Below are 57,671 nucleotides of genomic sequence, written 5' to 3' on the forward strand. Positions count from 1 at the left end.
TATTCGGCGGGCGACATGGCGGCGGTGCCGCACAACTACATGCTCGGCGCGTTTACCTATGGCTGGTTCGCCGGCACCAATGCGGCGCAGTACGTGGCCGAGCGTGAGTTCAGTGCGGTCAGCGCCGAACAGGTCGCCGCCGAACAGGCCCGGGTGTATGCGCCGCTGGACCGCGACACCGGGCTGCCACCGGCCCAGGTGGAATACAAGCTGCGTCGCTTCGTGAATGACTACCTGCAACCGCCCAAGGTCACCCGCAAGATGGAGATCGGCCTGCAGCGCTTTGGCGATATCCAGCGCGACCTGGACCAGATGAAGGCCCACAACCCTCACGAACTGATGCGCGCCATGGAAACCAGTGTGATCCGCGACTGCGCCGAAATGGCCGCCCGCGCCTCGCTGTACCGCGCCGAAAGCCGCTGGGGGCTGTACCACCACCGGGTCGATCACCCGCTGCGCAATGACGCCGACTGGTTTTGCCATTGCCACCTGAAAAAGGGCGAAAACGGGCAGATGGTCAGCTTCAAGAAGCCGGTAGAGCCCTACGTCATCCCCCTGGACGCCGACGAACTGCAAGCCTACGACCGCCTGCGCGTCACCTTGTAGTGAGCGGGCTCGCCCCGCGCTGCGGTGTGTCAGGTAAAGGTGGGGCGCCTGGTACGCCGCCGCGCGGGGCAAGCCCGCTCACTACAGGACGGGGCGCGCGGCAGGTTTAGAGGCACAGCATTGAAATAACGCATAGAGAGTGCCAAAGGCACCCAGGACACCGTGAAATGGCCTATCAGCCCCAGGAAATATTCTTTCGCTCCAACGCGCCGGTGACGATCGACGAAGACAAGTGCATCGCCGAAAAGGGCTGCACCGTGTGCGTCGACGTGTGCCCCATGGACCTGCTGGCGATCAACCCGGCCACGCAGAAGGCCTACATGGCGTTCGACGAATGCTGGTACTGCATGCCCTGCGAGAAGGACTGCCCCACCGGCGCCGTCAAGGTCGAGATCCCGTACCTGCTGCGCTGAGTGTGTTGATTCAAAGCCATCCGCCTACACCGGACGCCCACGCTGCACCCCCTCGTTTCCCACCGTGCCCGATCACGGCGGAGACGATCCTATAACCATGATTCGAGGGGAAATACCCAATGTTCTTGCGCGCAACCATTGCCAGCCTGGTGCTGGCCTCCCTGAGCCTGTCCGTGCAGGCCCAGACCATCCGGGTGGCCATCGGCACCCAGGACACCACCATCAACTGCGCCGCCGGCGGCCTGCTGATCCGCGAACTGGGGCTGCTGGACAAGTACTTGCCCCACGACGGCCAATACAAGGACGCCACCTACGATATCCAGTGGAAGAACTTCACCAGCGGTGCGCCACTGACCAATGAAATGGTCGCCGGCAAACTCGATTTCGGCGCCATGGCCGACTTCCCCGGGGCGTTCAACGGCGTGGCGTATGAAACGGCGGGCAAGCACAGCCTGTTTATCAGCGTGCTGTCGGGCAACATCAAGGGTAGCGGCAATGGCATCGTGGTGCCGACCGCGTCTTCGGCGCAGTCCCTGGCGGACCTTAAGGGCAAAACCATCTCCGTACCCTTCGCCTCCACGGCCCACGGCATGCTGCTGCGTGCCGTGGCTGCCCAGGGCTGGGACCCGCTCAAGGACGTGAACATCATCGCCCAGGCGCCCGAAGTCGCCGGGTCGGCGTTACAGGCTGACAAGATCGACGCCCACGCCGACTTTGTGCCGTTTGCCGAGTTGTTCCCCAACCGTGGTTTTGCCCGCAAGATCTACGACGGCTCGCAATCCAACACCCCGACCTTCCACGGTGCCCTGGTGGATGAAAGCTATGCGCGCCAGTACCCCGAAGTGGTGGTCGCCTACCTGCGTGCGAGTATCGAAGCCAATCAATTACTCGCTGCTGAGCCTGAAAAGTACAGCGAGCTGATCGAAAAAGTCACCGGCGTCGAAGCCGAGGTCAACTACCTGTTCCACGGGCCGCTGGGCGTGCAAACCCGTGACCTCAGCTGGAAACCGGAATACCGCCAGGCCGTGGGCACGGCCATCGACACCCTCAAGCTGCTGAAAAAGGCTGACCGTGGCCTGGACCTCAACACCTTCATTGACGACCAGTACATCCGCGCAGCCTTCAAGGCGTCGGGCCTGGATTATCAAGCGCAACTGGCCAACTACGCCCAGGCGCCGCTCAAGGCCAACGACGCGCTCACGGGCAAGCCCATCACCGACTGGAGCCACGTCGCGCAGATCTGGGTCAAGGGCGAGCCCAAGGTACGTGATTACGCCTCGGCCGAAGCGGCGTTCAGCGCACTCGCCAGCTTGAAAAAAGACGGCAAGGCCGTGCGTGCGGTGTACGCCCAGGCCCAGGACAGCGGCATCAAGCTGCTGGCCAGCCAAGCCTGGTTTGCCAGTGATCGCCAGGGCAAGTTGAGTGCCTTCCTGCTCAAGGGCCAGGCGCAGCAATTTGCTGACGCCCAGGGCGGCCAGGTGTTTGACTTCACCCGTGCCGGCGCCCAAGCCGTCGCCGGTCGCTGACAGGAACATGCCCATGCCGACTGCTGCTTATCGCTGGTTGCCCCGTGCCAGCTCGTTGCTGGTGTGCCTGCTGTTCTGGCAACTCGCTGCCAGCCATCACTGGAACCTGTGGCTGGTGACCTTCGCCAATGTGCCCACGCCTGGCGCTGTGCTGGAGGCGACGCTGGCCCTGGTGGACTCGGGCAAGCTGGCCCGGCACCTGGGGGCCAGCCTGGGCCGGGTGTTTGAAGGTTACCTGGTGGCGGTGCTGGTGGGCGTCGGGCTGGGGATCGCCATTGGCCGCTGGAAATGGGCCGAGGATGTCTTGCTGCCACCGCTGGAAGTGATCCGTCCGATTCCTGCAGTGGCGTGGATTCCCCTGGCGATCCTGATGTTCCCGTCGTCGCAACTGTCGATGGTGTTCATCACCTTCACCGGCGCGCTGTTTCCGATCCTGCTCAACACCGTGCATGGCGTTGAAGGGGTAGACCCACGGTTGATCGCATCAGCGCGCAGCCTGGGGGCAGGGCGCGGCGCCATTTTGCGCGAAGTGATCGTGCCGGGCGCTGCGCCGAGCATCATCACTGGCCTGGCCATTGGCATGGGCACGTCGTGGTTCTGCCTGGTGACGGCCGAGATGATCTCGGGGCAGTTCGGCATCGGTTACTACACCTGGGAGTCGTACACCCTGCAGAACTATGCCGACATCGTGGTCGGCATGTTGTTGATCGGCGTACTGGGCATGGGCAGCAGTTGGCTGGTCAAGCGCCTGGGCGCGGCATTCACCCCTTGGCATCGCCTGCGAGGTAAAGCCTGATGGAAGGTCGTATAGCAATCAGCGGGTTGTCGATTGTGCTGGGCGAAAAAGCCCAGGCTTTTGAGGCGGTCAAGGCACTTGATTGCAGCATCGAGCCGGGCCAGTTCGTGTGCATCCTGGGGCCGTCGGGCTGCGGCAAGTCCACGTTGCTTGGCGCGCTGGCGGGCCACCTGGTGCCGAGCCAGGGCACCTTGCACATGGACGGGCAGGCGGTGTCCGGGCCGTCCCAGCAGCGCGGCATGGTGTTTCAGCAACACACGCTGTTCCCGTGGCGCAGTGTGCGTGAGAACGTCGCGTTCGGCCTGAAGATGCGTGGGGTCGGCAAGGCCGAGCGATTGGCGGCGGCGGATGAAATCCTCGCGCTGGTGGGGCTGCAGGGCTTTGCCGAGCGCTGGCCGAATCAATTGTCGGGCGGCATGCAGCAACGGGTGGAAATCGCTCGGGTGCTGATCAATCGCCCGCGCCTGTTGCTGATGGACGAACCGTTTGGCGCGCTGGACGCGCTGACACGCATGAAGATGCAGGCCTTGCTGCTGGATATCTGGACGCAGATCCGCACCACCGTGGTGTTTGTCACCCATGACATTGATGAAGCGCTGTTCCTGGCCGACCGTATCCTGGTAATGAGCCCGCGCCCGGGCCGCATTATCGAAGACTTCGCCCTGGACTTCCCGCGCCCGCGCCACACCGGGCTGATGACCACCCCTGAATTTACCCACCTCAAGCGCCACTGCCTGGAACTGCTGCACCACGAAGAGGGACGCCAGTTGCCCCGGTTGAACCCGCTTGGGTTGCCCATTGATCATTCCATACCGCGATTTGCCATATGACCTATAACCCCGAAATAGAAGCCCTGCGCCCACGCTTGCAGGCGCCCGACGCTGCCATGCGGCGCATTGCCCTGATCGACCTGGCCGACCTGGAAGAACCCGACGGCTTGGCGTGGCTGGTGGACAGCCTGCGCCAGGACCCGGCCGTGGAAGTGCGCGCCCAAGCGGCCGCTTTGCTGGAGGCCTGGGAAGAGGATGAGGTGGTGCAGGCACTGTGCGAGGCGCTGACCGATGCGGAACCTGCGGTGCGCGAGGCGGCCGCGCAAAGCTTGAGCGTCTTGAAGACGCCCGAGGCAGGCACGCTGTTGTTGCCCTGGACCGAACACGCTGACGTGAGTGTGCGCACGGCGATCTTCCGTGCCTTGCGCGAGTTGCGCCTGGAGGCCGCTGCGCCCTCGGCGTTACACGCTTTAGCGGACGCCGATGCGGGTATCCGCCGCGAAGCCGTGGGCGTGCTCGGTTGGCTAAAGCACCTGCCCGCGCTGGAAGCGTTGGCCAGATTGGCCAGCAGCGACCCGGACACCGAAGTACGCCGCGCGGCCACCGGCGCCCTCGGCCTGGCCAGCGATGAGCAGGTGTTGCCAGCGCTGTACCAGGCCCTGCTGGACCCGGCCTGGCAAGTACGTGAAGAGGCAGCGACCACCCTGGGCAAAGTCGGCAGTCACAACGCCGGCGAGGCACTGGTTGCCGCATTGAGCGATGAATACTGGCAAGTGCGCTTGCGGGCCACCCGCAGCCTGGGGCGGTTGCGCTATGCGCCGGCGCTCGACGCACTCGTCCAGGCGTTGGGCCACAGCATCAGCAACCTGCGCAAGGAAGCGGCGTTGTCATTGGGTGAGTTGGGCGACCGCCAGGCGTTGAGTGCCCTGCGGGATGCCGCCGACGACGCCGACCCGGAAGTGCGCAAGGCCGTGCGGATCGCCCTGGCGCAACTGCAATGACCGCCGCCCCCAGCGGGATTGGCAAAGGCGCGGACGGGCGATTGCGCCTGGAATGGGCCGACCGCACCCAGTGGATCGATCACGCCCGGTTGCGCCGTGAATGCCCGTGCTCGCAATGCCGGGCGTTCCGCTTGCGTGGCAGCCAGCCAAGGGTGTCGGATGCAGTGCGTGTGCTGCAGATTCACCCGCAGGGTTACGGCGTGCAGCTGGTGTTCAGCGACGGGCACGAGCGCGGCATCTATCCGTGGGCGTACCTGGCCGGCATGGGCAGCGACGCCTAGCGCAGCCGGCAGATACCGGCCTTGTCGATCAAGTGGTCGAGCACGGCCAGGGCGGCCATCGACAGGGACTTGCGGTTCGGGTACACCGCATAGAACCCCTCGGTGGGCAGGTAGTATTCCGGCAGCACGCGTATCAGGTCCTTTTGATCGAATTGGGTGGCCACGTTGTTCAACAGGGCAATTCCCAGGCCCTGGTGGGCCGCATTGATCAGGCCCAGCATCGAGTCCGAAGAAAACCGGCCACGAATCGGCACGCTGTGGGTTTCATCGCCACGCATCAGCGTCAGCAGGTTCTCGTGGGTCTTGCCCAGGTACTGCAAATGTTCGTGGCCCATCAAGTCATCCAGGGTGTGCGGCGTGCCTTGCCTGGCCAAGTAGTGCGTGCTGGCATATAAGCCCAGGGTCACGTCGCGCAACTTGTGTATTACATAACTGGTTTTTTCAGGTTTACCCACGCGCAGCAGCAGGTCGATACCTTCTTCGGTCAAGTTGGGTTCTATGTCGGAGACGATGAGCTCCAGTTCGATCACCGGGTACTTGTCGAGAAAGACCTGCAAGAAGTTAGTGTCAGAGTATTCAAAGAAACTGGTGGATACATGCACCCGAACTTTGCCACGGGGTTCGCCGTCCATGTGTTTGATGGAGTCTATCGCGGCATGAAGTGCGTCGATATTAGTGCAACTGTGCTGGTATAAGCGCTCGCCGGCTGCCGTGCAGCGCAGGGCCCGGGTGGAACGAAACAACAGCGGCGTGCCCATCATTTGCTCCAGGCTGGCCAGGCGCCGGCCCAGGGTATTGGCGGGCATGTCCAGCTTTTTGCTGGCCAGCGCCAGGCTGCCGCTGCGCACGATTTGAACAAAGATAGCCACATCATCCAGCATAACGACCCTAGGCGCCCTCATGAGCGAAATACGTATGACGCCAAGCAGTACGCTATAGCGGAATTAGTTGTGATTAGTGCTGTTTCGAGCGGCGCGATAGTACGGTTTGAGTGACTAATAATAAATACCTAAATATGGATTTCAGTCCTCCATATTTGGATTTTTCATGTTTCGTTTATTCTTTGTTCAGCCAATGATATTGTGCGATGGCATTTTGACTCATCGCCAAGTAACAGCCTGGTTGTTTATCGAGCAAAGTGCTCCATTAAATTTAATCTGCCCCCAGACGCTATCGCACACCTGCGAGGCGTCGGCGTTTCTGCGCGCCGAGCAAACGGGTGCAATGAGGTTGTTATATATGTCGCGTGGATTCGCCCTGGAACATCTGACTGTGCGCCGCAAGCTTGGCTTGGGGTTTGGTTTGCTTTTGGCATTCGCGGTGCTGCTGGCACTGACCGGGTTGTACGCCTTGCGCAGCGACGGCCAATCGCTCAAGCGCATCAACCGGTTGGGCAACCTGTTCGACCAGACCGTGTTCTCCCGTGACGCCAACTTTGTGTACGCCCTGACTGCAGACGCCAGTCAATTGACCCGACACGATGCCAGCCTCGGGCAGATGGAAAAGTTGCTCGCCGGGATCGTCGCCGACGTGCACGCCGGGCAGTGGCCCCAGGAAGACCTGGCCAAGATCCGGCGCCTGGATGACAAGCTGCGCGCCTACATGAAAGCCCATGACGCGGTGGAAGCCGGCGTCGACGTGGGCCCCACGGTGCTCAAATTGAACGCCGCCCTGGCCACGCTGCAAGATGAAATCAATGTGCTCTACGACGTTGAAGCCGTGCGCGCCAAGCGGCGTGTCGAAGCGGTGGTGATCGTCCTCGGTTCGCTGACGCTGTTGGCCCTGCTGTTCGGCGGGTTGCTTGCCTGGCGCATCGGCCGGCAGATTGTGGCGCCGCTGCAACAGACCCTCGAGGCGGCCGAGCGCATCGCCAATGGCGACTTGACCGTGGAACTGCACAGCGAGCGTGCTGACGAACTCGGCCAGTTGCTGCGTTCGATCAACCACATGAGCCACCGTCTGCGCGACGTGATGGCCCAGATCGGCAGCAGCTCCCATCGCCTGGCCGCATCCGCCAGCCAGTTTGCCGCGATCACCGTGCAAACCCGCGCCGGCATCCACAGCCAGAAAACCGAGACCGACCAGGTCGCCACCGCCATGACCGAAATGACCGCCACCGTGCTGGAAGTGGCGCGCAATTCCGAGCAGGCCGCCCAGGCTGCCAAGCAAGCCGACACCCAGGCCAGCAGCGCCTTGCAGGTGTCGCAGCAAGCGGTGGAGCAGATTGAAACCCTGGCCCGGGACGTGGGCATGTCGGCCGAGTCGATGACCCGCTTGTATAAAGAGAGCGAACGTATCGGCGGCGTGCTCGATGTGATCAAGGCCGTGGCCGGGCAAACCAACCTGCTGGCGCTGAACGCGGCCATCGAAGCGGCAAGGGCAGGGGAGGCGGGCCGTGGTTTTGCCGTGGTCGCCGACGAGGTACGCAGCCTGGCCAAGCGCACCCAGCAATCCTCCGAAGAAATCGAGAGCCTGATTGCCGGGCTGCAACGCATTGCCGAAGAAAGCTCGCGACGCATGCAGGCCAGTGTGGTGCAGACCCAGTCCACGGTGATCGGCGTGCGCGACACCGGTGAGGCGCTGGCGACCATCACCCGGCAGGTGGCGGGTATCCAGCACATGAGCCTGTTGATCGCCACCGCAGCGGAAGAGCAGACCAGTGTGGCCGACACCATCCACCGCAGCGTCATGACCGTGCGCGAAGTGGCCGACCAATCGGCACAGGCCAGCGCGGAGATGGCCGACTCCAGCGTGGACTTGGCGCAGCTGGGCGGCGAACTGCAGAACCTGGTCAAGCGGTTCAAGGTGTAACCCATGACAGAGGCGCTCGAACACCGCAGCTGGCTGTTGCCCGACGATGCACCCGTGCGCAGGCATCGGCTGCGTGCCTTGTCCCGGTTGGGCAAGGTGTCCCTCAGTTTTGTGCTGATTCACTTGCTGGTGACCCTGTTGTTTACCGTCAGCGGCTATCGCTTCAAGGCGGCGGCCGATGACGCGCTGCTGGGCACGCGTTTGAGCGCCATTGTGCAGGCGCTGCCAGTGGTGATCGGCGATGACTACCTGGGCGAACTGCTGGGTAACGGACCTTTCGATGAACCCCGCTACCAGGCGATGTTGCAGCGCCTGGACGGCTACGCCAAAAAAGCCGGGGTGGATTCGATCTATGTGCTCACCCAGCGCGAGGGCCACACGCTGTTCGTGATGGATTCGGCGAATGCCGCCGAGATCGCCAGCGGGCGCTACGGCCAACACCTGAGCCGCTATGACAGCGCGCCGCCGGAACTTGACCAGGTGTTTGCACAGCGCCGCAGCCAGTTTGTGGAATACAGCGACCAGTTCGGCGATTTTCGCTCGCTGTTCCTGCCCATCAGAGGCCCACACGGCAGCCAGTTGGTGCTGGGCGCGGACGTCAGCCTTGAGGCAATCAAGGCCGAACGCCGGGCGTGCCTGCTGCTGTTCCTCGGCATTGGCCTGACCACCTTTGTGCTGGGTTTGCTGGTGATTGCCAGCCGCGAGTTGCGCATCTCCGAGCTGGCGTTTGAAGATCCGCTGACCGGGCTGCCCAACCGCACGCGGTTCATCATGGACGTCAATCGGGCCATCGCCGCTGGCCATCGGCCGTTGTCGGGGCTGACCGTGGCGATCTTCGACATCTGCGACGTCAAGCGCATCAACGCGCTGTACGGCTACGGCGATGGCAACCTGCTGCTGCAAGGCGTGGCAAGAAGGCTGGCGGCGGTGCTGGGGGAGGGGGAGTTGCTGGCACGGCTGCCGTCGGACGGCTTTGCCTTGCTGCTGCGCTGCGACCAGGACATCTGCCTGGCGCGGCTGGCACGCACCTTGGACAAACCGTTCAGGCTTGGCGGCCAGCACGCGGTGATGGTCAAGGCGCGCCTGGGGTTGGCGCGCTACCCGATCCACGGTCGCAGTGTGCAGGACTTGTTGTGTTACGCCGAAGTGGCGCTGGATGCCGCCCGTAACCAGGCGGTGAGCCATGTGTTCTATGACCCGGAACTGGAACAACGGCGCTTGCAGTCGATGGCGTTGCTAGATGATTTCGACCAGGCCATCGAGGCCGGTGAATTGCGCGTGTTCCTGCAGCCCAAGGCGCGGTTGAGCGATGGCCATATCGGCGCAGCAGAAGCATTGGTGCGCTGGGAACACCCGCGCCTGGGCCTGATTACACCGGGGGTATTCCTGCCGATCATCGAGGACAACGGTCGGATCTGCGCCCTGAGCCTGTGGCTGCTGCGCGAGTGCATGCAGTTGAGCCGGGCGTGTGACCTGCGCATCAGCGTCAATTTGAGCGTGCAGGATTTGGAGTCTCCCACCTTCCCGACCCAAGTCGAGGCCTTACTGGCACAGACCGGCGCCGATGCGGCGCAGTTGTGCCTGGAGATCACCGAGTCCAGTGCCATGCGCAACCCTGAGCAAGCGCTGGTGACGCTGACCCAGTTGCGCCAGTTGGGGTTCTCGCTGGCGATTGACGACTTTGGCACCGGCTATTCATCGCTGGCCTACCTGTCGCGGCTACCGGTGGACGAGTTGAAGATCGACCGCTCGTTCATCACCCAGTTGCACCAGCCCGAGCAACAGGAAATCGTGCGGGCCATTATTCAACTGGGCTTGATCATGAACCTGCGGCTGGTGGCCGAAGGGGTCGAAGACCGGCAGGTGTGCACGCTGTTGGCCAGCTTCGGTTGCCATGAAGTCCAGGGTTACGTAATCGCCCGGCCCATGCCGGCCCAGGTGTTTCTCACTTGGCTGGCGGTACGTGCGGGGCATTGGACGCCAGATGCGCTGGCAGACGGCGCAAGGTCCACAGCGTAACCAGCATCGCCGCGAGGGCACACAGCGCAATCCCCACCACCATCGGCGCCGGGGTGTGGTCGGCAAACACGCCGACCAGCGTCATGGACGCGGCCGCGGTGATCATCTGGATCGCGCCCAGCAGGGCCGATGCCGAACCGGCCACGGCACCGTGATCTTCCAGGGACAACACACCGGCCGCCGGCAACAGCAGGCCGAGAAAACCGAAGCCGATAAACAGCAGTGTCATCATCACGGCCAGGCTGTTGCCCCACACCAGGGTGACAGCCAACACCGCCATCACCGCCGCCACGGCCATCACCGAACTGCGGATCACCCGCGCCAGGCCAAAGCGCGCACTCAGGCGCGCGGTGAGTTGGCTCATGGCAAAGAACGACGCGGCGTTGAGGGCGAAGCACAGGCTGAACTGGGTGGGCGTGAGGCCGTAGTATTCGATGTACACGAACGGCGCACTGCCGATGAACACGAAGAAGGTGGCCAGGCCAAACCCGCTGACCACTGCCAGCCCGATAAACACCGGGTCGCGCAGCAGCGCACCGTAACTGCCGATGGCCGTGCCGAGGGTCTTGCCCAGGCGCCGCTCGGCCGGATGGGTTTCGGGCAACTGCACGGCGGTCATGACCAAACACAGCACCGCCACCACAGCCAGTGCCACAAACACTTCACGCCAACTCCACAGCGAAATCACCACACTGCCGGCCAACGGCGCGAGGATCGGTGACACGCTCATCACCAGCATCAACAACGCCATCAGGCGCGCGGCCTCATGGCCGGTGTACAGGTCACGCACGATCGCGCGGGGAATCACCATCCCGGCACACGCGCCGAAGGCCTGCAGGGCGCGGAAACCGATCAGCACTTCAATGTTGGGAGCCAATGCGCAGCCGACACTGGCCACGGCAAAAATCACCAGCCCCGCATAAATCGGCAGCTTGCGCCCGAACACATCACTGATCGGCCCGTAGAACAATTGGCACACGCCAATGACCATGAAGAACACGGTAAGGCTCATCTGCACGGCGGCCGGCGAAGCCTGCAGGCTGGCGCCCAGGGTGGGCAGGGCGGGGAGGTAACTGTCGATGGCAAAGGGGCCGATGGCGGTGATCAACCCCAGGAGCAGGGCGAGGTGGGCGATGCTTCGAGACATGGGATATCCGGGCGGAGCGAGGGTGGGTCAGCTTAAGGAATCGCTACCCGGCAAACAAGCGCGCCAGAGGTGTGTTGCGCCTCATCCTGAACAAACCCTCGCGGTTCAAACAATATCGTCGATCACGATATGGTGCTGCCCACGGCTGCACCGTTCGATCCGCGCCTCGACCTTGTACACCGCGCGCAGCATGGCTTCATTGATCACCTCATGGCTGGGCCCGCTGCCCTGGGCGGTGCCGTCAGCGATCACCAGCACCTGGTCGGCAAAACGCAGCGCCTGGTTGAGGTCGTGCAGGGCGATGAACACAATGACCTGACGCTTGCGGGCCAGGGCGCGCATGAAGTTCAGCACCTGGACCTGGCGGTGCATGTCGAGGGCGCTGGTGGGTTCGTCCATCAGCAGCACCTCGGGTTCGCGTATCAAGGTCTGGGCGATGGACACCAGTTGCTGTTGCCCGCCGCTGAGTTCACCCAGGTTGCGAAAAGACAGATCGCTGATACCCAGGGCCTGCAGGGTTTCATCCACCAACGCCAGCTCGTTATCGTGCACCCCCCAGCCGGGCGCCCGTTGCTTGCGTGCCAGCAGCACCGACTCATACACGGTAAGGCGCGCGCTGGCGTTGAGGCCCTGGGGCATGTAGCAGATGCCCCGGGTGCCCTTTGTCGAACCCTCCAGCAGCACGTGGCCGGGCCCGTCGATCAGCCCGGCGATGCGCTTGAACAGCGTGGACTTGCCCGCTGCATTGGGGCCGACCACCGCCACCACCTGGCCACCCACCCAGCGGGCGGTGCTCACGCCGCTGATGATGGGGCGCTGGCCGTAGCTGGCGCCCAGGTTCTGCAGTTGAATACTTACCATGGGTTTTTCTTCCCGCTCAGGATCAGGGAAATAAAGAATGGTACGCCGATCAGCGAGGTGACCACGCCGATGGGGAAAATCGCACCGGGGATCAGGGTCTTGCTGACCACCGAACTGGCCGACAGGATCAGTGCGCCGGTGAGCAGTGAGGCAGGCAGGAAGAAGCGCTGGTCTTCACCAATCAGCATCCGTGCAATGTGCGGCCCCACCAGCCCGATAAAGCCGATGGTGCCGACGAACGCGACCGGGAATGAAGCAAGCAGGCTGACCATGATCAACGTTTGAAAGCGCAGGCTGCGCACGTTGATGCCAAAGCTGGCGGCCTTGTCGTCACCCAGGCGCAGGGCTGTCAGGGCCCAGGCGCGTCGGGCGAAGATTGGTAACGTGACCAGGATCACCAGGCAAATCACGCCGAGCTTGGGCCAGGTGGCTTTGGTCAGGCTGCCCATGGTCCAGAACACCACGGCGGCCACGGCCTGCTCGGTGGCAAAAAACTGCACCAGGGCCAACAGCGCGTTGAACGTAAACACCAGCGCAATGCCCAGCAACACAATGGTTTCGGCGGTGACGCCACGGCGCAGACTGAGGAAGTGGATCAGCAGCGCGCACAACATGGCCATGATGAACGCATTGACCGGCACCATGTATTGCGCCGCCAAGGGAAACAGCGCCACGCCAAACGCCAGGCCCATGGCTGCGCCAAAACTGGCAGCCGCCGAAAGCCCCAGGGTAAACGGGCTGGCGAGGGGGTTGTTGAGGATGGTCTGCATCTGCGCGCCGGCCAGTGACAGCGCCGCGCCCACGGCGACCGCCATCAAGGCAACGGGCAGGCGGATGTCCCACATCACCACACGCACCTGCGGTGCCGCGCTGTCGGGTGAAAACAGCGCGCCGAGCACCTCGTCAAGGCTGTAACGGGCCGGCCCCAGGGCGAGGTCGAGCAGCACACTGCACAGCAACAGCATGGCCAGGGCGCAGAGAACCAGGCGTTTGCGCAGTACCAGGCGGCGATAAGTGGTTGTGCTCATGGTTTGAGGCTCACGAAGTAGCCGGGCTCATAGGGCACCGGCAGGAAGCGCTCGTGCAGTTCTCGGAACGCGACTGCCGGGTCGAGGTCGGCGAACAGGTCCGGGTGAAACCACTTGGCCAATTGCTGGATCGCCACGAACTGATACGGGCTGTTGTAGAACTGGTGCCAGATGGCGTGAAAGGCTCTGGTGTCCTGGGCCTTGATACCGGCATAAGCCGGGCGCTGGGTGTACCACGCCAACTTGCGCCGGGCCTGGGCCATGTCGGCGCCCGGGCCCACGCCGACCCAATGGCCGCCGGGGGCAAACGCTTCCCAGTTGGCGCTGGTCACCACCACCTGGGCCGGGTTGGCGACGATCACCTGCTCGGGGTTCAACTGGCCGAAGGTGGTGGGGATGATGCCCTTGGCGATGTTGTTGCCACCGGCCATCTCGACGAACAGGCCGAAGTTTTCATTGCCGAAACTCAGGCAGCAATCGTCGGTGTAACCGCCAATGCGCTCGATAAATACGTCGGGGCGCGCCGGCTGTTGCGCGGCGATGACATCGGTGACGCGACGGATCTGCTGGTTGCGAAACGCAATGAAGGCCTCGGCCTGCTGCTCTTTGCCGAACAACTGACCAAACAGACGCATGGTCGGTTCGGTGTTGGTTATGGGCTGGTTGCGAAAGTCCACGTACACCACCGGGATGCCCAGGGCGTCGAGTTTCTCGATGTAGCGCGCATCTTCAGTGGCGTGCTGCGCCTCGATGTTGAGGATGATCACGTCGGGGCGTTGGGCAATGGCTTGCTCGATGTCGAAGGTGCCGTCTTCAAACCCGCCAAAGGTCGGGATGTTCGCGATCGCCGGAAACTTGCGCAAGTAGGCGCCGTAGGTGTCCGGGTCAGACTGGATCAGGTCCTTGCGCCAACCGACGATGCGTTCAATCGGGTTTTGCGTGTCCAACGCCGCCACCAGGTACAACTGGCGCCCCTCGCCGAGAATTACCCGTTTGACCGGCAACTCGACCTGAACGTGGCGCCCGAGCAGGTCGGTAACCGTGGTGGGGGTTGCAAGGGCCGACGCCGAATACGTCAATAACCCGCTGAACAGCAGCGCTGCCAGGCGGTGGCCGCGTCGAACAATGGAATGCATGATGGTGTGCCCTTGCAGGTGTCAGAAGTCGACCGTGGCCGACAGGAGGAGGGTGCGCGGTGAACCTTGGGAAAACGCGCCGTAAGAGGCCACGCCGGACCAGTATTCGCGGTCGAACAGGTTCTGCACCGTGGCGCGGAACGTGGTCGGCCGCTCGGCAATGCGTGTGGTGTAGCGCGCACCGATATCGAAGCGGGTCCAGGGTTTGAGCTGCTGGGTGTTGGCCTGGTCCACATACTGGCTGGCGGTGTAGATCGCCCCGCTGGTCAGCGTCAGCCCTTCGACCCATGGGGTGTCCCATTCGGCCCAGACGTTGGCTTGCGCCTTTGGTACGCCCACCGGTGTATTGCCGCGGTTGGCGGCAATGGCTGTTTTGGTCAACTGCGCATCCAGCAGGGTCACGCCGCCCAGCAGCCGCGTGCCCTGGGCGACCTCACCGAACAGGCTCAATTCCAGGCCACGGTTGCGCTGTTCGCCCTGCACGGAAAACCGCCCGGCCGCCAGTTCACCGCTGGGTTTCTGGATCTGGAACAACGCCAGGGTCGACATGAAGGTGCCGTAGTCGAGCTTGATCCCGACTTCGTGCTGACGTGACACGTAAGGGGCGAACACCTCGCCGGCGTTCGCAGCATTGGAGGGCGCCACGTCGCCCTTGCTCAGGCCTTCAAGGTAGTTGTAATAGAACGTCACATGCTCCCAGGGCTTGAGCACGGCGCCGAACAGCGGCAGGGTCTTGCCATCGTCGTAGGGGGTGGTGACTGCGCCTGCGGCGTTGTAGTTATGGGACTGGATGTTCTGTTTGCGCAGGCCGAGGGTGACCTGTACACGCTGGTCCAGCATGGACAGCGTGTCGGCAACAGCCACACCGGACAGTTCGGTGGCAGACACTTTTGGCGCGTCTGGCTTGGCAATGGACGGCTTGGGACTGTCGATGGGGTGGTAGATATTGGACAGCACCGACGCGCCGGAAATGATCCCGCGCGACAGCTCATCGCGATAACGGCTGGCCTGCACGGTGGTGCTGTGGCTGATCGGCCCGGTGTCGAAACGCAGGCGTGCGCCGGCGTCGACCGTGTAGCGCTGCACTTCGAAGCGGTAATAACCCGGGGTTGAATCGGTGTCTCCGGCCGCATTGATGATCCTCGGCGTCTGGTCGGACATTCGCGCTACCGCCGACCGGCCACCGCCGGCGTGGGCAAACAGCGTGAGGCTGTCGTTGAGGTCGTATTCGCCACTGAGCAAGGCAGATTTGTCGCGGGTTCTGGACCAGCCCCAGTCCTGGCTGACATTCGTACGGCCATTCGCAGCGTCTGGAATCTTGACCCCGGGAGCGATCAGGAACGGTCGTGAAGCTGCATCAAATTCCTCTTCCTGGGAGATCAGGTCCAGGCTGGTGCGCAGGCGGTCGCCCTGATAGTCGAGGGACAATGCGCCGATGCCCACTTCGCGCGATTGGGCGTCGATTACCGTCTGGCCTTGCTGCACGCCGCCGTTGAAGCGCACGCCAAACCGACGCTCTTCGCCAAACCGGCGGCTGATATCGATACGGTTGCCCAGATGTGCATTCTGGGCGTAGCTGGCGGTGTAGCGCCTGAGGTCTTCATCGAGGGAGCGCTTGGGCACCACATTGATCACGCCGCCCACCGCGCTGTTGGGTGACATCCCGTAGAGCAGGGCGCCTGGCCCCTTGACCACTTCGATACGCTCGGCGTACTCGGTGAACACCCGGTAGTTGGACGCCACTCCGTACAGGCCGTCAAAGGCCAGTTCGCCGAGGTTGCCTTCGCCGACCGGAAAGCCCCGGATGAAAAACGAGTCGACGATGCCACCGGTCTGCCCGGTAGAACGCACCGAGGAATCGCGCTCCAACACATCGCCCACGGTGGTGGCCTGCTGGTCCTTGATCAACGTGGCGGTGTAGGTGCTGACACTGAACGGCGCATCCATCGCGTCGGCATTGCCGAGCATGCCCAGGCGGCCACCCACCGCTACCTGGCCGCCGGGATACACCGGCAGCAGGCTGTCGGCAGGTTGAACAACCCCGCTGACGGTGGTGTCTTTGAGAGTGACCCGGCGCGACACCAGGGTGTAGCTGCCGTCGCTGCGCAACACCATTTCCAGGCCACTGCCTTCGAGCAGGCGAGTGACGGCTTCAACGGTGGAATACGTACCGGACAAGCCCGGGCTGGTCATGCCCTCCGTAAGGGCGGGAAGGAATGACAGCGCGATACCTGCGTCCACGGCAAAGCTCGACAGCGTTGCGCCGAGCGGGCCCGGGGCGATGTGGTAACTGCGGACCGAGACGGCGTCCAGCTGCGCCGGTGCGGCCGCCATGACGGCACCGGCCCCGGTTATCGCCAGGCTGAGCAGCGCACTGCGAATCACAAGCATCAAACAGGCCCCGTGGACGAAAGGGAAAGGAGGTTCCAGTGTTTGCCAGCCGAGATCGAAAAAGGTATCAGCGCTTCGGCGCTTTATTTTTCAGGCGGCTCAGGCCGGGGCCAGGGTGACCCAATAACCGCTCAAGTGGCCGGTGGCGATGACCGGGTAGGTCTGCACCAGCATGTTCAAGGTGCGCTGGGTGTCGGCGATGGGAAACGCGCCGGAAATACGCAGGTTGGCAATGGCTGGATCGCAGCGCACGAAACCACGGCGGTAGCGCGCCAACTCGGCAACGAAATCGGCCAGGCGCATGTTGTCGGCCATCAGCATGCCTTGAATCCAGGCGCTGGCATTGCGGTCGATGGGGTTGAGAGAGCCAAAGTGCAGTGCGGAAAAATCCGTGCGTTGCCCGGCGTTGATGATCAGCGGTGCGGTCTGGCTGTTCTCGGCCAGCATCACTTTGACCGCGCCGTCCAGCACCGCCAGGTGAGTGCGCGAGCTCACTTCACGCACGGTAAAACGAGTGCCCAGGGCTTGCATGCGCCCCTGTCGAGTGCTGACCAGGAACGGGCGGGGCAGGGCAGCGGTATCCGGCGCAGTCTGCACCAGTATTTCGCCTTCGCGCAGATGAACCCGGCGCTGCTGGCTGTCGAACAGCACGTCGATGGCGGTTTCGGTGTTGAGGGTGATGCGTGAGCCATCGGCCAGGGTCAGTTCGCGGCGTTCGCCGACGCGGGTGCGGTAATCCGCCGTCCACTGTTGGGTGTGCGCCAGCTTCCAGCTGCCCCAACCAACCGGCATCGCCGCCAGCAACAGGGCCAGTTTGCCCAGAGCGGCACGACGTTGCGGATTGCTGGGCCGGTCCAGTGCCGACATCGCCAGGGACGGCGGCAGGCCGCCCAGCTTGCTCTGCAGCAATTGTGCACGGGCCCAGGCGCGATCCCGTTCCGGGCTGCTGACTTTCCAGCGTTCCCACTCGGCGCGCTCGCTGTCGCTGAGGTCGTTTTCGCTCAAGCGCATCAACCATTCAGCGGCTTCTTCGAGCACTTCGGGGGTCAGGGGTGGTTCCTTGCGCAGGCTGAGCATTTATTCAACCAGCATCAGGCACTGCACGAACGCCTGCTTCATGTAGCGTTTGACGGTAATCAGCGAGACATCCAGTTGCTCGGCGATGGCCTGGTACTTGAGGCCGTTAAGCTGTGACAACAGGAACGCACGCTTGACCAGCGGCGGCAGCGAATCGAGCATCGCGTCGATTTCGTGCAGGGTTTCCAACACCAGGAAGTGGGCTTCGGGGGAGGGCGCTTCTTGTGCCGGCAGGGTCGCCAAGGCTTCCAGATAAGCGCGCTCAAGGGCTTTGCGCTGGTACCAGTTGACCAGAATGCCCTTGGCCACGCAGGTCAGGTAGGCACGCGGCTGGTCGATCACCGTGACCTGGGACGCCAGGATACGGGTGAAGGTGTCCTGGGCAAGGTCCGCCGCATCCATGGCGTTGCCGAGTTTTCGTTTCAGCGTGGCGTACAGCCAACCGTGATGCCCGCTGTACAGGGCCTCGATTGCCCGCAAGTGGTTGTTGTTATCGGCGGGAAGGGTTTGGCTCATGGCGCGCATCTGTGCAATTGAGAAGTATTCCCAATGCTAAGTGACAACACGCCGGTAGCGCAACGCGAGAATCGCAATCACCGCCAGCCCGTAGGCAACGCACACGAAGAAGTAGGTAAGTGCAAGGCCATAGACATGGTTGAGTAAACCACCGAGGGCGATGCCGGCAATTGAAGCAAACTGCGCCGTGCCTTGGGCGATGCCGAGCACATGGCCCTGGTTCGAACTGTTGGCAGTGTTTGAAATCAGCGCCATCAGCACTGGTGTGGTCGCGCCCAGCAACATGCCCCACACGAAGTAGCACAGCACGAACACCATCGGGTTACGGGTGATACCGGCCAATGCGGTGAGGGCGATGCAGCCGAGCGTCACGTAAGTGATACGCCGCAGTGAATCCATTTGCGTGCGGCCTTCGAAGTAACGCGCCCAGGCCGTCGCGGACACAATGAAACCCAGCGCCATCAAGCCATAGCAGAGGCCGACCACGGCGTTACTGACGTTGAATACCGCACTCACATACAGCGAAAACGACGTTTGCGGCAGCATCCGCGCCATTAGCAGCAGGCCCATCACCGCCAACAGTGGGAGCAGGGCAGAACCACGCCATGCGACGCCTGTGGAAGCAGCAACGGTTTTCTTCGCTGGCGGCACATCTGGCAAGGTCAAGGCTGCAATCACCGTGCACATCGCACAGAGTGCCGAGGCACTGAGGTTGATCCAGAAAAACGTTGCGTGATCGAGGATCAAGCCACCCAGCACCGCCCCTAAAAGAGAGCCGACATTGGTGGAAATCTGCAGCAGCGCAAACAGCCGTGCGCGCCGCGAAGGCACCTCGATACTGACCCCATACGCCTGGGCCGGCGCGATGTATCCGGCGCAGGCGCCTTGCAAAAAACGCAGGATCAGCACCGCCCAGATATCGCTGAAAAACGCCAGGCCCAGCTGGGTCAGGGTCAACCCGGCCAGGGCGCGAATCATCATCAGCTTGTGACCGTAACGGTCGCCGATGCGGCCCCAGAATGCGCTGGTCAGCAGGATGCCCAGCATCGGCCCGACATACACCGCGATGCTGGCGACACTGAACAACGTATCGGACGTGGTCAGCCCGCGCAGGTACACAGGCCAGAACGGGCCACTCATTTCCATCGCGCCCATGGACACGAGCTGGATGGCGAACAACAGGGCAATCAGAACGCGGGTGGGCGGCATGCGTCAGTCTCGTTTTCTAAAAAAGGCTGTCAGGGCTGATACTTTTTCGCGCGTCGGCTGGCATCAGGGGTAATTCCCATTTCATCTCACTGAAAGGTCCCTGACGTCATGCCCGTTGCCAGCCGGTTAACATTCGCCATTCGTACTGCCTTGCTGTTGGCCGCCACCAACACCTGGGCCGCCACCACAGAGTCGAGCGACGACAGCGCGCAGAGCCTGACGCTTGAAGCGACGAACGTCAACGCCGTTTACAGCGGGCCCAGTGACCTGCCTGAAGCGTTTGCCGGCGACCAAGTGGCACGCGGCGCACGCTTGGGCATGCTGGGCAACAAGGACGTGATGGACACGCCATTCAGCGTCACCAGCTACACCGCCAAGACCCTTGCCGACCTGCAAACCGTGACCGTGGCCGACGCGTTGGAGCGTGATCCGTCGGTGCGTTCCACCGGGCAAACCGGTGGCATCGTCGACTCGTTTTTCATCCGTGGCTTTGCGATTGGCGAAGGTAACCTGGGCGAGTTGGCCTATGACGGCGTGTACGGCGTAGCGCCAAACTACCGCGCGTTTACCGAGTACGCCGAGCGCATCGAAGTGCTCAAGGGACCGGGTGCGCTGATGTACGGCATCTCGCCCAACAGTGGCGTGGGTGGCGTGATCAACATCGTGCCCAAACGTCCGCTGGAGGAAGACCTGACCCGCTTTACCGGCAGTTATGCTTCGGACAGCCAAACCGGTGGCCATCTGGATATCAGCCGTCGTTTTGGTGAGGAAAACCAATTCGGTGTGCGCTTCAATGGCAGCCTGCAGGGCGGTGATACGGCGATCGACAACCAGCATCGCGACGTGGGCATTGGTGCCATCGCCCTGGATTATCGCGGGGAACGGCTGCGCCTGAACCTGGACTACATCAGCCAGAAGGAAAGCTGGGAGGGCGCCTCGCGGCCGTTCACGATCGCGCCAGGCGTAGAGGTGCCTTCTGCCGCCAATGGGCGCACCAGTTTGCCGCAAAAGTGGGGTTGGTCCGACACCAAGGAGCAATCTGCTTTGCTCGGCGGTGAATACGACCTGAACGATAACCTGACCGTATTCGCCCACGCCGGTGGCGGTAAGTCGGATGTGAAACGCATGTCTGACCAGGTGCCACGTATTCTCAATGCGGCCGGCGATACCAGCAACATTCCGGGTTACTACAAGTTCAACGTCGACCGATCAACCGCGGATGTTGGCCTTCGCGGCCGTTTCGACACCGGCCCGGTGACCCATATCACCACGCTGATGGCGACGCGTTACCAGGACGAACTGTCCCGGGGCATCACCAACGGCACGGAAATCCGTTCCAACATCTACCACCCGGTGGACACGCCCAAGCAATACCTCAATACGCCCAAAGTGCTGCGCATTTCTGAATCGGATTTGTCCGGCGTAGCACTGACTGACACCCTCGGCATCTTGGACGACCGCATCCAACTGACCCTTGGCGTGCGCCGGCAAGACATTGAATCGCGTAACTACAACGCGGCGGGTGCCGTCAGTTCGCGCTACAAAGACAATGCCACCACGCCGTTGGTAGGCGTGGTGGTCAAGCCGTGGGATGACGTGTCGCTGTACTACAACTATGTAGAAGGGTTGAGCAAAGGTGACATCGCACCGGGCACGGCCATCAATGCCGGGGAGACCTTTGCACCCTATACGTCCAAGCAGCATGAAGTGGGCGTCAAGTATGAGCACGGCACCTTCATGACCACCGTGGCGTTGTTCCAGATTGAAAAGCCCAGCGGCGAGATTGGCAGCAACAATGTGTACTCGGTGCAGGCCGAGCAACGTAACCGAGGTGTGGAATTGAGCATGTTCGGCGAAGTTGCACCCGGCACGCGATTGATGGGGGGCGTGACGGTGCTGGATGGCGAGTTGACGAAATCGGCCACCGCCGCGAACAAGGGCAACAAACCAGTCGGCGTACCCGACATTCAAGCCAACCTGTGGGCAGAGTGGGACACGCCGTGGCTGGAAGGTTTTACCCTCACGGGAGGGGCGATCTATACCGACAGCCAGTATGTGAACCAGGCCAATACTCAGGAGCTGGATTCATGGACACGCATCGATGCAGGTGCACGTTATGCAACGAAGATAGAAGGGCGACCGACTACGTTCCGCGCGACAGTCCAGAACGTGTTTGATCGTGAGTATTGGTCGGGCGTGGCGTCATATGGCGCGTTTTCGCCGGGTTATCCGAGGACATTGCAATTGTCGGCGACGGTAGATTTCTGATCTTCAATCGAACCGAGTGCATATAACTCAACTAAATAGTCATTTAGTTGAGTTGGCTATCAGGGCAGGGGATTCAAGACTGGGAGAGGGTGGCAGTACGTCGCTCAGCGATACGCTCAACGGTTTGCATATGCTCAGTACCCCATTGGCACAAAGCCCCCAGCGCCGTAGCCAGGGAATGCCCGAAAGGTGTCAGAGAATACTCGACCTTGGGCGGTATTTCCTGGAAATCCACGCGGGAGATGATCTCGTCGCGCTCCAATTCCTTGAGTTGCTGGATCAGCACTTTATCGGTCACGCCGCCAATCGCGCGTCGTAATTCACCATATCGATGAACATTTTGCGCCAGGTTGAACAGCACCAAGGGCTTCCATTTGCCGCCAATCACCGCCAGGGCGGCCTCGAGCCCGCAGTTAAATGAGTTGTTGGCCATGATCGAGAAGGCTCCACAGGGGGGGTACTTACTAAAAGGTGCATACTATTCAAAAAAATAGCGCAGATCTACAGTTGGGCCTCAACCTTATTCTTCGGAGTTCACCATGGGCAGGCTCAACGGAAAAATCGCAGTCATCACCGGTGGCAACAGCGGCATCGGCCTGGCAACCGCCATTCGTTTTGCGGCTGAAGGCGCCCAAGTCATCATTGTAGGGCGCCGGCAGGAAGAACTGGACAAAGCGCTGCAACTGATCGGTCCTGAAGCCATTGCCATACAAGGCGACATTTCAAAACTGGACGACCTTGATCGCGTGTTCACTCAAGTCAAAGCCGCCAAGGGCCGGGTTGACGTGTTGTTCGCCAACGCCGGCCTGGGGGATTTCCAACCGATCGGCGTGATCACGGAGGAATCGTTTGACCGTACCTTCGGCATCAACGTCAAGGGCACGCTGTTCACCGTACAAAAAGCCTTGCCACTGATGAGTGCCGGCAGCTCTGTGATCCTGACGGGATCGACCACCGGAACCATGGGCACACCGGCATTCAGCGTGTACAGCGCGACAAAAGCGGCGCTGCGGAATTTCGCCAGAAGCTGGGCATTGGACCTCAAAGGCACGGGCATTCGCGTCAACGTGCTGTCGCCAGGTCCGATCTCGACGCCAGGCCTGGACCTCGCGCTTTCAGGCACAGGTCAGAAGGAAGCGATCATTGACGACATGACCGCGCAGGTTCCGTTGAACCGCATTGGCAAGCCGGAAGAAGTCGCAGCCGCCGCGTTGTTCCTGGCATCGGATGAGAGCAGCTTCATGACGGGCAGTGAAATGTTTGTTGATGGTGGGTTTGCTCAGGTTTGAGGTAGATGGGGGTTTTGCCTGTTGAAATCTGACGGGCACTGCCTCTGATGACGCAATGCGATATTACGCATAATGTATATTATGTTAAATAATGTGTTATGTCAGATATGTCCATGAGCTACGTAAGTCACTGATTCGACGAATTCATGTTTGATGTCTACTCTCTCAACGGGCCATGTCCATAGTGTTCATGCTGCGACGCATCTACGCGCGATTGAGGCTTGCTACTTGAGCCGATTCTGGCTTTTCTGAAGTGGCCGCCAAGCCGGTAATCTGATCGCCCGAATTGGAGTAGTTCCAATTGCGCTTTTTCCTCAGATCGATGCACATACCCGTGACGAGTACCTACGGTTGCTTGAGTAATACCCGTCCTGGTGTGTCCCCGTTACATTCTGCGAGTCCGTCATAACTCAATTGCTTTCGCCGTGACGATATCAGTTGATCAAGAACACGCGTCACCCGCCTCCTCTTTGCCAGCCTACATGTTCAAGGGGCTGGCTCAGGTATCGATTGGGCTGCGCTTCATCTGAACTCTAACATCATGCAAGATTCATCAATTGCGCCCCCCTAACCAGTAACCGGAATCAATTGGTCTAGGGTGGATTGGACGGCGGATAGGAATGTGAAAAAGGTAGATATATTGATTTTTCTTTGTAATATTTATGTTTATCAATATTTTCGAGTCATATGGTGCTATGCCGGAATATCTCTCTACTAAAGAAACCGCAGCTCGACTTGGGATTTCTCGCCAGACGCTCTACGCCTATGTCAGCCGCGGCATGCTTCAATCCCTGCCAAGCGATATCCCTCGTGAAAGCCGTTATTTGGAAAGCGAGGTCGAACACCTCGCGCTTAAACGGCGTCGCGGAAGAAAATCAAAGGATGTGGCGAAGGCGACGCTCGATTGGGGCTTTCCGGTGCTTGAGTCATCGATTTCACTGATTCAAGATCAGCACTTGTATTATCGCGGGCTGGATGCGATTGCACTCGCGCAAACAATGACCCTTGAAGACGTTTCTGCCCATTTATGGCAAATGTCAAAGGCAACTGCCTTTAAGAATAATCATCCGGTTGAATCTACTGGTCAGGTAGCGCTTTCGAAACTGCCCCCCGAGAGATTCGAACAAAGTATTCTGCGCGACTTCACCCTCATTAGTGAGGATATTGGGACCGCTGCATGGCAACGTTCCCCTGAACAAATTGCTGGGGGCTGCGGAACACTCGTTCGATTATTGGCCGCTTGCTTGCTGAACTCTCAGCCGAGCGCGGAACCGATTCACATGCAATGTGCGAAGAAGTGGAATCTCGATGCTGAGGGAGCAGATTTAATCCGAATGGCACTCGTGCTCTGCGCAGACCATGAATTAAACACCTCGTCTTTCGTCGCTCGCTGCGTGGCATCCACGGGAGCAAGCCTACGTGCAGCTGTGATTGCCGGCCTTGCTGCGCTAACCGGCACTCGCCACGGTGGCACTACAGCACGTGGCGAAGCGCTTTGGGAGGAGCTGGGCGAAAGTCAGCCCATAGCTAAATTGCACGCGCGTCTTGCTCGAGGCGAAGACCTCCCTGGTTTCGGACACCATGTTTATCCGTCCGGAGATCCTCGCGCAGTTGCATTGCTCAGCCGTGTTTTGCCTCACCATCAGAAGTGGCAAGCTTTTATAGATGAAGGCGCCAAATTGGTAGGTGCTCGTCCTTCGGTAGATCTCGCGCTGGTTGCGCTAAGGCGACATCTAAATTTACCCGTTGGTGCCGCATTCGGTCTGTTCGCGCTAGGTCGTTCGGCTGGCTGGATCGCCCATGCTATTGAGCAGCGCACGATGAAGGATCTTATACGGCCTCGAGCCGCATATGTCGGCCCTACTCCCATACCTTCATAGGCGGACCCGCTTCCTTTATCCAAAGGAAGCAGACGAGCAATCGAAGACGTCAAGACCTATTGCACTGCTTTGTGTCGAAAGCCCTACGTGCCATCTTTTAGCGATATAAAGCAGTGCAAACGTTGACAGTTATAACTGACATCCGCATGAGATCAGAGCGCTCTTCCCCCCCCAAAAAAAAATATAGACTTGACGCCTTCTTATAGCGTGGCCAATCGCTCTTGCGCGCTTGGTAAATCGCCGCTTTCACTAAGCATCTACGAATACCGCCTGCACAAAACACGCTGCGTTCTGCGATTGGCGTGACTGAGCCCTTTGATTACTGCAATCACCTAGCACTGGCAGTTGAGGCGCTCGTACTGCTCGCAAACTGTCAGGAGCCCCGTCAAGCAGACGTCGTAGTTTCATCGTACGAGTAACCGTAAGGCGGGCAACCGAAATACCCTCCCCCTCGTTAGCTGTCTGACCTTCACGATCTTACAGAACGCCGTCCCGTTAGAGATCGCGCCCAGAAGCTGGTCGTCTTTCTGGCCCGAATCGGAGAGTCGGTGAGCTCAACAAATGTTGATTATATTAATCAATATTTACATATTATTCTGTAGGAATATTATCAGATCAACATATATGTCGATCGTCGCTCAACGCTATTTCGAGGCTGGTCACTATGCGTTTCTCCACTCTTTCAGTTCTTGGCGCTGTCGCCACACTGCTCTCGGGGCCTTCTATGTCATCTCCCGTTCTGCCCGCTCTCGCAAGAGAAAGCGATCCTTTGGTAACGATCTCGCAAACATTGGAGGTGCAGTCAAATGGCTCGATGACTTGTGTCGCTATTGCCCAGCAGTCGTTGGACGCAATCCGTCGTCTCAACCCTGCCCTGAACGCATTTATCACTGTGAATCCGAACTTGCTATCTGATGCTGCAAGTCTAGATGCCCTTCGTGAGGCGGGAACGGTCTTACCGCTGCACTGCGTCACGGTTGCGGTAAAAGACAACATAGATGTCGCTGGCATGCCGACAACCGGCGGATCCGTGCTGCTCCAGAACAATCAACCTGAACATGATGCCGACGTAATAAGCCGCCTCCGCGCCGCCGGCGCATTATTTGTCGGCAAGACCAATCTCGACGAGCTGGCTGTCGCAGGCAGCACGATTAGTTCGGTCGGCGGGCAAACGCTGAATCCGTACGACAAGACACGGTTTGCGGCTGGCTCCAGCGGTGGTTCCGCGGTATCGGCATCGATCGGGATTTCAGTATGTTCTATCGGTACCGAGACCGTGAACTCGCTGCGTAACGCGGCAAGTTCAGCCAGTGTTGTAGGGGTTCGTACAACACCTGGTCTCGTTAGTCGAAACGGCGTTATCCCTCTGTCCTCGTCAATGGATGTCGTGGGGCCGATCTGCCGTAACGTTGAAGATTCGGCGCGAATGCTTGAACAAATGACAGGGGTCGTACAGAGCAACTCAGCAATAGCGGCGGATGAAGCGGCGCACAAACAAATTGCCCTGGAAAACTTGCACCCTGCAGATCTAAAAGGCATGCGGCTCGGCGTGCTCAGAAATCTCTTTTCAACCGAAGCAGATGGTGCACCAACTAATAAAGTCCTCGACGCCGCGCTCGACAAATTACGCTCGGCCGGCGCCCAGATCGTTTTAATTGACGATACGGAGTTCGACTCTGCGACGTCGAATGAGCGCATGAACGTAAGTAACTATGAGTTCCGCCCTTTGTTCGATAAGTATTTGTCGTCGATCAAAGGTGTTTCCGGTGTTGAAAACACCAAGGATTACTATGATGCACACCGGTTCCCAGCGTCGACGATGGAAAAGTTCCTAAAGAATGCGGTTAGTTGGGATGATCCTTTAGATATGCCTGAGTATCTCGCCGCACTTCGATACACCGCAACATTTAAGACGAAACTTCTTGACCTGATAAGTACGCATCAACTTGATGCACTTGTGTACCCATCACAGAAGCGCCCTCCGATTTTGCAAACAGACAAGCCACGTCCAGAACGTAACGGGGTATTTGCTTCTGCTATGGGGCTGCCAGCTATTGATCTACCGGCGGGCTTCACTGCACCGACTGAAAGCGCACCAGTAGGATTGCCGGTGGGTATGGATTTGCTTGCTCGGCCGCATGATGACATGAAACTACTCAATGTCGCCTTGGCCATTGAAAAAACGCTTAATGCGCGCCGCGCTCCCTTGCTTTAGCGCCCGTAATGTTCAGAGCAGCGTTGCGGAAAACACAACCGCCCGCATTGTTGACTGAATAAAGATCGCTGCCACTTCAACAACAATAAGGAGACTCCCGTATGACTAATCAGAGTTCTAATGACGACCGCGTTGGATGGCCGCCTGGTTTCTTTATCGGTTCGCGTGAGCGAGTCCCGACGGATACTCAAATCACTGCCTATACCGGTAGGCCAGTCGCGACAATCGGAGATTGTCTCGGACGTAGTTTGGGAGCGATAGGTTTGAAGGCTTACCACGAGTCTTTGCGCCTGACGATGTGCGGTCCTGCGCTCACCGTGCGCGTGCGCCCCGGCGACAATTTGATGATCCATAAGGCGTTGGAACTCGCGAGAGCCGGTGACGTGCTGGTCATCGATGGTGGCGGGGATCTGTCACAGGCGGTAATTGGAGGCCTGATACGAACCACTGCGCTGGCTGCAAGATTAAGCGGGATCGTTCTGGACGGGGCATTGCGCGATGTCGCTGAATGGAGTGATGGTTGCATGCCCATTTTCGCGAAGGGACACACTCATCGCGGACCGACGAAGAGTGGCCCTGGAGAGATCAATATTCCGATCGCATGCTCTGGTATGACGATAGCGCCAGGAGATCTGGTGATTGGGGATGCTGACGGTGTGATCTCTATTCCAGTCGACCAGTTGGATGAGTTGCTGCCACGGGTTCTTGAGCATGAGCGGCATGAAGCGGTCATTCGCGAGGCTAATGCCAGTCGCAGCTCCGATCCTGAGCGCTTCAACGCGATTCTTCGCGCTTGCGGATGCCCGGTCTGAGTGTTGTTTGTATCAAGGAGCCAATGAAATGAAATCTATTGCATTGCACTCGCCTGACGCTTCATGTCAGGTCACGAGTACCCCAATCAGCTTTTCCGGTCAGCAGAAATCGGTACTTGAGAAAGTCCGCCGTCGCATGTTGCCTATATTGATGCTGTGTTACTTCGCTGCTTTTCTTGATCGGGTTAATGTCGGTGTTGCTGCGCTTCAGATGAATACTGACCTTGGTCTAACCAATGCTCAATTCGGACTAGGTGCGGGGCTTTTTTTTGTGGGCTACGTCATATTCGAAGTGCCGAGTAATCTTCTGCTGGTGCGTCTTGGTGCGCGCCGATGGATGCCACGAATTCTCATCAGCTGGGGGATCGTGTCGGCATGCATGGCTCTGGCTTGGGATCAAAGTAGCTTCTATGCTTTAAGAACGTTGCTTGGAATTGCAGAGGCTGGTTTTTTTCCCGGCATGCTCTTTTATTTGACACTTTGGTTTCCACGCAACTATCGGGCAGGTGTTTATTCCTTACTCTCGGTGGCGGTTCCACTCTCGTCGGTCGTTGGCGTACCTCTATCTAGCTGGATACTGAATAACTTTCACGGTTTTGCGGGGCTAAAGAGCTGGCAATGGATGTTCATTATTGAAGGGATGCCTGCGATTATTATGGGGGGAGTGTTCTATTACTTTCTGCCAAGCCGCCCTGAGGAGGCAACATTCCTGAGTTCGGATGAACGGACTACTCTTGTCGACCTGATGCACGCTGATCGAGGGGCGCACCAGCTTGCTAATAAGCATGAAAATGGTCACTCTTCATTGATACGAATGTTCGGAGACAAACGAATATGGGCTATGTGCCTAATCGAGATGTGCCTGATCATCGGATCAAATAGCACAGCAATTTGGATGCCGCAGTTTGTCAATACATCTCATGTTCAGATGTCGTTAATGCAAGTAGGATTTATCGCAGCGTTGCCACCTTTGGCTGCGTGCGCCGCAATTTTATTCAGCGGATGGAATGCTGACCGAACTGGCAGGCGTGTCGCGCATGTTGCAATCCCTTTTTTGATCGCCAGCGCAGGGTTTGCATTAACTGCATGCTCGGATTCCGATTTGGTACGACTGATCGGGCTAGTGATCGGGAGCGCCGGAATTTCAGCGAGTATTCCGAACGTTTGGTATATCCCAACAGCACTGCTTTCGGGCTCTGCAGGTGCTGCCGGGCTTGCTCTGATCAATTCGGTTGGAAGCTTCGGTGGTATTTTTGGCCCCTATGTAATTGGTGAAATACGAGACTTAACCGGTTCCTTCAATGGTTCCTTGCTGTTTCTCGCCGGCGTGGTAGCACTCGCCTCAATCACTGTAACCATACTTGGGCATCGGATGCGGTTTATATTAAATCCTCCAGCATAACACGACCTCAATTCACCCTATTACGACTTGGTCCCCGACGCGATATCGGGTTTCACGTAGGAAATAAAAATGAATAATCAAGTAAGAAATTGTCTACTTTCGTCGAGCAACGCTCGGATCAAAGAAGTACGAATTATATCAGTCGCCGCTGCACCTCGATCGAATTGGTCATTTTTATCCATCGACACAGATGATGGGCGAACTGGCTGGGGCGAACTTACATTGCGCTCGCATGAGCGCTTGCTCGACTTGGCACTCGAAGAATTGCGACCATCTTTAATCGGCAAATCGCTTACACAAGTTTTTAGCGATTTCGCAGCGCGCCCATCCTTACCAAGTGGGCGAGTAGGCAATACACTGCTATCCGCGCTTGACCAGGCTGCAACTGACTTAGTTGCGCAAGTGAAGGGGCAGCCTATTTTTGAATTACTGGGCTGTCGACGTAAGCGGCCGTTGCGCGGTTACGCGACAGTCAATCGAAGCGTTCGTGAACGCACGCCGGAAGGATTTGCTCAAGCAAGCCTGCGTGCGGTCGAGGCAGGTTTTCGAGGTGTCAAGATTATGCCATTTGACGCATTGCTTCCCGCGACAGCTGCAACTCTTCAGGGCAAGCACGAAATCGAGCGAGCGCTTGAGCGAGTAGAGGCGGTGCGTGAGACGGTAGGCAGTGGAGTTCAGTTGATGGTCGATTGCCACTGGCGACTTGATGAAGCTAGCGCATTAACATTTATCGAGCGTGCTGCGCAATCACACCTGCATTGGGTCGAATGCCCTGTGCCCGAAAGTGAATTATGGGATGCCGCTATCGCACGACTACGTCAGCATGCAAATGCCTGTGGGATACTGTTAGCGGGTGCCGAGAACGGAGTCTGCGCTAGTGGGTACACTCGCTTTATCCAAAAAGGGCTCTATGATGTAGTGATGCCTGATATCAAGTATTGCGGTGGTTATGGCGAGCTGGGGCATATCGTCCGCCTAGCGCGGGAAAATGGCGTTTCCGTGTCATTACATAATCCTAGTGGACCCGTCGCGCACATGCATTCGTTACATGCATGCTTAGCCCTAGGGCTCGACGAGCCGATCGAGCATCAATTTTCGGAGTCGCCTCTTTTTCAATCCATAATAAACGGTGTTGGGCCGATTACTGCGAATGGCAGTTTCGAGATTGGTGAGGCTGCGGGCCTTGGAGTTTCGGTTGATACTGAGCGTGCTGCAAGTCACCCGCTTGCTTATGTTCCACTTTCGCTAGCCGATCCCAGCTTTGCGTAGGGAATTACCGGAAGGCAAGAAAATCCCTTGATCATTTTTGATGTCGAAGCATTGAGTAGATTCGCATGCTAGGCTAACTACGCAGACTGCCGAACTTCGAACGGTAGTTACTTGATCCACCTAAGCCAGGCGTTCTGTTTCAGAGAGGTACGGTGCATTCTCAGCAGTGGCAAGAGGATGCACCTTGTGACGTGGTTGCAGCAGCAATCAAACGATTCCAACAGACGTGTTTTTAAATCGCAAGCAACTGCTTTTAACTAAGCGGGAGGAAATATGACGTTAACAGTTGGCATTATCTCTGCTGGCGCTATGGGTAGCGCATTGGGCGCTCGTTTGAATAGCAAGGGATTGAGGGTTCTAACATCTCTGGAGGGACGCAGTAGCGCCAGTCGGTCTCGCGCAAAATCGGCGGGAATGGTAGAAGCGAGCGATGACCAGATTAGGGAAGAGGCTAGTGTTATTTTTTCGATAGTTCCTCCAGCGCAAGCGATTATAGTTGCCCAGAGGTTTTGTACGAGTTTTTCCAATAGTTCAACCACGAAACTGTATGTTGATTGCAACGCAATCAGCGTCTCTAAAGCTATAGAGATCGAACAGCTGTTTTCTAACGGGGGCGTATGTTTTGCGGATGGCGGCATTATTGGTCAGCCTCCAAAAAAAGATGAGGAGGGCCCGCGGATTTATATCTCAGGCAATATATCAAGTGAAGCGTCCGACTGGCTAAAACTTATCAAACAGTCTGGAGTTGATATTCGTTTTCTTGATGGCCCTGTTGGTGCTTCATCTGCTTTGAAGCTTTCTTATGCAGGCATCACCAAAGGAATTACGGCGTTAGGTGCTTGTATGATTCTTGCCGCAGATCGGGCAGGAAGTGGTAGATCCCTGCGAGAGGAGCTAATAGCAAGTCAGCCACAGATTATGACTAGACTTTCGAAAACATTACCAGAAATGTATTCCAAAGCCTATCGATGGGTAGATGAGATGGAGTCAATTTCTGATTTTATTGGGGATACATTTCCCGAGAAACATATTTTTATTGGCGCCGCTGCGCTATTTGAACGCATCGCCAATGATTTTTCTGGAAATGGCGACGAATGTGCAACAATGGACAGCTTTCTAAAACAACCAGATGCGAACGCCTGAATTCCATACTATATTCATTAGAACCGGGCCTGAACACAGTCGGCAATCAACGTTTTACAACATGCTACGCAGGTCCAGTAGCTCATCGGTAGAGAAAGCGTACGGCGAATACAGAGGTCACGGGGCAGTGAATCGCCCCGAACTCTCTAAAGCAGACTACAACCGATCACTCCGAAATATCAGTCACCCGAATCACCCGATCATCCCCCCCCTGCCCACTCCCCTTCCTCTCCCTACGATCATTAATCCACCCCCCAACCTGAGCAGCAAACTCCGCTGGCGACTTACGCCCAACCTTCCTCGCAAGATCAAGAATGGTCTGTTGAGCCAGCGCATCTTCCATACGCTTCTGCGCCGTCATCATGGCCGCATGGACTGAGCAGTGGCCGTCCAGCGCCCAGGCCGGTGGCGCGCCATCAAACAACGCGCAACGCCCGCGGATCTCGCGGCAATTGAAGATGAGTTTCTGGCCGTCGATCGCGTTGACGATATCGAGCAGGCTGATTTCGTCAGACGGCCTGGACAGCTTGAAGCCGCCGCGCACGCCTTCGGTGGCCACGACCAGTTTGGCCTTGGCCAGCTTGGTGAAAATCTTCCCGAGGTAATCCAGGGGCACACCTTGCAACTCAGCAAGGTCGCGCACGCTGGCCTCTCGGCTTTCGCCGCCATCGCCCACCAGGAAAATCAGGCAATGAATGCCGTATTCAACGCCTGCGCTGTAAAGAGACATGCCAATCTCCGACTTAATTAGTCGCATAACCTAACAGAATACCGTGGGGCAAGCCAGCTCTCCACGCGCTAGACCACTGCCATCCAGGCACCAAATTCCTATAGCGAGAGCCCCATTTCGTAAGGCTTTCGAGACTTTTCCCACGCCGGTTAAAACGCAGCCTCGCAAAAAATAGCCTTGCGCCAATTAACTACGACAAATATAGTCGCCGTTATCGATCCACCCATCACCTCACCCCCAAGGTAAAAAAATGAAGCAGCACATTCTGATTATTGGCGCCGGTTTTGGCGGCCTGTGGACGGCATTGAGCGCGACGCGCCTGTTCGACATCCATGACCGCAATGACGTCGACGTAACCGTATTGGCCCCGCAAGCCGAGCTGCGCATCCGCCCGCGTTTTTACGAACCGGATGCTCACCAGCTGTTCGCGCCGATTGGCGAACTGTTCGAGGCAGTAGGTGTGACCTTCATCAAAGGCGCGGCCGAGACCATCGACGTCGAACAAAAACACGTCGCCTACCTCGATGCCTCCGGCAATCGGCAGGTGCTCAACTACGACAAGCTGGTACTGGCCACCGGCAGCCGGCTCGCCATGCCGGGCACGCCGGGTGTAGCGGAGCACGCCTTTGCCGTAGACCAGATCGAGCAAGCCGTACGCCTGGAGAACCACCTCAAAGCCCTGGCAGACCGTCCCTACAGCAAAGGCCGTAACACCGTAGTCGTGGCTGGCGGCGGCTTCACCGGCATAGAAACAGCAACCGAAATGCCCGCACGTTTGCGTGCCATCCTGGGTGAAAACGCCGATATCGAGGTGATCATCGTGGATCGCAGCGAAGCAATCGGCGCGTCGATGGGCGCAGAAATCGGCCGGTCGATTGCCGAAGCCAGCGAGGAACTGAGTGTGAAATGGCAGTTGAAATCCTCGGTGGTCGCCGTCGATGAAAATGGCGTCACCCTGGACAATGGCCAGCATCTGGAAGCCCGTACCGTGATCTGGACCACCGGCGTGCGCGCCAGCTCGCTGACCGAACAGATCCCCGGTGAGCGTGATGCGCTTGGGCGCCTGCACGTGGATGCGAACCTCAAAGTCATCGGCCAACCCGATGTCTTCGCCACCGGCGATGTGGCTTACGCCGCCACCGATGCGCTGGGCAACCACGCGTTGATGACCTGTCAGCATGCGATCATGCTGGGCCGTTACGCCGGCAACAATGTCGCCGCGCAGGTTCTGGGGGTGGATCCGACACCTTACAGCCAGCCCAAGTACGTGACCTGCCTGGACCTGGGCGGCTGGGGCGCGGTGTACACCGAGGGTTGGGATCGCCAGGTCAAGTTGACTCGCCAGGAAGGCAAATCGCTCAAGACCCAAATCAATACGGTGTGGATCTACCCACCGGCTGCCAACCGTGAAGCGGCGTGGGCGGCGGCGGATCCATTGATCCCGATTGCCTGACAGGCCTTTGACGAGCGTGGCCGGTACCCATCCCGGCTCACCTCTCAGCTGACAATCAACGCAACACGCCATGGATCGCAGCAACCACCTGCCTCGTCGCTTCCTCAATCGTCCCTTCATTACGGCATAAAACCCATCCATGCGCCGCAGCCGCCCGCTCGAATGCCTCGGTACACGCGGTATGTTCTTGCAGCGAATGGATCACGGTACTGCCCAGTCCACGCCCGCGTGCGGCAGCCCTCGCCCATGAGATCTCGGGTGCAGTGACCACCCCGACATGCAGATCCGGCACTCGCACGTTTCGCTCAATGTTCAACCGCAGGATCTCTTCCATCGGAACGCTGCGGCGAAAGGCGGCATCCGACGGATACCAGCGGTCAATCAACACGATACTGCCTGCTGGCTGCTTGGGCAGCACGTGTTGGGAGATCCACGCACGGCTATCCGCGAAACGCTCACACACCGCCCACTCCAAATCCCGCCCAGGGTGCCTGGCGAGCGTGTTCACGAGAGCCATTGTTTCACTTCTATCGGGATCGTTATTTCGCTCGCACAGCCGGATCACCTTGTTGTTGTCAGCCCTCAGGGCTTTGGTAACGGCTTCCAACAGCGTGGTTTTACCCGTGCCCTTGGGCCCATCCAGAGAAATAAACATCATTAACCAACGATTGATAAAGGCATTGACGGACTCTAACTGAATTTCTGGAAAAGGTACGGCACGCCCATTCCATCCCGGAATAAACGTTAGTCCGGTTTACGTACTACAGGCGGTTCATGGCGCCCTTTAGCTTGCCTGCTTCGACGCCCACCAACGCCCCGCCAGTAAGGAACCCTCGATGCACAGACTATTCCGGACGATCCTCGTTTTCTCAGCGCTTTCCCTGTCTATAGGGTCTGCTTTTGCGCAGTCGGTCGACACCACCAAGCCGCATGCCAGCGAAGTCACCCTGGTTGATATTCCCGTCAGCCCGTCCCACAAAATCACCGTCGAGCGTCGCGGCAAGATCGTCCTGATTGGCATCAACCGCCCCCATATCCAGAACAGGCTTGATCCGGAAGCGTATCTGGCCCTCGCCAAGGCCTATTACGATTACGACCATGACCCTTCGCTGCGTGCCGCGGTGTTGTTCGGATACGGCGATAACTTTTCCCAGGGCGTAGACGTTGAAGGCTTCAAAGCCGTCGCCAGCTCGGGTGGCGTCACACTCGGTGACGGGCTTATCGACCCGCTCGGCAAGAAGATGCCTTTGCTCACCAAACCCTTGATCGTGGCGGTGCACGGCGACACCTGGAACCTGGCGCATGAGTTGTTTCTGGTTGCCGATATACGGGTCGCCGCGAACAACACCGACTTCGGCCAGGACGAAAACACCCACGGTCGTTTCCCGGGCGGTGGTTCAACGGTGCGCTTCGTGCGCGAAGCCGGCTGGGGCAATGCGATGCGCTACATTTTGACGGGCGATCATTGGAGCGCTCGTGAGGCTTATCGCATGGGCACGGTCCAGGAGATTCCCGATCCACAGTCGGCGCTCGACAAGGCGATCGAGATTGCGAACAAGATCGCCGCCAATGGGCCATTAGGGATCAAAGCATCGCTGGTCACTGCGCATCGCGTCATCGACCCGGTGCAAGCTGAGGCGCTGTCCGGGTTGGATACGCAGCGGGCAGCGCTGTATAAATCCGAGGACTTTCAGGAAGGTCGCAAGGCAGAAGCTGAAGGCCGCCCACCGGTTTACCAAGGTAAATAGCGCTAAACGACAGAACACCACCAGGACCGCAGGCATCCTGGTGGTTACTCGCACAGCAACTACCCGTGATATCCCATCCCTACATTCCTTCCAGTTTGACCAACGCCGCTGAAAATTAAGAACAGTCTTATTGGCCTTGTCCGGGGCGCAGTCTAAAAAGGCATCGCAGCCTTGACTGCGCCCCTTCCCCCCTAGTGAAGCCTTAACCATGGACGCCTTGCATTGCATTCAACACCTTCAACTGCGGCTGGTGAAATCCGCAGCCATCACCGGTGACTGCGCCAGCGACCTTCTGGACGTCTTGTGCAAACTGCCCGACAACGAGGCCAGTCGCCTCGTTGACATCATTGGCTTGCTGCAACACGAGGCTGACGCGTTGAGAGCCTTGTCCAAAACAATATGGCTGGACAGCCCGTTGGAGTGAGCGCGCGCTCAACGTCCAAACCGCGGAATCCCTACCCCCAGACTCTCGCGCAACGTCGTCCCTTCATACGCGGTGCGATACACCCCCCGCGCCTGCAACAACGGCACAACCTCCCGGGTAAACCGCGTGAACTGCTCCGGGTGCCCGATATAGATGTTGAACCCATCCACAGCCCGCGCTTCAAACCAGTCCGCCATTTTCTGCGCCACGGTGTCCGCGCTGCCCACAAACGCCCCCGGACGCAGTTGCCGACCAAATTCCACGGCCTGGCGCAAGGTGAAGCCCTTCTCCCGCGCTTGATCAGCAATGCGTTTGGCCGCTGTGAAGAAGCTGCTGCGTGCGGCTTCCAGGCTCTCCTGGGGAAACGGCGCCTCCAGGTCGTACTGCGTGAAATCGTGCCAGCCAAAATTACGCCCGAACTCCTTCAACGCCAGTTCAAAGCTATGGTCGGCTTGATGGTAGTGCTGCTCGATTTCCCGTGCGTGGGCGTCGGTGTCGCCCACGTAGACTTCAGCGCCGGGCATGACCAACAGTTGCTCGGGGTCACGACCGTGCTGCTCCGCCCTGCCCTTTACCTCTTTATAGAACGCCTGGCCCTGCTCGATGCTGGCGGCGTGGGTGAAAATCACGTCGGCGGTGGCGGCGCCCAGGTCGCGGCCTTGCTCGGAATCGCCCGCCTGAAAGATCACCGGCTGGCCTTGGGGTGAGCGTTGGATGTTCAACGGGCCGACCACAGAAAAGTGCTCGCCCTTATGGTTCAGGCTGTGCAGTTTGCTCGGGTCGAGGAACTGGCCGGTGGCGCGGTCACGCACGAACGCATCGTCCTCATAGGAGTGCCACAGCCCTTGCACGACTTGGACGTGTTCCGCCGCGCGGCCATAGCGAGTGTCGTAGTCATAATGTTCGTCACGGCTGTAGTTGCCGGCGGTACCGGCATCGCCGCTGGTGACCACGTTCCAGCCGGCGCGGCCTTTGCTGATCAGGTCCAGGGAGGCCAGGCGTCGGGCCACGTTATACGGCGAGTTATAGGACGTGGTCAGGGTGCCGACCAACCCGATATGCCGCGTGCTTACGGCCAGCGCCGACAACAGCGTCAGCGGTTCCAGGCGGTTGAGGTAATGGGACGGCGAACCGGGTGTGATGAACTGGCTGTCGACGATGAACACCAGGTCGAACAGCGCCGCCTCGGCCTGGCGGGCAATGTCGATGTACCAGTCGACGTTGACGCTGGCGTCGGCCGGCAATTGCGGGTCAAGCCACAGGTTGTGGCGACCTGGCCCGCCGCAGCCCATGGTCAAGGCGCCGAGTTTCAGTTGTCGTTTGCTCATGTCTGAAGGATTCCTTGAGGCGTTCAGGGCTGCTTTTGGGCGACGGCGGGTTGCAGGGACGCTGCGAAAGAGTCATCGAACAAGCTGGCTGCCGAGTACGACTTGACCAGGCCTTGGCCTGCGAAAAAGTCCACGGTCTTTTGCGCTTCAACAGGCGATTCGGCCGTCACGGGGTCGACCGTTGTGCGCGCTCGGGCAAACCAGGCGCGGGCAATATCGGCGTCCGCCCGGGTGCGTTTGGCCCACGCGTCGGCGTAAGCGTCAGTGTTGGCCGGATTCTGGCGAGTCCACTCGCGGGCTTTTTTCAGGCGCAGCAGAAAGTCGTTGATCGGCGCGCGCTTGGTGTCAACCGCCTTTGCGCTTGCGGCAATGTAGCTTTGCGCCGGGATCAACCCTTCAGCGGTTGCCAGCACGCGTGCGCCCTGCCGTTCCTGCTGTGTGACGTAGGGTTCCCACGTGGCAATCACGTCAACCGAACCGCCCTCCAGAGCATGGGAAGCATCCAGTGCGCTGAGGTAACGCAACTCCAGTGAATCCGTCGGTACGCCCGCCTTGGCCAGTGCCGTCAGCAGCAATTGCTGGCTCCAGGAACCTTTCCAGACGGCAGCGCGCTTGCCGGCGAGGTCCGCCAGGCTGTGAATTGATGAATCTTTCTTCACCAGAATGGCCACGCCATCAAGGTTCTGCCGGGTAATGCCAATCACCTTGATCGGTGCGCCCAGCGCGCCGAGGAACAGCACCGGCGCATCCCCCAGCAAGCCGATATCCAGGCTGTTGGCATTGAGCGCTTCGGCCACTGGCGAGCCGGCGGTGAACTGCTTCCACTCAAGGGTGTACGGCAAGTCATCCAGCACCCCCGCCGCTTCCATCACGGCCTGGGCGTTATAACTTTGGTCACCCACCACCAGCGTTTGCGCGTTCGCGGCCAGGCACAGCAGTGCGGCGGTCAGCCCGGCCGCCAGTTTTGTCAGGTAACGCACGTTCGCTCCAGATGCCCCTTCGGGCACTTCAGGTCGATCCGCGTGCGCGGTCTCGGCATTGTTGTAGGGGGGTCACAATGACGGCCAAACCAGCGCCTGTAAAATACCCATAGTGCATAACCTAATTCTTTATAAATGCACATAACGCATTTTATGGCTTTAAATCGCCATCCTGACGCAGGCCCTTACATTGCGCAGCGCCAAGCACCACCTACACTGATTCAAACCCAGCGATTCCGGGCTCTTTTCACCGGGTCGACCTGATGCAGCTGCAAAGAAACAGTTAACCAACTGATCAATCAGAGCAACCATGAAAGAGCAGCCCCGGCAGCGTGCATCCAGCTCCAAACCGGTCGGTATTTCCCGACAGACACACCTTCTGGCGCCCTTGAGTCTGCTGTGCATCGCCCTGGCGGCGTGTACCGTCGGGCCGGATTTCACCCGACCGGATGTCCCTGCCGGTGCCGACTTCCAACGCGAAAAGCTCACCAGCACCGCCAAGGCCGACATCAACACCGGCGGCGCTGCCCAGCGGCTGGTGGCCGGCATGGATATTCCCGGCCAATGGTGGACGCTGTTCCGTTCGCCCACGCTCAACACCTTGATAGAAGAAGCCCTGCGCGCCAACCCGGATGTGAGCGCGGCCCAAGCGGCGTTGCGCCAGGCTAACGAACAGGTCTACGCCGACCAGGCATCGCTGTTCCCCTCCGTCACCGCAAATGCCTCGAAAACCCGCGAGAAAGTCTCCGGCGTCACGGCGGGCTTGCCAGAATCGCCCATCCTGACGGTCAGTTCTGCGTCACTAAACGTGTCCTACGCCCCGGACGTATTCGGTGGCACTCGCCGGCAAATAGAAGGTACGACGGCGCAAGCCGAGTACGAGCGTTTCCAGTTGGAGGCGACCTACCTGACGTTGACCGCAAACGTGGTCAACACCGCGATCAGCCTGGCCTCTCTACGCGATCAAGTCGCCGCCACCGAAGAAATCATCCGGCTGCAAGGCGGCCAGCTCGATCTATTGCAGGCGCAGCGGCGACTCGGCGCCATCGGTGACAGCGACGTGCTGACCCAGCAGACCGCCCTGGCCCAAACCCGTGCGACGCTGCCGCCCTTGCAGAAGCAACTGGCACAAACCCGCAACCAGTTGATGGCTTATCTGGGGCGGTTTCCGAACCAGGACCGTGGCGAGGCGTTCAACCTGGCGTCCCTGCGCTTGCCGGAAGAACTGCCGGTTAGCCTGCCCTCGGCCATCGTCGGCCAGCGGCCGGATGTGCGCTCTGCCGAAGCGCAACTGCATCAAGCCAGCGCCAACATCGGCGTAGCGGTGGCCAACCAGTTGCCCCAGTTCAGCATTACCGGGTCCATAGGGTCGACCGTGGCCAGCGGGACCAAACTGTTTTCTGCCGGCTCCGGTGTATGGAGCCTGGCCGGCGCCATCGCCCAGCCGATCTTCGACGCGGGCAAGCTGGAGCACCAGAAGCGCGCGGCCGTGGCCGCCTATGACGAGTCGGCAGCACGCTATCGCGGCACGGTGATCACGGCATTCCAGGACGTGGCCAACTCACTGCGCGCACTCGACGCCGACGCCGACGCGCTCAACCAGCAAGTGGTGGCCGAACGGTCAGCGCAAGCCAACCTCGATCTGGTGCAAGCCCAGTTCAAGCTCGGCGCCGTGGCTTACATCAACCTGCTCAACGCCCAGCAGACCTACCAGAACACCGTGCTGGCTCGGGTCAAGGCCCAGGCTGCGCGCTACAGCGATACCACGGCGCTGTTCCAGGCCCTGGGCGGCGGCTGGTGGAACCGCACCGACGTGGACCCCGCCACGGCCGGCAAACCGGACCGTTTCGGCCTGCCCTCGTGGCAAGAAATCATGCCGGCCAAGAACGCGGCGCGACTGAACTGAATCATTGAAACAGTGAGAACCTTCCATGGCTGACGTCAACACCGCCCCTGCCCTGCCCCACGAACCGGGCGCGCCGCGCAAGCGCCGCTTGTGGCGGCCGATGCTGCTGATGATCCTGGTGGTGCTGGTGATTGTCGCGATCATTGCCGGGGTAAAGTACGTGCAGATTTCGGCGCTGATCGCCCAGTCAAAAGTGCCGTTACCCGCCGCCGTTGTGACCGCTCTGCACGTGCCGTTAGAAGAGTGGCAGCCCAACGTCTCTGCCGTGGGCTCGATGAAAGCGGTACGCGGTGTGGACGTGACCACCGAAGTCGGCGGCATCGTGCGTACCCTCGGCTTCAAGCCCGGGCAGGAAGTGGCCGCCCAGGCATTGCTGGTGCAGCTAAATGCGGACTCGGACATTGCCCAGCTGCATTCCCTTGAAGCCACCGCCGACCTGGCCGTGATCGTGCTCAAGCGTGACAAGGCCCAACTGGCGGTCAACGCCATCTCCCAGGCCCAGGTCGACACCGACACCGCCGACTTGAAAGCCAAGCTCGCCGCCGCCGAACAACAACGGGCGCTGGTGGAGAAAAAATCCATCCGCGCACCCTTTGCCGGCCGCATCGGCATTACGGCAGTCAACCCCGGCCAGTACCTCAACCCCGGCGACAAGATCGCCACGTTGCAGACGTTCGATCCCATCTACATCGACTTCAGCGTGCCCCAGACCCAACTGGAAGCCATCGCCATCGGCCAAGCCGTGTCGGTGACGGCCGACGGGCTGTCCAACCAGACGTTCAGCGGCCGCGTCAGCACCATCGACACCCAGTTCGACGCCACCACACGCAACGTCACCGTAGAAGCCACCGTCGACAACCCCAAGCAACGCCTGGTGCCTGGGATGTTCGCCCGCGCCGTGGTGAACGCGGGTAGCCCGCAGCGCTACCTCACCGTGCCGCAAACCTCGGTCACCTATAACCCTTACGGCACCACCGTGTTCATCGCCACGTCGAGCAAGAACGACAAAGGTGAAGAGGTGCTCACGGCGCAACAGACCTTTATCAAGACCGGGCCGACCCGGGGCGATCAGGTGGCGATTCTGTCGGGCGTGATGGAAGGCGACCTGTTGATCACCAGCGGCCAGATGAAGCTTAAAAATGGCTCGCCGGTGAAGATCGATAACAACGCCGCACCGTTGAACGACCCCGCGCCGACTCCGCAAGAACACTAAGGGTGTCCCATGAAGCTTACCGATACCTTTATACATCGACCGGTCTGGGCGATTGTCGTCTCGCTGTTCATCCTGATCCTGGGGCTGCGCTCGATCTTCGAGCTACCGGTGAACCAGTGGCCGCGCACTGAAAACACCGTGGTCACCATCACCACCGCGTATTACGGTGCGGACGCGTCCACGGTCGCCGGCTTTATCACCCAACCGCTGGAATCGGCCATCGCCCAGGCCCAGGGCATTGATTATCTGTCGTCCACCAGTATCACCGGGGTCTCGACCATCACCGCCACCCTGCGACTGAACTACGAGGCCAGCAAGGCGCTCACCGAGATCAACACCCAGGTCAACTCGGTCAAGAACCAGTTGCCGGCCCAGTCCCAGGAACCGGTGCTCACCGTCGCCGTCGGGCAAACCACTGACGCCATGTACCTCGGCTTCTACAGCGACACCCTGCCCACCAATAACATCACCGACTACCTGGTGCGGGTGGTCAAGCCCAAGTTGGATTCCTTGCAAGGCGTGCAAACCGCCGAAATCCTCGGTGGGCGCCAGTTCGCCCTGCGCGCCTGGCTTGACCCGAACAAGCTGGCCGCGCACAACGTGTCGGCACAAGACGTCTCCACCGCCCTGGCCAACAACAACTACCTGTCGGCCGTCGGCTCCACCCGTGGGCAAACCGTCACGGTTGACCTCACCGCCGGCACCGATTTGCACACCGTGGATGAGTTCAAGCGCCTGGTCATCAAGCAGAAAGGCGACGCCCTGGTGTACCTGGAAGACGTCGCCACCGTCACCCTCGGCGCCGAAAGCTACGACAGCAGCGTGGCGTTTTCCGGCAAGCGCTCGGTGTTTATCGGCATCAAGGCCGCGCCGAGCGCCAACATTCTCACCGTGGCGCAAAGCGTGCGCGAGGCCTTCCCGGAGCTGCAATCCCAACTGCCCAGCGGCGTGCGCGGCGAGATCGTGTATGACTCCACGGCCTTCATCAACACCTCTATCTATGAAGTGGTGAAAACCCTGGTCGAAGCCATGATCATCGTCTCGGTGGTCATCTACCTGTTTCTCGGCTCGTTCCGCGCGGTCATCGTGCCGTTGGTGGCGATTCCGCTGTCGCTGGTCGGCACCTTTTTTGTCATGTACCTGCTGGGGTATTCCATCAACCTGTTGACCCTGCTCGCCCTGGTGCTGGCCATCGGGCTGGTGGTGGATGACGCCATCATCGTGGTGGAGAACGTCGACCGGCATATCAAGGAAGAAGGCAAGAGCGTGCTGGAAGCGGCGCTGACGGCGGCGCGAGAACTGGGTGGGCCGATCCTGGCGATGACGGTGGTGCTGGTCGCCGCCTATGTACCCATCGGCTTGCGCAGTGGCCTGACGGGTGCGCTGTTCAAGGAGTTCTGCTTTTCGCTGGCCGGCGCGGTGACGGTCTCGGCCGTGGTTGCGTTGACGTTGTCGCCGATGATGACGTCCAGGCTGTTCAAGCCCGGGCAGGAAGAAGGCCGCTTCGCCCGCCGCCTCGACGGGTATTTCGACTGGCTGCGCAAGCGTTATCACCGCATCCTGTCGGGCGGCCTGGATATCTGGCCGGTGCTGGTGACCTTTGGTTTTGTACTGTTCCTGCTGGTGGCCGCCAGTGGCATGACCGCCAAGAGCGAACTGTCGCCTACCGAAGACCAGGGCCTGGTGTTCATGCAGATCAAAGGCCCGCCAACCGCCTCGCCGCAGCAGATGGAGCGCATTGCCGACCAGGCGTTCCTGATTGCCAACAAAGAGCCTGAATACGCGCAAATGTTCCAACTGACCGGGTTGCCGATTCTCAACCAAGGCCTTGGCGGCGTGCTGCTCAAGACTTGGGACGACCGCACGCGCTCCCAGGCTCAACTGATCCTCGAACTGCAGCAAAAATGGAACCAGGTGCCGGGCGCAACCATTGCGGCGTTCCCGCTGCCGTCACTGCCGGGTGCTCAAGGTTTGCCTGTGCAATTCGTGATCACCACCACCGACTCGATCGAGAACCTCAACGAAGTGGCCCAGGCGGTGGTGGCCGAGGCGCAGAAACAACAGCTGTTCTACTTCTCCGACATGGACCTGAAACTGGACAAACCCCAGGCGCGCCTGGTGGTCGACCGTGAAAAAATCGCCGCCCTGGGCATGACCCAGGCCGACGTCGGTGCCGCGTTATCCGCCGCCTTGGGTGGCAACTACGTGAACTACTTCTCCACTGCCGGGCGCTCGTACAAAGTGATTCCCCAGGTGCTGCAATTCAACCGCCTGAACCCGGAGCAGATCCTCGATTACTACATCCGCACGCCGTCGGGCAGCATGATCCCGGCGCGCACCGTGGCGCATATCGAAACCTCCACGCAGCCGGAGTCGATCAACCACTTCCAGCAGCTCAATTCGGCAACGCTTTCGGGCGTGAGTGGCGTGGCCCAGGGCGAACTGTTGGCGAAGCTCAACACCATCCTGAAAAACGTCGCACCCTCGGGCTACACCTCTGACTTTTCCGGCGAGTCGCGCCAGTTCATCCAGGAATCGGGCGGGTTTGTCGGGCTGCTGCTGTTCTCGATCCTGATCGTCTACCTGGCCCTGGCCTTCCAGTTCGAAAGCTTCCGCGACCCGGTGGTTATCCTGTTTTCGGTGCCCCCTGCCCTGTTTGGCGCGCTGGCCTTTATCACCATGGGCTACGCCTCAATCAACGTGTACACCCAGGTGGGCCTGGTGACGTTGTTGGGCTTGATCACCAAGCACGGCATTTTGATCGTGCAATTTGCCAACGAATTGCAACGCGCCGGACGCAGCAAGCGCGAGGCCATCGAAGAGGCTGCAGCGGTTCGGCTGCGGCCTATTTTGATGACCACGGCGGCAATGGTGCTGGGCGTGGTGCCGCTGGTGTGGGCCTCCGGCGCCGGCGCTGCGGGGCGGCACGACATGGGCCTGGTGATCTTCAGCGGGTTGTCGATCGGTACCCTGCTGACGCTGTTCATGGTGCCGGCGATGTATATGTTCATTGGTGCGACGCACCATCAGGAAGCAGAGCAACCGGAGCCGGAATACCAGGTGTGAGGTTGATTGAGCACTTCAGCACAATCATCGAGCGCTTCAGCACAGCCCTCCATTCGGGGGCTGCCTAGAATCGACGCTCACCTCCCACCTGGACACCTCCCGGATGAAACTCAACGCCTTATTGCCCGCACTCACCATCGCCCTGTCAGCCAGCAGCCACGCCGCCAGCTTCAGCCTCAGCAGCCCGGACATCGCCGATCAGCGCCCGCTGACGAAGCAGCAAGAATTCAGTGGCTTCGGTTGCAACGGTGACAACATTTCCCCGGCGCTCGCCTGGAGCAACGCACCCCAGGGCACTAAAAGCTACGCAATCACCGTCTATGACCCTGACGCCCCCACCGGCAGCGGCTGGTGGCACTGGACGCTGGTCAACCTCCCGGTTTCGGTAAACAGCCTGCCGCGCAATGCCGGCACGCACCTTCCAGCCGGCGCCGTCGAAGGCCGTACGGATTACGGCAAGCCTGGTTTTGGTGGTGCGTGCCCGCCCGTGGGTGACAAACCCCATCGTTATCAATTCACGGTATGGGCGTTGAAAGTCGATAAGCTGCCGATCGACAATCAGGCCAGCGGTGCCCTGGTGGGCTACATGCTCAACGCCAACAGCCTGGCCAAGGCCACCCTCACGTCGCCCTACGGACGCTAGCCACGATGGATGCACACGACGCCCTGCAGCACCGCGAAAACATCATCGAAAGCTGTGTGATTCAGGCCCGGCAACTTCACACCTTACGGCGGGTTCCGATCTTTATGACGGCGTTGTGTCGTGTGCGACAAGGGCAAAAGCGCTTGCAGTGGGATGATCGGGAAATGCTCGCAGGCCCACAGCATCTGGTACTGATGCCGGCTGGACGTGAGCTGGGCGTGTCGAACTTCCCGGGGGCACAGGGTCACTACATCGCGGATGTAGTGTCGTTTCCGGTGTCGGTGTTGCGTCAGTTCATGGCCCGCTACGGCGAACAATTCGCCCGCTCCGTGCCGGGGCATATGAATACCGAGTTGTGTGTGCGCCTGGATAAACAGACCCGGCAAGCCTGGGATCAACTGTTGATTGCACTGAATTCGGGCGCGCCCGCCGCGTTGTGCACGCACTATGGCGAAGCGGTCCTGCTGTGCCTGTGCTTGTCCGGCCAGGCGGGCCCGTTGTTAATGGGGCGTAATGATCCGCTGTCCGAGCGCGTGCAGCGGCTGATGATGAGCAATTTGTCCAAGGACTGGACGATTGCTGCCGCGGCCCATCAGTTGAATATGGGGGAGTCCACGCTGCGCCGCCAGTTGGCCAACGAAGATGCGAGTTTTCGCTCGATCCTCGAAAATGTGCGGCTGGCAGCGGCGTTGCAGCGCCTGCAGACCTCCAGCGACCCGATTGGCGAGATCGCCAGCGCCTGTGGCTACGCCTCGCCTTCACGCTTTGCCGTGCGGTTCAAAACCCACTACGGGCTCTCGCCAAGGGCACTGCGCGCCGCGATTTGACGGCGTTTCGTCTTGTCCATCGACTAACTGTGAACCCTGGATCCATGTGTTTGGCACATGCCTCATGCTCAAACGTCATAATCCCTTGTTCACCTGCATGGTAATCTCGCGCCACCACGAATAGACATTGATCGTCACAAGACGATGACCAGAGCCAGGAAACAACATGCCGAAAATCTCTCACTCAGCACTGCGCCGTAATTTCCGTGAACTGCTTGCAAAGCCGATCTGCGTAGAAACCGCCTCCGTTTTCGACCCCATGTCCGCCCGTATCGCGGCCGACCTGGGCTTTGAAGTCGGTATCCTCGGCGGTTCGGTAGCATCGTTGCAGGTACTGGCGGCACCCGATTTTGCGCTGATCACCCTGAGTGAGTTCGTCGAGCAAGCCACGCGGATCGGCCGTGTGGCCCAACTGCCGTTCATTGCCGACGCCGATCACGGCTACGGTAACGCGCTGAACGTGATGCGCACCGTCGAAGAGCTCGAACGTGCCGGCGTCGCCGCGCTGACCATCGAAGACACCCTGCTGCCCGCGCAATTCGGGCGCAAATCCACCGACCTGATCTCCATCGATGAAGGCATCGGCAAGGTCAAGGCCGCGCTGGAAGCCCGCGTCGACCCGGCGCTGTCCATCATCGCGCGTACCAATGCCGGCGTGCTGCCGACCGAAGATGTCATCGAACGTACCAAGGCCTACGAAAAAGCCGGCGCCGACGGGATCTGCATGGTCGGCGTCAAAGACTTCGATCACCTGGAGCAGATTGCACAGAACCTCACGGTGCCGTTGATGCTGGTGACCTACGCCAACCCCAAGCTCAACGACAGCGAGCGCCTGGCCAAGCTGGGCGTGCGCATTGTGGTGGCCGGCCACGGCGCCTACTTTGCCTCGATCAAAGCCACCTACGACAGCCTGCGTGCCCAGCGCAACATCACGTCCAGCACGTCGAACCTCAGCGCTACCGAACTGACCCACACCTACACGCTGCCTGAAAGCTACGTGGCATGGGCCGAAGAATTCATGGATGTGAAAGAGTAACAACCCGCCCCCGGCAACGCGCTCATCTGCCGGGGGCGTCTTGCTTTACCGGGTAAACAACTGGGCCACGCTCGTAATGTTCGACTGGCCCAGCCCTTCGATGATGCCGTGCTGGAACACACTGCGCGCCGCCGCAATGGTCGGCGCGTCGTCGACAGAACCCGCCGCGTCGATGGCGTAGCCGAAGTCCTTCTCCATCAGTTCCACCGGGAACCTGGGTGCGTTGTCACCCGCCAGCATCAACCCGACCATCTGCCGCGCCGCCGCGCTCGACACCGGGGTGCCGCCGATCACTTCAAACACGCGCTGCGCGTCGGCGCCGGCACGCTGGAGAATGCCCATCAGCTCCGCCAACACGGCCACCTGCACACCGAGCAAGGCATTGGTGCCCAGCTTGGTCAGTGCACCGGCGCCGAGCGGGCCGACCAGGTGCAGGGACGAACCCAGCACATTCAACAGCGGCCGGGTACGTTCAAAGGTTTCGGCGTCGCCACCCAACAAGTAGACCAACTGCGCTGACTCGGCCTGTGGCCGCGAGCCCGAGACCGGCGCCTCCAGCAACGACACGCCATAGTGAGCCGCCTCGTGACCCAGCTCACGCACCCAGTTGGGCGACAGCGTCGAGCTTTCAATCGCCACCGAACCCTTGGCCATCCCGGCCAGGGCGCCTTTTACCGGATCGAGCCAGACCTGACGTGAAGCGCCGTCATCACGCACCATCGAGAACACGAACTCGGCACCTTTCACCGCGTCCTTCGGGCTGCTGCCAAGCTTGGCGCCCTTGGCCACCAGCTCGGCGGCGGCCTCGGGCTCACGGTTCCACACGGTCACCTGGTGGCCGGCGTTGAGCAGGTTCAGCGCCATGCGCGAACCCATCGCGCCGATGCCTAGAAATGCAATATCTGACATGGGTAAAGCCTCATCAGGAATAGGAACGTGCGTGCGTCAGATGCCTTGGCCGCCCGATACTTCGATACGCTGGGCATTGACCCAGCGGTTGTTCTCGGACAACAGGCTGGCGATCATCGGGCCGATGTCGTCGGGTACACCGGCACGGCCGAGGGCGGTCATGTCGGCGAAGACCTTGTTCACTTCGGGGTTGTCGCGCACGGCACCGCCGCCAAAATCCGTCTCGATGGCACCCGGTGCCACGGTATTCACCGCAATCCCGCGCCCGCCGAATTCCTTGGCCATGTACACCGACAGCACTTCCACCGCCGCCTTCACTGCCGCATAGGCAGCGTAGCCGGGGAACGACACGCGGGTGAGCCCGCTGGACAGGTTGACGATACGCCCGCCGTCGGCGATCAGCGGCAGCAGCGCCTGGGTGAGGAAGTAAACACCCTTGAAGTGCACGTTGACCAAGCCGTCGAACTGCGCCTCGCGGGTGTGTTCGATCAGCGCGTAGTCGCCGTGGCCGGCGTTGTTCACCAGGTGATCGAAACTGTCGCGCTGCCAGTGATGGCGCAGCACGTCAGCCAACTCGCTGGCGAACCCGGCAAAACCGCTGACGTTGCCAGTGTCCAAAGGCAGCGCCACGGCTTTGCAGCCGAGGGCCTGGATCTCGGCGACCACCGCCAGCGCATCGTCTGCACGACGCTGATAGGTGACGATGACATCGCCGCCCTGGCGCGCAATGCTCAGGGCAGTGTTACGGCCAAGACCGCGGCTGGCGCCGGTGACAATAGAGATAGTGGTCATAGCAAAACTCCTCAGTAGGTGTGAGGCCATCATAGGAAGTGGCCTGCCGGATGGCGTTGCCGGAAACTGGGGGTTGTTTGCCCAATCCTCCCAGTTTCACGGCGTGCATCAACGGATGCTCAGCAACTTGGTGGTCTGGTACGGTGCCAGGATCTCGCTGCCGCCTTCGGCGCCGATGCCGCTCTCTTTCCAGCCGCCCAGGGGCACTTCCGGGTGATGGGTGACGACGTCGTTCAACCCGATGACGCCAAACTGCAACCCATCGGCCAGGCGCCGTTGGCGCGCCAGGTCCTTGCAGAAAATGTAGGCAGACAGGCCGAACTCCAGGCCATTGGCGCGGGTGAGCATGTCCTCTTCGTCGGTAAAGGACTGGATCGGTGCCAGCGGTCCGAAGGGTTCCTCATGCAGGATCTTCGCGTCCTGCGGCACCTGCGTCAGCACGGTGGGCGCGTAGAAAAAGCCTTGAGTGCCCAACCGTTCGCCACCGGCAAGCACCGTGGCGCCGCGTGCGCGGGCGTCATCCACCAGCTCGGCGACCGCCTGCAAGCGACGTTCACTCACCAGCGGGCCCATCTGCGTTTGCGCATCCAGGCCATCGCCCACGCGCCACTGGGTGGCGTGTTCCGCCATGCGTGTGGCAAATCGGTCGTGCAGGTTGGCCTCGACAAAAAAACGGGTGGGCGACAGGCAGATCTGCCCGGCGTTCTTGAACTTGGCCTTGGCCAGGAAATCAGCGGTGGCCTCCGGGTCGACATCCCCGCAGACAATCACCGGGGCATGGCCGCCCAGCTCCATGGTCACCGGTTTCATCGCCCTACCCGCTGCGGTGGCGAGCAACTTGCCGATGGGGATGGAACCGGTGAACGTCACTTTCGCCACAATCGGTGAAGTGATCAGGTGATCGGACACCTGATTGGGGTTGCCAAACACCACGGCAATCGCCGCCTTCGGTACGCCCGCTGCCAGCAGCGCCCTGGCCATGATCAACACCGACGCGGGCGTTTCCTGCGACGGTTTGCAGATGATCGAGCACCCTGCCCCCAAGGCGCCGGCAAACTTTTTCGCGGCTTGTGCCATGGGAAAGTTCCACGGGGTAAAGGCTGCGATCACCCCGATCGGGTGGGTTTGCACTTCGAAGCGCTGCGCGCTGTCACGCCCACTCAGCACACGGTCACTGATCCGCCGTGCCTCTTCACCGCCCCATTCGAGGAAGTCCGCCGAACGCTCGACTTCATCTTTCGCCTCGGCCAACGGCTTACCTTGCTCCAGGGTAATTGCCTGGGCCGCGCGCTCGACGTCGGCCCGCAGCAGTGCGGCGGCCCGCTTCATGATGCGGCCGCGCTCCCACGGCATCACCGCCTGCCATTCCAGCAAGCCTCTGGCGGCCACGTCGAGGATTTCGTCGAGGTCTGCCGGCGAGGCGTGGGCGACGCGACCGATCACCTCACCGGTGGCCGGGTTGACCACCGCCTCGCTCACACCGTCTGAACCGTCGCGTTCGACGCCGTCGATCAACAGCTGAAAAGTATTGGCCATGATTACACCCGCCCGGCCAGCGCCTGCAGGACCGCAGCGGCCATGGGCGCACTGGACGCCGGGTTCTGGCCGCTGATCAAATGGCCGTCGCTCACCACGAACGGCGCCCAGTTTTCCGCGCCGCGCACGTAGTTCGCGCCCCGTTCGCGCAAGGTGGTCGCCAGCAGCCAAGGAGCGTTGTCAGCGGTGCCGAAGTCGACTTCTTCTTCATCACTGAACGCGGTCAGCTTGCGCCCGGCAAACAGCCAACTGCCGTCCGGCTTGACTGCACTGAGCAACGCCGCCTGGCCGTGACACACCGAACCAATCAAGGTGCCGGCCTTGTCGGCATCTAACAGCACGCGGGCCATGTCGGCGTCCTTGTACAGGTCCTCGACCGGGCCGTGCCCACCTGGCACCACCACGGCGGCGTAATCGGCGGTGTTCACCTCCGCGAGTTTCAGCGGGTGCTGCAAGTCCTGGGCAATGCTGGCGAGGTAGTCGACAAAGTGCTGGACCTGCGACCCGGCAAATGCCGGATCAAGGCTTTTCGGGTCGGCGGTGGGTGTTACGCCGCCGGGCGTGGCGAGCACCACGGTATGGCCGGCCTGGGCAAACATCTCGTGAATCACCACGAATTCTTCGGCCCAGTAGCCAGTGGGATAATGGCTGCCATCGGCGCGGGTCCAGTGGTCTGCTGCGGAAAGAACAATCAGCACGGTGCTCATCAGGGGTAACCTTTCTGGGTGAGTGGAAGTGCCGCACTGCTTGAGTGTCGACACCCCCAGTATCCCGTCCGCTGTTTTGCACGAGCAGTTCAAAACTCGACGTTGTTTGCCTATTGCTACACATCTGCGGCGTGAGCCCAGAACGCAAAACACCTCCATCAGGAGGTGTTTTCAATCGCCCGCAGCCGCACGTGGATCAGGCGGACGCCATGGCCCAGCCCTTGACGGCTTCGACGTCCTTGATCGGTGGCAAGCCGAACATTCGCGCGTATTCACGGTTGAACTGCGACACGCTTTCGTAGCCGACATTGAACGCGGCGCTGCTGGCCGAAGAACCTTCGGCCATCATCATCCGGCGCGCTTCGATCAGCCGCAGGTTCTTCTGGAACTGCAGGGGCGACAACGAGGTGACCGCCCGAAAATGCCGGTGGAACGAAGACGGGCTCATCCCCGCCGTGGCCGCCAGTTGATCAACCGGCAATGGTTGCTTGAAGTCGGCGCGAAGCACAGCGACCGCACGCGCCACGCGGTGGGCCTGGCCCTCTGTCCAGCCGAGCCGGCGAATCGCCGCACCGTGACGTCCGGCCAACAGCCAGTAATGCAGTTCGCGCACGCGCTGCGCATACAGCACGGGGGCGCAATCGGGGAAGTCCAGGGTGCGCATCAAGCGCAACGCCGCATCCACCACTTCAGCATCAGTGCGCTCGGCGGCTTTGACCGGCATGCCCTCAGCGACCTGTTGCGGTTTCATCTGCAACGACAGTTCGGCGATCACGGCCGGGTCCAGGTCAAGCACGATGGACAGGTAAGGCTCCTCCACACTGGCCTTGGTGATCTGGCTGACGGTGGGTACGTCGGCGGTGATCAGCAAGGAATCGCCGGCCTGGAACGTATAGGTCTGTGTGCCCATGGTCACCTCCTTGGTGCCCTGCAGGATCAGGCATATCAAGGGGTTGGGCATGGAATGGATCAGGCCGCTGGGCGTGGTCGAACGGATGGTCGTCAGGCCGGGAACCGGGGTCTGGGCCACGCCGGTCGCGTTGGCGTTGGCCTCGACGTAATGGCGCACAGCGTCGAGCAGTGTGTAGGTCATGGGGGGTTCATCCGTTCGCATGAGACGACTGGAAGGAATGGGCAAACAAGGTCGAGGTTTCGGCAACGCCAGGACCGCGGCGCAGGCCTAGCATTCGTCCAAGCACAGGTTAAAGCCTTAAACACAGTGAAGAAAGCCGTGGGCCCGCCGCTTCGTCGGCCAGTGCCTGGACAGGACACTACGGCAAACACCTGCGGGATCGCTTGCCGAAAAATCGATGTTTTTTGCCTGATACTCCTCGTGCGAATCGCGTTCACACGCCTGAAATCCGCTTTTATGCAGTACGCCCTATGAATGACGCCTTGCTCAATGCCGTGTCCCGCTACGCCCAGACCCATGCCGACGCCGCTGGAATCGCTCATACGCCCATTCCCGGGATGTCTATCGTCAGCGCCCACCTGCCCGGTGGCCTGATACACGAGGTTGCCCAGCCCCTGGTCTGCCTGGTGATGCAAGGCAGCAAGCGCGTGGCCGTGGGCAAGCAGTCGTTCACCCTGAACGCGGGCGATTCGCTGCTGATCACCGCCGACGCGCCGACCATCAGCCAGATCACTTCAGCCTGCGAGCAGCAGCCTTACCTCTCGCTGATTCTAGACCTGGATTCGCGGGTCATCGCTGACCTGACGGCCGAAATCAGTACTGCCGAGCTGCGCGCGACGGGCATGACGCCTGCAACACCGGTGCTGACCGATCACACCGACGCCGAAGTCGCCGACGTGGCCCTGCGCCTGATGCGCCTGATTGAACGCCCTGCCTCGGTGCGCTTGCTACAGGCACCACTGGTGCGTGAGTTGCACTACTGGTTGCTGACCGGTTGCCACGGCGCAGCGATCCGACGCCTGGGCTGGCGTGAAGGCCGCGCCCAGCGTGTAGCGCGCGCCGTGGCGCTGCTGCGCCGGGAATTCACCCGCCCGCTGCCAATCAGCCGTCTTGCGCAAGCGGCAGGCATGAGCCCGTCGTCATTCTTCATCCACTTTCGCGCGGCAACATCGCTGTCGCCCCTGCAATTTCAGAAGCAATTGCGCCTGATCGAAGCGCGCCGGTTGATGTTGTCGGTGGGCGTGTCCGCAAGCAGCGCGGCCTTTGCCGTGGGCTATGAAAGCGTCTCGCAATTCACCCGCGAATACGGGCGCATGTTCGGCCTGCCACCGGCCAAAGACATGGAAGCCCTGGAGCGGCTACCGCCTGCGGACGGAAAACCCACCGCTGAATAAATTCGTGGGCGCCTGGAATAAGCCAAGAAGTCGACCGTCTTACCTGGCAGACAGGTTCATCTTTATGAAACTTCGTTTAACTTCCATAGTTACCTGAAGCTATAAGATGTCTAGATACCCTGCACTTTCAAGACGCGGACAACTGAACATCGACTGAACACTGGGAAAAATAGTTTGACCATCAATCAATAGTCACTTGACGAGACTTTCAACCGCCCTTTATTGTCGTCGAAAGCGTTACATAGTTTCACTTGAATTCACGGAAAACGGGCGCTCCAGCCCGATCATCACGGATCACGACTATTTATTCAGCCTCAACTTAGGCTGCCTATTTATTCGCATCGACATCACCAAAAAGTCTTTACCACTCAAAGACGCCTGCCCTGCCTTACACACTAACCGCTCGCAGTAGCGGAACTCTTTCGTGCCTGTGCTTTTGAACTAACAACGCTTTCAACGCTGTTCAATCCCTACTGAAGGTGAATGCCCATGCCCAACGCAACAGTGTCTAGAACCGTCGACGTGGTCCTGATCGGCGCCGGCATCATGAGTGCCACGGTCGGTTCAATGCTCAAGGAGCTGGAACCTGGCCTTGAGGTGGCGATGTACGAAGCGCTGCACGATTGCGCCCAGGAAAGCTCCGATGGCTGGAACAACGCCGGCACCGGCCACGCGGCCAATTGCGAGCTGAACTACACCCCGCTCAAACCCGATGGCAGCGTGGACATCAGCAATGCCCTGGAGGTGAACGTCGAGTTCGATGTTTCCCGCCAACTCTGGACGTACCTGGTGCGCAAGGGCGCGATTGCCGACCCCGCCGCGTTTATCCATGCCTGCCCGCACATGAGTTTTGTCACCGGCGAAGAGAACCGCGACTTCTTGCGCAAACGCTACGCAACGATGTCGGCCCATCACTGCTACCACGGCATGGAGTACAGCGAAGACCCGAGCGTGATTGCGGGCTGGGCGCCGCTGGTGATGGAGGGGCGTGACCCCAAGACTGTCGTGGCCGCCACCCGCATGGCCACAGGCTCGGACGTCGACTATGGCGCCCTCACCCACCTGCTGGTTGGGCAACTGGCGGAGCAACCTGGCTTCAGCGTGCACTACCAGCACCAGGTCGTTGACCTGAGCCGAGGCGATGACGGCCACTGGCGGGTCAAGGTCAAGGACCTGAGCACCGGCAACACCGAGATCACCCAGGCCAAGTTCGTGTTTATCGGCGCCGGTGGCGCTTCGATCGAGCTGTTGCAGAACGCCGGCATTCCCGAGGGCCATGGCTATGCCGGCTTCCCCGTAAGCGGTATCTGGCTGCGCTGCGATGTGCCGGAAGTTGCTGCCTGCCACCAAGCCAAAGTCTATGGCAAGGCGCCCCACGGGTCGCCACCGATGTCGGTGCCGCACCTGGACACGCGCATTATTGGCGGCAAGCGCTCAATGCTGTTCGGACCCTATGCCGGGTTCTCCAGCAAATTCCTCAAGTCCGGCTCCTTCCTGGACCTGTTCAAGTCGATCCGCCCGGCCAACCTCGGGCCGATGCTGGACGTGGCCGTGCACAGTTGGGACCTGGAAAAGTACCTGATCAGCCAGGTGACCCAGACCGCCGATGAACGCTTCGCCTCGCTCCAGGAGTTTTTCCCCCACGCCCGCCAGGCCGACTGGAAAGAAGCCGTGGCCGGCCAGCGCGTGCAGATCATCAAGCCGACTGGGCACGGCGGTGGCCAACTGGTGTTCGGCACCGAGCTGATCGCCGCTGAGGACAAATCCATCGTGGCCTTGCTCGGCGCCTCCCCCGGGGCCTCTACCGCCGCGCACATTGCCCTGCAAGTGCTGCAAAAATGCTTTGCCGACAAACTCACGGCGCAAGCCTGGCTGCCGCGCCTGAAAGAAATCATTCCTACCTACGGCGTCGACCTCAAGACCGACGGCGACGCCCTCCGTGCCTCCCGCGCCGACACCGCGCAGGTGCTGGGCCTGCAGAATGTCTGAGGTGTCACTGGCGCGTGCGGCGCACCTCACGGCGCGTCTCGGGCGGATCCTGCTGACCCACGGCGCCGACACCGCGCATACCCAGCGCATGCTCACGGACGTGGGCCGTGCCTTGGGCCATACGGTGCAGGTGCTGGTCACGGCGGATGCGCTGCTGATCACGGTGGGGACCGAGGCGCAGTTCCAGACCAAGGTCGGGCATGCGTTGGTCGGCATGAGTGTGGACATGGGCACGCTCATGGCGTTGCAACAGCTGGTCGACAGCATTTGCCTGGGCACGCTGAAAGCCCAGGCGATTGATGCGCAACTGGACGCCGTGGAGCATGCCCCTCAAGAGCACGGCGCCATGACCATGGCCTTGGGCATTGGCGTCACCGCCGCCTCGCTCGCCCGCCTGTTTGGTGGGGAATGGTCGGTGGTGGCCGCCGCGTTTGTGGCCGGCGTGCTGAGCGCGCTGCTGCGTCGCGCCTTGGGGCGTCATGCGGTGAATGGCGTGGCGGTGGTGTTCATCACCGCACTGCTCAGCGGCCTGTGCAGCATCCTGGTGTTGCGTGCCTTCTCGGGTGCATCGCCGGTGCTGTGCCTGACGGCGGCCGGCATGATCCTGGTGCCCGGCGTGCCGTTGATCAATGGCGTGCGTGACCTGGTCAGCGGTCATCCCGGCAATGGCCTGGCGCGCATCGCCATGGGAGCGATGACGGTACTGGTGATCGGCTTCGCCTTGTTTATCGCCGCCGCCCTGCTGGGTGACAGCCTGCCGGTGGGCAGCGGCCCGGGATCGCTGCCGCTGGGCCAGGACATGCTGTTTGCGGCCACCGCTGCGGCTGGCTACGCGCTGTTCTTCAATGTGCCCTGGCGTGTGCTGTGGGTGTGCGTGCTGTGCGGCATCGCCAGCCATGGCCTGCGCACGCTGTTGCAACAGCATGGGCTGGACCTGGCCTGCGCCTCGCTGGTCGGGGCGTTTGCCGCAGGCCTGGTGGCACTGCTCGCCGGGGCACGTTTGCGGGTGCCACCCGTGGTGTTCGCCTTCCCTGGCATCGTCGCGCTGGTGCCGGGTTCCTATGGGTTCCGCGCCGGGGTCGGCGGTTTGCAATGGATGTCCCTGGGGGCCGATTCACCGCTGGTGTTGATCGCCGACACCACTTCACTGGCGATCACCACCGTGATCGTCAGCGCTGCCATTGCCGTGGGCCTGCTGCTGGCCCTGGCGGTTCGACCTGAACGCTCAATTTCCGAACCTTTATCCAAGGGGTAAGCCATGACAGACACCACATTGCGCGACATCGCCATCGGCCTTGACGCCATCGGACACCGCAGCGAATTCGACAGCATGGGCACGGTGCCGGTGCCCGCCGACAAATACTGGGGGGCGCAGACCCAGCGTTCCCTGCAGCATTTTTCCATCGGCGATGACCGCATGCCCAAGGCGGTGTATCACGCCTACGGCGTGGTGAAAAAAGCCTGCGCCCTGGTCAATGCGGACGCCGGGCGCCTGCCGCAATGGAAGAGCAACGCCATTGTGCAGGCCGCCGATGAAGCCATTGCCGGCGCGCTCGATGAGCATTTCCCGCTGTATGTGTGGCAGACCGGCTCGGGCACCCAGTCGAACATGAACGTCAATGAAGTGCTGTCCAACCGCGCGATCCAATTGCTCGGCGGCACCCTTGGCACCCAGCACCCAGTTGGCCCCAACGACGACGTGAACATGGGCCAGTCGTCCAACGACAGCTTTCCCACCGCCATGCACATTGCCGCCGTGACCGTGATCGATGAGCGCCTGGTGCCGGAACTCAACCGTCTCGCCGAGACGATTGAACGAAAAGCCCAGGGCTGGATGGACGTGATCAAGGTGGGCCGTACGCACTTGCAGGACGCCACGCCCCTGTCGGTCGGCCAGGAATGGAGTGGCTGGGCCGCGCAGATCCGCTGCTGCAGCGCCGAGATCGAGCGCAGCCGTGAGGGGCTCTACGAACTGGCACTGGGCGGCACTGCCGTGGGCACCGGGCTGAACGCACCCAGCGGTTTCTCGGCAACCATCGCGGCCAAGATCGCCGAACTCACCGGCAAACCCTTTGTGACGGCGCCCAACAAGTTCATGGCGCAGGGCTCGCTCGACGCCATGGTCCGCGCCAGTGCCGCCTTGCGGGGCGCGGCGGTGGCATTGATGAAAATCGCCAATGACATGCGCTGGCTTGCCTCTGGCCCACGTTG

49 protein-coding genes (2 of these 49 only partly in view) are annotated in these 57,671 nt (G+C 60.4%); 30 read left to right on the plus strand and 19 right to left on the minus strand.

Annotation, left to right across the window (positions count from 1 at the left end; translation table 11 throughout):
• The 7 genes from HX792_RS10970 to HX792_RS11000 all read left to right on the plus strand — a co-directional run.
• Nucleotides 1-606: the final stretch of a fumarate reductase/succinate dehydrogenase flavoprotein subunit gene (locus HX792_RS10970; RefSeq protein ID WP_176996100.1), read on the plus strand. 1,116 nt of this gene lie to the left of the window's left edge; the window shows 606 of its 1,722 coding nt (coding positions 1,117-1,722); the start codon falls outside the window, past its left edge; it ends in the stop codon at nucleotides 604-606.
• 167 nt (nucleotides 607-773) lie between these two features.
• Nucleotides 774-1,019, plus strand: coding sequence for a ferredoxin family protein (locus HX792_RS10975; RefSeq protein WP_028616162.1), 246 nt, complete (start codon nucleotides 774-776; stop codon nucleotides 1,017-1,019).
• 119 nt (nucleotides 1,020-1,138) lie between these two features.
• On the plus strand, nucleotides 1,139-2,545 hold the full coding sequence (locus HX792_RS10980) for an ABC transporter substrate-binding protein (RefSeq protein ID WP_176996101.1): 1,407 nt from the start codon (nucleotides 1,139-1,141) through the stop codon (nucleotides 2,543-2,545).
• A 13-nt stretch (nucleotides 2,546-2,558) separates the two neighbouring features.
• Nucleotides 2,559-3,341, plus strand: a complete 783-nt coding sequence (locus tag HX792_RS10985) for an ABC transporter permease (protein WP_176996102.1) — start codon at nucleotides 2,559-2,561, stop codon at nucleotides 3,339-3,341.
• Nucleotides 3,341-4,171, plus strand: a complete 831-nt coding sequence (locus HX792_RS10990; protein WP_176996103.1) for an ABC transporter ATP-binding protein — start codon at nucleotides 3,341-3,343, stop codon at nucleotides 4,169-4,171. The genes HX792_RS10985 and HX792_RS10990 overlap by 1 nt, the downstream gene beginning before the upstream one ends.
• Nucleotides 4,168-5,112: a HEAT repeat domain-containing protein gene (locus tag HX792_RS10995; RefSeq protein ID WP_176996104.1), complete on the plus strand. Its 945-nt coding sequence runs from the start codon at nucleotides 4,168-4,170 to the stop codon at nucleotides 5,110-5,112. The genes HX792_RS10990 and HX792_RS10995 overlap by 4 nt, the downstream gene beginning before the upstream one ends.
• Nucleotides 5,109-5,393, plus strand: coding sequence for a gamma-butyrobetaine hydroxylase-like domain-containing protein (locus HX792_RS11000; RefSeq protein ID WP_176996105.1), 285 nt, complete (start codon nucleotides 5,109-5,111; stop codon nucleotides 5,391-5,393). Before HX792_RS10995 ends, HX792_RS11000 begins: the two co-directional genes overlap by 4 nt.
• Here the strand turns inward: HX792_RS11000 and HX792_RS11005 are convergent.
• Nucleotides 5,390-6,262: a LysR family transcriptional regulator gene (locus HX792_RS11005; RefSeq protein WP_176996106.1), complete on the minus strand. Its 873-nt coding sequence runs from the start codon at nucleotides 6,260-6,262 to the stop codon at nucleotides 5,390-5,392. The genes HX792_RS11000 and HX792_RS11005 overlap by 4 nt on opposite strands.
• Before the next feature lie 733 nt (nucleotides 6,263-6,995).
• Between HX792_RS11005 and HX792_RS11010 the strand changes: the two genes are divergently transcribed.
• Together HX792_RS11010 and HX792_RS11015 are read left to right on the plus strand one after the other, a co-directional pair.
• Nucleotides 6,996-8,204, plus strand: coding sequence for a methyl-accepting chemotaxis protein (locus HX792_RS11010; protein ID WP_371319344.1), 1,209 nt, complete (start codon nucleotides 6,996-6,998; stop codon nucleotides 8,202-8,204).
• A 3-nt stretch (nucleotides 8,205-8,207) separates the two neighbouring features.
• On the plus strand, nucleotides 8,208-10,223 hold the full coding sequence (locus HX792_RS11015; protein WP_176996108.1) for a bifunctional diguanylate cyclase/phosphodiesterase: 2,016 nt from the start codon (nucleotides 8,208-8,210) through the stop codon (nucleotides 10,221-10,223).
• On the opposite strand, the gene HX792_RS11020 is transcribed toward HX792_RS11015, so the two are convergent.
• The 8 genes from HX792_RS11020 to HX792_RS11055 all read right to left on the minus strand — a co-directional run bounded on the left by HX792_RS11020 (nucleotide 10,150) and on the right by HX792_RS11055 (nucleotide 19,588).
• A complete protein-coding gene (locus tag HX792_RS11020; protein WP_176996109.1) occupies nucleotides 10,150-11,370 on the minus strand; it encodes a multidrug effflux MFS transporter in 1,221 nt (406 codons plus the stop codon). The two genes, HX792_RS11015 and HX792_RS11020, sit on opposite strands and share 74 nt — an antisense overlap.
• A gap of 105 nt (nucleotides 11,371-11,475) precedes the next feature.
• Nucleotides 11,476-12,231 (minus strand): ABC transporter ATP-binding protein, encoded by a 756-nt coding sequence (locus HX792_RS11025; protein WP_176996110.1) that lies wholly within the window; start codon nucleotides 12,229-12,231, stop codon nucleotides 11,476-11,478.
• The gene (locus HX792_RS11030) at nucleotides 12,225-13,259 is read right to left on the minus strand and encodes an iron ABC transporter permease (protein ID WP_176996111.1); all 1,035 of its coding nucleotides are present in this window, start codon (nucleotides 13,257-13,259) and stop codon (nucleotides 12,225-12,227) included. The genes HX792_RS11025 and HX792_RS11030 overlap by 7 nt, the downstream gene beginning before the upstream one ends.
• Nucleotides 13,256-14,395 (minus strand): ABC transporter substrate-binding protein, encoded by a 1,140-nt coding sequence (locus HX792_RS11035; protein WP_176996112.1) that lies wholly within the window; start codon nucleotides 14,393-14,395, stop codon nucleotides 13,256-13,258. The genes HX792_RS11030 and HX792_RS11035 overlap by 4 nt, the downstream gene beginning before the upstream one ends.
• Nucleotides 14,396-14,416: 21 nt before the next feature.
• On the minus strand, nucleotides 14,417-16,786 hold the full coding sequence (locus HX792_RS11040; RefSeq protein WP_176996113.1) for a TonB-dependent receptor: 2,370 nt from the start codon (nucleotides 16,784-16,786) through the stop codon (nucleotides 14,417-14,419).
• 99 nt (nucleotides 16,787-16,885) lie between these two features.
• Nucleotides 16,886-17,863 (minus strand): FecR domain-containing protein, encoded by a 978-nt coding sequence (locus tag HX792_RS11045; protein ID WP_176996114.1) that lies wholly within the window; start codon nucleotides 17,861-17,863, stop codon nucleotides 16,886-16,888.
• The gene (locus HX792_RS11050) at nucleotides 17,864-18,379 is read right to left on the minus strand and encodes a sigma-70 family RNA polymerase sigma factor (RefSeq protein WP_176996115.1); all 516 of its coding nucleotides are present in this window, start codon (nucleotides 18,377-18,379) and stop codon (nucleotides 17,864-17,866) included.
• 36 nt (nucleotides 18,380-18,415) lie between these two features.
• Complete coding sequence (locus HX792_RS11055; RefSeq protein ID WP_176996116.1) at nucleotides 18,416-19,588, minus strand: MFS transporter; 1,173 nt, start codon at nucleotides 19,586-19,588, stop codon at nucleotides 18,416-18,418.
• Nucleotides 19,589-19,696: 108 nt separating this feature from the next.
• Between HX792_RS11055 and HX792_RS11060 the strand changes: the two genes are divergently transcribed.
• On the plus strand, nucleotides 19,697-21,856 hold the full coding sequence (locus HX792_RS11060; RefSeq protein WP_176996117.1) for a TonB-dependent siderophore receptor: 2,160 nt from the start codon (nucleotides 19,697-19,699) through the stop codon (nucleotides 21,854-21,856).
• A 73-nt stretch (nucleotides 21,857-21,929) separates the two neighbouring features.
• Here the strand turns inward: HX792_RS11060 and HX792_RS11065 are convergent, their stop codons facing one another.
• Nucleotides 21,930-22,289 (minus strand): helix-turn-helix domain-containing protein, encoded by a 360-nt coding sequence (locus HX792_RS11065; protein WP_176996118.1) that lies wholly within the window; start codon nucleotides 22,287-22,289, stop codon nucleotides 21,930-21,932.
• A gap of 106 nt (nucleotides 22,290-22,395) precedes the next feature.
• Here HX792_RS11065 and HX792_RS11070 point away from each other — a divergent pair, with 106 nt between their 5' ends.
• The 7 genes from HX792_RS11070 (at nucleotide 22,396) to HX792_RS11100 (ending at nucleotide 31,866) form a co-directional block, all read left to right on the plus strand.
• Nucleotides 22,396-23,145 (plus strand): SDR family NAD(P)-dependent oxidoreductase, encoded by a 750-nt coding sequence (locus HX792_RS11070; protein ID WP_176996119.1) that lies wholly within the window; start codon nucleotides 22,396-22,398, stop codon nucleotides 23,143-23,145.
• Nucleotides 23,146-23,807: 662 nt separating this feature from the next.
• A complete protein-coding gene (locus HX792_RS11075) occupies nucleotides 23,808-25,025 on the plus strand; it encodes a citrate synthase family protein (protein ID WP_218172606.1) in 1,218 nt (405 codons plus the stop codon).
• 664 nt (nucleotides 25,026-25,689) lie between these two features.
• Nucleotides 25,690-27,240, plus strand: a complete 1,551-nt coding sequence (locus tag HX792_RS11080; RefSeq protein WP_176996120.1) for an amidase — start codon at nucleotides 25,690-25,692, stop codon at nucleotides 27,238-27,240.
• A gap of 101 nt (nucleotides 27,241-27,341) precedes the next feature.
• Nucleotides 27,342-28,052 carry an RraA family protein gene (locus HX792_RS11085; RefSeq protein WP_176996121.1) on the plus strand — a complete coding sequence of 237 codons (711 nt, stop codon included), beginning with the start codon at nucleotides 27,342-27,344 and terminating at the stop codon, nucleotides 28,050-28,052.
• Between the two features lie 28 nt (nucleotides 28,053-28,080).
• Nucleotides 28,081-29,454, plus strand: a complete 1,374-nt coding sequence (locus HX792_RS11090) for an MFS transporter (RefSeq protein ID WP_176996122.1) — start codon at nucleotides 28,081-28,083, stop codon at nucleotides 29,452-29,454.
• A gap of 69 nt (nucleotides 29,455-29,523) precedes the next feature.
• Nucleotides 29,524-30,723 carry a mandelate racemase/muconate lactonizing enzyme family protein gene (locus tag HX792_RS11095; RefSeq protein WP_176996123.1) on the plus strand — a complete coding sequence of 400 codons (1,200 nt, stop codon included), beginning with the start codon at nucleotides 29,524-29,526 and terminating at the stop codon, nucleotides 30,721-30,723.
• Nucleotides 30,724-30,996: 273 nt separating this feature from the next.
• Nucleotides 30,997-31,866 carry an NAD(P)-dependent oxidoreductase gene (locus tag HX792_RS11100; protein WP_176996124.1) on the plus strand — a complete coding sequence of 290 codons (870 nt, stop codon included), beginning with the start codon at nucleotides 30,997-30,999 and terminating at the stop codon, nucleotides 31,864-31,866.
• Nucleotides 31,867-32,032: 166 nt separating this feature from the next.
• Here the strand turns inward: HX792_RS11100 and HX792_RS11105 are convergent, their stop codons facing one another.
• Nucleotides 32,033-32,596 carry an Rrf2 family transcriptional regulator gene (locus tag HX792_RS11105; protein WP_176996125.1) on the minus strand — a complete coding sequence of 188 codons (564 nt, stop codon included), beginning with the start codon at nucleotides 32,594-32,596 and terminating at the stop codon, nucleotides 32,033-32,035.
• Nucleotides 32,597-32,846: 250 nt separating this feature from the next.
• Between HX792_RS11105 and HX792_RS11110 the strand changes: the two genes are divergently transcribed.
• Nucleotides 32,847-34,049, plus strand: a complete 1,203-nt coding sequence (locus HX792_RS11110) for an NAD(P)/FAD-dependent oxidoreductase (RefSeq protein ID WP_176996126.1) — start codon at nucleotides 32,847-32,849, stop codon at nucleotides 34,047-34,049.
• A gap of 55 nt (nucleotides 34,050-34,104) precedes the next feature.
• On the opposite strand, the gene HX792_RS11115 is transcribed toward HX792_RS11110, so the two are convergent.
• Nucleotides 34,105-34,707 carry a dTMP kinase gene (locus HX792_RS11115; protein ID WP_218172607.1) on the minus strand — a complete coding sequence of 201 codons (603 nt, stop codon included), beginning with the start codon at nucleotides 34,705-34,707 and terminating at the stop codon, nucleotides 34,105-34,107.
• Between the two features lie 178 nt (nucleotides 34,708-34,885).
• Here HX792_RS11115 and HX792_RS11120 point away from each other — a divergent pair, with 178 nt between their 5' ends.
• Both HX792_RS11120 and HX792_RS11125 read left to right on the plus strand, forming a co-directional pair.
• The gene (locus HX792_RS11120) at nucleotides 34,886-35,797 is read left to right on the plus strand and encodes an enoyl-CoA hydratase-related protein (RefSeq protein WP_176996127.1); all 912 of its coding nucleotides are present in this window, start codon (nucleotides 34,886-34,888) and stop codon (nucleotides 35,795-35,797) included.
• Nucleotides 35,798-36,005: 208 nt separating this feature from the next.
• Nucleotides 36,006-36,221, plus strand: coding sequence for a hypothetical protein (locus tag HX792_RS11125; protein ID WP_176996128.1), 216 nt, complete (start codon nucleotides 36,006-36,008; stop codon nucleotides 36,219-36,221).
• Nucleotides 36,222-36,229: 8 nt separating this feature from the next.
• On the opposite strand, the gene HX792_RS11130 is transcribed toward HX792_RS11125, so the two are convergent.
• Both HX792_RS11130 and HX792_RS11135 read right to left on the minus strand, forming a co-directional pair.
• Entirely contained in the window at nucleotides 36,230-37,549 is a 1,320-nt protein-coding gene (locus tag HX792_RS11130) for an LLM class flavin-dependent oxidoreductase (protein WP_176996129.1), read from the minus strand.
• A 23-nt stretch (nucleotides 37,550-37,572) separates the two neighbouring features.
• Complete coding sequence (locus HX792_RS11135) at nucleotides 37,573-38,529, minus strand: ABC transporter substrate-binding protein (protein WP_176996130.1); 957 nt, start codon at nucleotides 38,527-38,529, stop codon at nucleotides 37,573-37,575.
• A 310-nt stretch (nucleotides 38,530-38,839) separates the two neighbouring features.
• Between HX792_RS11135 and HX792_RS11140 the strand changes: the two genes are divergently transcribed.
• The 6 genes from HX792_RS11140 (at nucleotide 38,840) to HX792_RS11165 (ending at nucleotide 47,220) form a co-directional block, all read left to right on the plus strand.
• Entirely contained in the window at nucleotides 38,840-40,435 is a 1,596-nt protein-coding gene (locus tag HX792_RS11140; RefSeq protein WP_176996131.1) for an efflux transporter outer membrane subunit, read from the plus strand.
• Between the two features lie 25 nt (nucleotides 40,436-40,460).
• The gene (locus HX792_RS11145; protein ID WP_371319341.1) at nucleotides 40,461-41,648 is read left to right on the plus strand and encodes an efflux RND transporter periplasmic adaptor subunit; all 1,188 of its coding nucleotides are present in this window, start codon (nucleotides 40,461-40,463) and stop codon (nucleotides 41,646-41,648) included.
• Between the two features lie 9 nt (nucleotides 41,649-41,657).
• Entirely contained in the window at nucleotides 41,658-44,714 is a 3,057-nt protein-coding gene (locus HX792_RS11150) for an efflux RND transporter permease subunit (protein WP_176996132.1), read from the plus strand.
• 103 nt (nucleotides 44,715-44,817) lie between these two features.
• Nucleotides 44,818-45,357, plus strand: coding sequence for a YbhB/YbcL family Raf kinase inhibitor-like protein (locus tag HX792_RS11155; protein WP_176996133.1), 540 nt, complete (start codon nucleotides 44,818-44,820; stop codon nucleotides 45,355-45,357).
• A 5-nt stretch (nucleotides 45,358-45,362) separates the two neighbouring features.
• Nucleotides 45,363-46,184 carry a helix-turn-helix transcriptional regulator gene (locus tag HX792_RS11160; RefSeq protein WP_176996134.1) on the plus strand — a complete coding sequence of 274 codons (822 nt, stop codon included), beginning with the start codon at nucleotides 45,363-45,365 and terminating at the stop codon, nucleotides 46,182-46,184.
• 166 nt (nucleotides 46,185-46,350) lie between these two features.
• Nucleotides 46,351-47,220: an oxaloacetate decarboxylase gene (locus HX792_RS11165; RefSeq protein WP_176996135.1), complete on the plus strand. Its 870-nt coding sequence runs from the start codon at nucleotides 46,351-46,353 to the stop codon at nucleotides 47,218-47,220.
• 45 nt (nucleotides 47,221-47,265) lie between these two features.
• Here the strand turns inward: HX792_RS11165 and HX792_RS11170 are convergent, their stop codons facing one another.
• The 5 genes from HX792_RS11170 to HX792_RS11190 all read right to left on the minus strand — a co-directional run bounded on the left by HX792_RS11170 (nucleotide 47,266) and on the right by HX792_RS11190 (nucleotide 52,257).
• Nucleotides 47,266-48,129: an NAD(P)-dependent oxidoreductase gene (locus tag HX792_RS11170; RefSeq protein WP_176996136.1), complete on the minus strand. Its 864-nt coding sequence runs from the start codon at nucleotides 48,127-48,129 to the stop codon at nucleotides 47,266-47,268.
• 36 nt (nucleotides 48,130-48,165) lie between these two features.
• Nucleotides 48,166-48,921 (minus strand): SDR family NAD(P)-dependent oxidoreductase, encoded by a 756-nt coding sequence (locus tag HX792_RS11175; protein ID WP_176996137.1) that lies wholly within the window; start codon nucleotides 48,919-48,921, stop codon nucleotides 48,166-48,168.
• A 108-nt stretch (nucleotides 48,922-49,029) separates the two neighbouring features.
• Nucleotides 49,030-50,457, minus strand: a complete 1,428-nt coding sequence (locus tag HX792_RS11180; RefSeq protein WP_176996138.1) for an NAD-dependent succinate-semialdehyde dehydrogenase — start codon at nucleotides 50,455-50,457, stop codon at nucleotides 49,030-49,032.
• A gap of 2 nt (nucleotides 50,458-50,459) precedes the next feature.
• Complete coding sequence (locus HX792_RS11185) at nucleotides 50,460-51,164, minus strand: type 1 glutamine amidotransferase domain-containing protein (RefSeq protein ID WP_176996139.1); 705 nt, start codon at nucleotides 51,162-51,164, stop codon at nucleotides 50,460-50,462.
• Between the two features lie 196 nt (nucleotides 51,165-51,360).
• A complete protein-coding gene (locus tag HX792_RS11190; protein ID WP_176996140.1) occupies nucleotides 51,361-52,257 on the minus strand; it encodes an AraC family transcriptional regulator in 897 nt (298 codons plus the stop codon).
• A 290-nt stretch (nucleotides 52,258-52,547) separates the two neighbouring features.
• Between HX792_RS11190 and HX792_RS11195 the strand changes: the two genes are divergently transcribed.
• The 4 genes from HX792_RS11195 to fumC form a co-directional block, all read left to right on the plus strand.
• A complete protein-coding gene (locus HX792_RS11195) occupies nucleotides 52,548-53,471 on the plus strand; it encodes an AraC family transcriptional regulator (RefSeq protein ID WP_176996141.1) in 924 nt (307 codons plus the stop codon).
• A 489-nt stretch (nucleotides 53,472-53,960) separates the two neighbouring features.
• On the plus strand, nucleotides 53,961-55,460 hold the full coding sequence (gene mqo, locus HX792_RS11200; RefSeq protein WP_176996142.1) for a malate dehydrogenase (quinone): 1,500 nt from the start codon (nucleotides 53,961-53,963) through the stop codon (nucleotides 55,458-55,460).
• A complete protein-coding gene (locus HX792_RS11205; RefSeq protein WP_176996143.1) occupies nucleotides 55,453-56,715 on the plus strand; it encodes a threonine/serine exporter ThrE family protein in 1,263 nt (420 codons plus the stop codon). Before mqo ends, HX792_RS11205 begins: the two co-directional genes overlap by 8 nt.
• 3 nt (nucleotides 56,716-56,718) lie before the next feature.
• On the plus strand, nucleotides 56,719-57,671 hold the 5' portion of the coding sequence (gene fumC, locus HX792_RS11210; protein ID WP_176996144.1) for a class II fumarate hydratase. 493 nt of this gene lie beyond the right edge of the window; only the first 953 of its 1,446 coding nucleotides appear in the window; its start codon is at nucleotides 56,719-56,721; the stop codon falls past the right edge of the window.

It is taken from the genome of Pseudomonas sp. B6002, from assembly GCF_013385985.1.
Classification (GTDB): domain Bacteria; phylum Pseudomonadota; class Gammaproteobacteria; order Pseudomonadales; family Pseudomonadaceae; genus Aquipseudomonas.

Coding starts and splice junctions, on each gene's coding strand:
- HX792_RS11050 (WP_176996115.1), bottom strand. CDS start 18,379: ATGAGCCAAACCCTTCCCGCCGATAACAACAACCACTTGCGGGCAATC.
- HX792_RS10985 (WP_176996102.1), top strand. CDS start 2,559: ATGCCGACTGCTGCTTATCGCTGGTTGCCCCGTGCCAGCTCGTTGCTG.
- HX792_RS11065 (WP_176996118.1), bottom strand. CDS start 22,289: ATGGCCAACAACTCATTTAACTGCGGGCTCGAGGCCGCCCTGGCGGTG.
- HX792_RS11105 (WP_176996125.1), bottom strand. CDS start 32,596: ATGTCTCTTTACAGCGCAGGCGTTGAATACGGCATTCATTGCCTGATT.
- HX792_RS11180 (WP_176996138.1), bottom strand. CDS start 50,457: ATGGCCAATACTTTTCAGCTGTTGATCGACGGCGTCGAACGCGACGGT.
- HX792_RS11055 (WP_176996116.1), bottom strand. CDS start 19,588: ATGCCGCCCACCCGCGTTCTGATTGCCCTGTTGTTCGCCATCCAGCTC.
- HX792_RS11120 (WP_176996127.1), top strand. CDS start 34,886: ATGCACAGACTATTCCGGACGATCCTCGTTTTCTCAGCGCTTTCCCTG.
- HX792_RS10995 (WP_176996104.1), top strand. CDS start 4,168: ATGACCTATAACCCCGAAATAGAAGCCCTGCGCCCACGCTTGCAGGCG.
- HX792_RS11020 (WP_176996109.1), bottom strand. CDS start 11,370: ATGTCTCGAAGCATCGCCCACCTCGCCCTGCTCCTGGGGTTGATCACC.
- HX792_RS11140 (WP_176996131.1), top strand. CDS start 38,840: ATGAAAGAGCAGCCCCGGCAGCGTGCATCCAGCTCCAAACCGGTCGGT.
- HX792_RS11015 (WP_176996108.1), top strand. CDS start 8,208: ATGACAGAGGCGCTCGAACACCGCAGCTGGCTGTTGCCCGACGATGCA.
- HX792_RS11175 (WP_176996137.1), bottom strand. CDS start 48,921: ATGACCACTATCTCTATTGTCACCGGCGCCAGCCGCGGTCTTGGCCGT.
- HX792_RS10980 (WP_176996101.1), top strand. CDS start 1,139: ATGTTCTTGCGCGCAACCATTGCCAGCCTGGTGCTGGCCTCCCTGAGC.
- HX792_RS11095 (WP_176996123.1), top strand. CDS start 29,524: ATGAATAATCAAGTAAGAAATTGTCTACTTTCGTCGAGCAACGCTCGG.
- HX792_RS11100 (WP_176996124.1), top strand. CDS start 30,997: ATGACGTTAACAGTTGGCATTATCTCTGCTGGCGCTATGGGTAGCGCA.
- HX792_RS11190 (WP_176996140.1), bottom strand. CDS start 52,257: ATGACCTACACACTGCTCGACGCTGTGCGCCATTACGTCGAGGCCAAC.
- HX792_RS10990 (WP_176996103.1), top strand. CDS start 3,341: ATGGAAGGTCGTATAGCAATCAGCGGGTTGTCGATTGTGCTGGGCGAA.
- HX792_RS11080 (WP_176996120.1), top strand. CDS start 25,690: ATGCGTTTCTCCACTCTTTCAGTTCTTGGCGCTGTCGCCACACTGCTC.
- HX792_RS11035 (WP_176996112.1), bottom strand. CDS start 14,395: ATGCATTCCATTGTTCGACGCGGCCACCGCCTGGCAGCGCTGCTGTTC.
- HX792_RS11045 (WP_176996114.1), bottom strand. CDS start 17,863: ATGCTCAGCCTGCGCAAGGAACCACCCCTGACCCCCGAAGTGCTCGAA.
- HX792_RS11170 (WP_176996136.1), bottom strand. CDS start 48,129: ATGTCAGATATTGCATTTCTAGGCATCGGCGCGATGGGTTCGCGCATG.
- HX792_RS11110 (WP_176996126.1), top strand. CDS start 32,847: ATGAAGCAGCACATTCTGATTATTGGCGCCGGTTTTGGCGGCCTGTGG.
- HX792_RS11130 (WP_176996129.1), bottom strand. CDS start 37,549: ATGAGCAAACGACAACTGAAACTCGGCGCCTTGACCATGGGCTGCGGC.
- HX792_RS11205 (WP_176996143.1), top strand. CDS start 55,453: ATGTCTGAGGTGTCACTGGCGCGTGCGGCGCACCTCACGGCGCGTCTC.
- HX792_RS11075 (WP_218172606.1), top strand. CDS start 23,808: ATGTTTATCAATATTTTCGAGTCATATGGTGCTATGCCGGAATATCTC.
- HX792_RS11160 (WP_176996134.1), top strand. CDS start 45,363: ATGGATGCACACGACGCCCTGCAGCACCGCGAAAACATCATCGAAAGC.
- HX792_RS11115 (WP_218172607.1), bottom strand. CDS start 34,707: ATGATGTTTATTTCTCTGGATGGGCCCAAGGGCACGGGTAAAACCACG.
- HX792_RS11195 (WP_176996141.1), top strand. CDS start 52,548: ATGAATGACGCCTTGCTCAATGCCGTGTCCCGCTACGCCCAGACCCAT.
- HX792_RS11145 (WP_371319341.1), top strand. CDS start 40,461: ATGGCTGACGTCAACACCGCCCCTGCCCTGCCCCACGAACCGGGCGCG.
- HX792_RS11025 (WP_176996110.1), bottom strand. CDS start 12,231: ATGGTAAGTATTCAACTGCAGAACCTGGGCGCCAGCTACGGCCAGCGC.
- HX792_RS11070 (WP_176996119.1), top strand. CDS start 22,396: ATGGGCAGGCTCAACGGAAAAATCGCAGTCATCACCGGTGGCAACAGC.
- HX792_RS11060 (WP_176996117.1), top strand. CDS start 19,697: ATGCCCGTTGCCAGCCGGTTAACATTCGCCATTCGTACTGCCTTGCTG.
- HX792_RS11150 (WP_176996132.1), top strand. CDS start 41,658: ATGAAGCTTACCGATACCTTTATACATCGACCGGTCTGGGCGATTGTC.
- HX792_RS11010 (WP_371319344.1), top strand. CDS start 6,996: ATGAAAGCCCATGACGCGGTGGAAGCCGGCGTCGACGTGGGCCCCACG.
- HX792_RS11085 (WP_176996121.1), top strand. CDS start 27,342: ATGACTAATCAGAGTTCTAATGACGACCGCGTTGGATGGCCGCCTGGT.
- HX792_RS11185 (WP_176996139.1), bottom strand. CDS start 51,164: ATGAGCACCGTGCTGATTGTTCTTTCCGCAGCAGACCACTGGACCCGC.
- HX792_RS11165 (WP_176996135.1), top strand. CDS start 46,351: ATGCCGAAAATCTCTCACTCAGCACTGCGCCGTAATTTCCGTGAACTG.
- mqo (WP_176996142.1), top strand. CDS start 53,961: ATGCCCAACGCAACAGTGTCTAGAACCGTCGACGTGGTCCTGATCGGC.
- HX792_RS11155 (WP_176996133.1), top strand. CDS start 44,818: ATGAAACTCAACGCCTTATTGCCCGCACTCACCATCGCCCTGTCAGCC.
- HX792_RS11040 (WP_176996113.1), bottom strand. CDS start 16,786: ATGCTTGTGATTCGCAGTGCGCTGCTCAGCCTGGCGATAACCGGGGCC.
- HX792_RS11125 (WP_176996128.1), top strand. CDS start 36,006: ATGGACGCCTTGCATTGCATTCAACACCTTCAACTGCGGCTGGTGAAA.
- HX792_RS10975 (WP_028616162.1), top strand. CDS start 774: ATGGCCTATCAGCCCCAGGAAATATTCTTTCGCTCCAACGCGCCGGTG.
- HX792_RS11090 (WP_176996122.1), top strand. CDS start 28,081: ATGAAATCTATTGCATTGCACTCGCCTGACGCTTCATGTCAGGTCACG.
- HX792_RS11030 (WP_176996111.1), bottom strand. CDS start 13,259: ATGAGCACAACCACTTATCGCCGCCTGGTACTGCGCAAACGCCTGGTT.
- HX792_RS11000 (WP_176996105.1), top strand. CDS start 5,109: ATGACCGCCGCCCCCAGCGGGATTGGCAAAGGCGCGGACGGGCGATTG.